Annotated in this window: 50 protein-coding genes and 1 tRNA gene (2 of these 51 cut by a window edge); 24 read left to right on the top strand and 27 right to left on the bottom strand. The window is 59.7% G+C overall.

The genetic code is table 11. The features are described 5' to 3' along the window. Positions 1-1,126, bottom strand: the 5' end (the start) of a protein-coding gene (gene uvrA, locus HDF16_RS10785) for an excinuclease ABC subunit UvrA (RefSeq protein ID WP_184216494.1). 1,862 nt of this gene lie to the left of the window's left edge; only the first 1,126 of its 2,988 coding nucleotides appear in the window; it begins with the start codon at positions 1,124-1,126; its stop codon lies off the left edge, out of view. Positions 1,127-1,283: 157 nt separating this feature from the next. On the opposite strand from uvrA, the gene HDF16_RS10790 reads away from it, so the two are divergent. Further along, positions 1,284-1,490: a hypothetical protein gene (locus tag HDF16_RS10790; protein ID WP_184216496.1), complete on the top strand. Its 207-nt coding sequence runs from the start codon at positions 1,284-1,286 to the stop codon at positions 1,488-1,490. After that, the gene (locus tag HDF16_RS10795) at positions 1,490-1,768 is read left to right on the top strand and encodes a hypothetical protein (protein ID WP_221312677.1); all 279 of its coding nucleotides are present in this window, start codon (positions 1,490-1,492) and stop codon (positions 1,766-1,768) included. Before HDF16_RS10790 ends, HDF16_RS10795 begins: the two co-directional genes overlap by 1 nt. Positions 1,769-1,776: 8 nt before the next feature. Here the strand turns inward: HDF16_RS10795 and lspA are convergent, their stop codons facing one another. Both lspA and ileS read right to left on the bottom strand, forming a co-directional pair. Continuing rightward, entirely contained in the window at positions 1,777-2,301 is a 525-nt protein-coding gene (lspA, locus tag HDF16_RS10800) for a signal peptidase II (RefSeq protein ID WP_246409011.1), read from the bottom strand. Continuing rightward, entirely contained in the window at positions 2,298-5,246 is a 2,949-nt protein-coding gene (gene ileS / locus HDF16_RS10805) for an isoleucine--tRNA ligase (protein ID WP_184216500.1), read from the bottom strand. The genes lspA and ileS overlap by 4 nt, the downstream gene beginning before the upstream one ends. A 384-nt stretch (positions 5,247-5,630) precedes the next feature. On the opposite strand from ileS, the gene HDF16_RS10810 reads away from it, so the two are divergent. Further along, positions 5,631-6,614 (top strand): energy transducer TonB, encoded by a 984-nt coding sequence (locus HDF16_RS10810; protein WP_246409012.1) that lies wholly within the window; start codon positions 5,631-5,633, stop codon positions 6,612-6,614. A gap of 70 nt (positions 6,615-6,684) precedes the next feature. Here HDF16_RS10810 and HDF16_RS10815 read toward each other — a convergent pair whose 3' ends face one another. Further along, a complete protein-coding gene (locus HDF16_RS10815) occupies positions 6,685-7,302 on the bottom strand; it encodes a class IV adenylate cyclase (protein WP_184216502.1) in 618 nt (205 codons plus the stop codon). Between the two features lie 102 nt (positions 7,303-7,404). On the opposite strand from HDF16_RS10815, the gene HDF16_RS10820 reads away from it, so the two are divergent. Continuing rightward, entirely contained in the window at positions 7,405-8,412 is a 1,008-nt protein-coding gene (locus HDF16_RS10820; RefSeq protein ID WP_348641293.1) for an L-threonylcarbamoyladenylate synthase, read from the top strand. On the opposite strand, the gene HDF16_RS10825 is transcribed toward HDF16_RS10820, so the two are convergent. Both HDF16_RS10825 and HDF16_RS10830 read right to left on the bottom strand, forming a co-directional pair. Beyond that, a complete protein-coding gene (locus HDF16_RS10825) occupies positions 8,409-9,422 on the bottom strand; it encodes a DMT family transporter (RefSeq protein WP_348641294.1) in 1,014 nt (337 codons plus the stop codon). The two genes, HDF16_RS10820 and HDF16_RS10825, sit on opposite strands and share 4 nt — an antisense overlap. Positions 9,423-9,472: 50 nt before the next feature. Then, positions 9,473-10,588, bottom strand: coding sequence for an alpha/beta fold hydrolase (locus HDF16_RS10830; RefSeq protein WP_184216506.1), 1,116 nt, complete (start codon positions 10,586-10,588; stop codon positions 9,473-9,475). 108 nt (positions 10,589-10,696) lie between these two features. Between HDF16_RS10830 and HDF16_RS10835 the strand changes: the two genes are divergently transcribed. Continuing rightward, positions 10,697-11,347 (top strand): class I SAM-dependent methyltransferase, encoded by a 651-nt coding sequence (locus tag HDF16_RS10835; RefSeq protein WP_184216508.1) that lies wholly within the window; start codon positions 10,697-10,699, stop codon positions 11,345-11,347. A 56-nt stretch (positions 11,348-11,403) separates the two neighbouring features. Beyond that, entirely contained in the window at positions 11,404-11,850 is a 447-nt protein-coding gene (locus tag HDF16_RS10840) for a hypothetical protein (RefSeq protein ID WP_184216510.1), read from the top strand. Positions 11,851-11,855: 5 nt separating this feature from the next. On the opposite strand, the gene HDF16_RS10845 is transcribed toward HDF16_RS10840, so the two are convergent. After that, positions 11,856-12,623, bottom strand: a complete 768-nt coding sequence (locus tag HDF16_RS10845; RefSeq protein WP_348641295.1) for a 3-keto-disaccharide hydrolase — start codon at positions 12,621-12,623, stop codon at positions 11,856-11,858. Between the two features lie 195 nt (positions 12,624-12,818). Here HDF16_RS10845 and HDF16_RS10850 point away from each other — a divergent pair, with 195 nt between their 5' ends. Next, the gene (locus HDF16_RS10850) at positions 12,819-14,159 is read left to right on the top strand and encodes a Gfo/Idh/MocA family protein (protein ID WP_184216512.1); all 1,341 of its coding nucleotides are present in this window, start codon (positions 12,819-12,821) and stop codon (positions 14,157-14,159) included. Between the two features lie 77 nt (positions 14,160-14,236). Next, positions 14,237-15,658 carry an FG-GAP repeat domain-containing protein gene (locus HDF16_RS10855; RefSeq protein WP_184216514.1) on the top strand — a complete coding sequence of 474 codons (1,422 nt, stop codon included), beginning with the start codon at positions 14,237-14,239 and terminating at the stop codon, positions 15,656-15,658. 111 nt (positions 15,659-15,769) lie between these two features. Here HDF16_RS10855 and HDF16_RS10860 read toward each other — a convergent pair whose 3' ends face one another. Next, a complete protein-coding gene (locus tag HDF16_RS10860; protein ID WP_184216516.1) occupies positions 15,770-17,998 on the bottom strand; it encodes a fused MFS/spermidine synthase in 2,229 nt (742 codons plus the stop codon). A gap of 293 nt (positions 17,999-18,291) precedes the next feature. Here HDF16_RS10860 and HDF16_RS10865 point away from each other — a divergent pair, with 293 nt between their 5' ends. The 3 genes from HDF16_RS10865 to katG all read left to right on the top strand — a co-directional run bounded on the left by HDF16_RS10865 (position 18,292) and on the right by katG (position 21,388). Then, positions 18,292-18,492, top strand: coding sequence for a cold-shock protein (locus tag HDF16_RS10865; protein ID WP_184216517.1), 201 nt, complete (start codon positions 18,292-18,294; stop codon positions 18,490-18,492). Between the two features lie 123 nt (positions 18,493-18,615). Next, positions 18,616-19,056, top strand: coding sequence for a Fur family transcriptional regulator (locus HDF16_RS10870; protein WP_184216519.1), 441 nt, complete (start codon positions 18,616-18,618; stop codon positions 19,054-19,056). A 103-nt stretch (positions 19,057-19,159) separates the two neighbouring features. Then, positions 19,160-21,388: a catalase/peroxidase HPI gene (gene katG / locus HDF16_RS10875; protein ID WP_246409013.1), complete on the top strand. Its 2,229-nt coding sequence runs from the start codon at positions 19,160-19,162 to the stop codon at positions 21,386-21,388. Positions 21,389-21,453: 65 nt separating this feature from the next. On the opposite strand, the gene HDF16_RS10880 is transcribed toward katG, so the two are convergent. After that, positions 21,454-23,019, bottom strand: coding sequence for a glycosyltransferase family 39 protein (locus tag HDF16_RS10880; RefSeq protein WP_184216523.1), 1,566 nt, complete (start codon positions 23,017-23,019; stop codon positions 21,454-21,456). 1 nt (position 23,020) lies between these two features. After that, positions 23,021-23,097, bottom strand: a tRNA-Glu gene (locus tag HDF16_RS10885). A gap of 90 nt (positions 23,098-23,187) precedes the next feature. Here HDF16_RS10885 and HDF16_RS10890 point away from each other — a divergent pair. The 3 genes from HDF16_RS10890 (at position 23,188) to HDF16_RS10900 (ending at position 28,540) form a co-directional block, all read left to right on the top strand. Continuing rightward, positions 23,188-23,889 (top strand): queuosine precursor transporter, encoded by a 702-nt coding sequence (locus HDF16_RS10890; RefSeq protein ID WP_246409014.1) that lies wholly within the window; start codon positions 23,188-23,190, stop codon positions 23,887-23,889. A gap of 236 nt (positions 23,890-24,125) precedes the next feature. Next, positions 24,126-25,253: an efflux RND transporter periplasmic adaptor subunit gene (locus tag HDF16_RS10895; RefSeq protein ID WP_348641296.1), complete on the top strand. Its 1,128-nt coding sequence runs from the start codon at positions 24,126-24,128 to the stop codon at positions 25,251-25,253. 80 nt (positions 25,254-25,333) lie between these two features. Beyond that, positions 25,334-28,540 (top strand): efflux RND transporter permease subunit, encoded by a 3,207-nt coding sequence (locus tag HDF16_RS10900; protein ID WP_184216526.1) that lies wholly within the window; start codon positions 25,334-25,336, stop codon positions 28,538-28,540. 68 nt (positions 28,541-28,608) lie between these two features. Here HDF16_RS10900 and HDF16_RS10905 read toward each other — a convergent pair whose 3' ends face one another. Then, positions 28,609-28,842, bottom strand: a complete 234-nt coding sequence (locus tag HDF16_RS10905; RefSeq protein WP_184216528.1) for a hypothetical protein — start codon at positions 28,840-28,842, stop codon at positions 28,609-28,611. A 364-nt stretch (positions 28,843-29,206) separates the two neighbouring features. On the opposite strand from HDF16_RS10905, the gene HDF16_RS10910 reads away from it, so the two are divergent. After that, the gene (locus HDF16_RS10910) at positions 29,207-30,076 is read left to right on the top strand and encodes a dimethylarginine dimethylaminohydrolase family protein (RefSeq protein WP_184216530.1); all 870 of its coding nucleotides are present in this window, start codon (positions 29,207-29,209) and stop codon (positions 30,074-30,076) included. 164 nt (positions 30,077-30,240) lie between these two features. Here the strand turns inward: HDF16_RS10910 and ligD are convergent, their stop codons facing one another. Together ligD and HDF16_RS10920 are read right to left on the bottom strand one after the other, a co-directional pair. After that, positions 30,241-33,183 (bottom strand): DNA ligase D, encoded by a 2,943-nt coding sequence (ligD, locus tag HDF16_RS10915; protein WP_348641297.1) that lies wholly within the window; start codon positions 33,181-33,183, stop codon positions 30,241-30,243. A gap of 10 nt (positions 33,184-33,193) precedes the next feature. After that, positions 33,194-34,144, bottom strand: coding sequence for a Ku protein (locus HDF16_RS10920; RefSeq protein WP_184216532.1), 951 nt, complete (start codon positions 34,142-34,144; stop codon positions 33,194-33,196). A 137-nt stretch (positions 34,145-34,281) separates the two neighbouring features. On the opposite strand from HDF16_RS10920, the gene HDF16_RS10925 reads away from it, so the two are divergent. Continuing rightward, positions 34,282-34,980: a DUF899 family protein gene (locus HDF16_RS10925; protein ID WP_184216534.1), complete on the top strand. Its 699-nt coding sequence runs from the start codon at positions 34,282-34,284 to the stop codon at positions 34,978-34,980. 2 nt (positions 34,981-34,982) lie between these two features. Here HDF16_RS10925 and HDF16_RS10930 read toward each other — a convergent pair whose 3' ends face one another. Further along, positions 34,983-36,293: an acetylxylan esterase gene (locus HDF16_RS10930; RefSeq protein WP_184216536.1), complete on the bottom strand. Its 1,311-nt coding sequence runs from the start codon at positions 36,291-36,293 to the stop codon at positions 34,983-34,985. Positions 36,294-36,499: 206 nt separating this feature from the next. Between HDF16_RS10930 and HDF16_RS10935 the strand changes: the two genes are divergently transcribed. Beyond that, complete coding sequence (locus HDF16_RS10935) at positions 36,500-37,183, top strand: hypothetical protein (RefSeq protein ID WP_184216537.1); 684 nt, start codon at positions 36,500-36,502, stop codon at positions 37,181-37,183. 23 nt (positions 37,184-37,206) lie between these two features. Here HDF16_RS10935 and HDF16_RS10940 read toward each other — a convergent pair whose 3' ends face one another. Then, positions 37,207-37,476 carry a DUF2277 domain-containing protein gene (locus HDF16_RS10940; protein WP_184216539.1) on the bottom strand — a complete coding sequence of 90 codons (270 nt, stop codon included), beginning with the start codon at positions 37,474-37,476 and terminating at the stop codon, positions 37,207-37,209. Continuing rightward, on the bottom strand, positions 37,424-39,130 hold the full coding sequence (locus HDF16_RS10945; protein WP_184216540.1) for an EAL domain-containing protein: 1,707 nt from the start codon (positions 39,128-39,130) through the stop codon (positions 37,424-37,426). Before HDF16_RS10945 ends, HDF16_RS10940 begins: the two co-directional genes overlap by 53 nt. A 290-nt stretch (positions 39,131-39,420) precedes the next feature. Between HDF16_RS10945 and HDF16_RS10950 the strand changes: the two genes are divergently transcribed. After that, positions 39,421-39,888 carry a nuclear transport factor 2 family protein gene (locus tag HDF16_RS10950; protein WP_184216542.1) on the top strand — a complete coding sequence of 156 codons (468 nt, stop codon included), beginning with the start codon at positions 39,421-39,423 and terminating at the stop codon, positions 39,886-39,888. A 184-nt stretch (positions 39,889-40,072) separates the two neighbouring features. Here the strand turns inward: HDF16_RS10950 and HDF16_RS10955 are convergent, their stop codons facing one another. Further along, positions 40,073-40,342, bottom strand: a complete 270-nt coding sequence (locus HDF16_RS10955) for a DUF2277 domain-containing protein (RefSeq protein WP_184216544.1) — start codon at positions 40,340-40,342, stop codon at positions 40,073-40,075. A gap of 242 nt (positions 40,343-40,584) precedes the next feature. On the opposite strand from HDF16_RS10955, the gene HDF16_RS10960 reads away from it, so the two are divergent. Together HDF16_RS10960 and HDF16_RS10965 are read left to right on the top strand one after the other, a co-directional pair. Next, entirely contained in the window at positions 40,585-41,505 is a 921-nt protein-coding gene (locus tag HDF16_RS10960; protein WP_184216546.1) for a retron St85 family effector protein, read from the top strand. Further along, a complete protein-coding gene (locus HDF16_RS10965) occupies positions 41,502-42,413 on the top strand; it encodes a retron St85 family RNA-directed DNA polymerase (protein ID WP_184216548.1) in 912 nt (303 codons plus the stop codon). Before HDF16_RS10960 ends, HDF16_RS10965 begins: the two co-directional genes overlap by 4 nt. A gap of 90 nt (positions 42,414-42,503) precedes the next feature. On the opposite strand, the gene aceB is transcribed toward HDF16_RS10965, so the two are convergent. The 3 genes from aceB to HDF16_RS10980 all read right to left on the bottom strand — a co-directional run bounded on the left by aceB (position 42,504) and on the right by HDF16_RS10980 (position 47,854). Further along, positions 42,504-44,117, bottom strand: a complete 1,614-nt coding sequence (aceB, locus tag HDF16_RS10970) for a malate synthase A (protein ID WP_184216550.1) — start codon at positions 44,115-44,117, stop codon at positions 42,504-42,506. Between the two features lie 96 nt (positions 44,118-44,213). Beyond that, positions 44,214-44,984 (bottom strand): 2-keto-4-pentenoate hydratase, encoded by a 771-nt coding sequence (locus HDF16_RS10975; RefSeq protein ID WP_184216552.1) that lies wholly within the window; start codon positions 44,982-44,984, stop codon positions 44,214-44,216. A 14-nt stretch (positions 44,985-44,998) separates the two neighbouring features. Continuing rightward, the gene (locus HDF16_RS10980) at positions 44,999-47,854 is read right to left on the bottom strand and encodes a PIG-L family deacetylase (protein ID WP_184216554.1); all 2,856 of its coding nucleotides are present in this window, start codon (positions 47,852-47,854) and stop codon (positions 44,999-45,001) included. Between the two features lie 137 nt (positions 47,855-47,991). On the opposite strand from HDF16_RS10980, the gene HDF16_RS10985 reads away from it, so the two are divergent. From HDF16_RS10985 to HDF16_RS11000, 4 genes are all read left to right on the top strand, one after another. After that, positions 47,992-49,362: an APC family permease gene (locus tag HDF16_RS10985; protein ID WP_348641298.1), complete on the top strand. Its 1,371-nt coding sequence runs from the start codon at positions 47,992-47,994 to the stop codon at positions 49,360-49,362. 102 nt (positions 49,363-49,464) lie between these two features. Beyond that, positions 49,465-50,445, top strand: a complete 981-nt coding sequence (gene msrP, locus HDF16_RS10990) for a protein-methionine-sulfoxide reductase catalytic subunit MsrP (RefSeq protein ID WP_184216556.1) — start codon at positions 49,465-49,467, stop codon at positions 50,443-50,445. A gap of 186 nt (positions 50,446-50,631) precedes the next feature. Then, complete coding sequence (locus tag HDF16_RS10995) at positions 50,632-51,327, top strand: sulfite oxidase heme-binding subunit YedZ (RefSeq protein WP_184216558.1); 696 nt, start codon at positions 50,632-50,634, stop codon at positions 51,325-51,327. Between the two features lie 28 nt (positions 51,328-51,355). Then, positions 51,356-53,593: a DUF1800 domain-containing protein gene (locus HDF16_RS11000; protein ID WP_184216560.1), complete on the top strand. Its 2,238-nt coding sequence runs from the start codon at positions 51,356-51,358 to the stop codon at positions 53,591-53,593. A gap of 10 nt (positions 53,594-53,603) precedes the next feature. On the opposite strand, the gene HDF16_RS11005 is transcribed toward HDF16_RS11000, so the two are convergent. The 7 genes from HDF16_RS11005 to HDF16_RS11030 all read right to left on the bottom strand — a co-directional run. Further along, complete coding sequence (locus HDF16_RS11005) at positions 53,604-54,314, bottom strand: PIG-L deacetylase family protein (RefSeq protein ID WP_184217440.1); 711 nt, start codon at positions 54,312-54,314, stop codon at positions 53,604-53,606. 5 nt (positions 54,315-54,319) lie between these two features. Next, a complete protein-coding gene (locus tag HDF16_RS11010; protein ID WP_184216562.1) occupies positions 54,320-55,102 on the bottom strand; it encodes a ribonuclease HII in 783 nt (260 codons plus the stop codon). Positions 55,103-55,192: 90 nt separating this feature from the next. Next, a complete protein-coding gene (rplS, locus tag HDF16_RS11015; protein WP_281383454.1) occupies positions 55,193-55,552 on the bottom strand; it encodes a 50S ribosomal protein L19 in 360 nt (119 codons plus the stop codon). A gap of 71 nt (positions 55,553-55,623) precedes the next feature. Next, positions 55,624-55,815: a DNA-binding protein gene (locus HDF16_RS31570; RefSeq protein ID WP_348641321.1), complete on the bottom strand. Its 192-nt coding sequence runs from the start codon at positions 55,813-55,815 to the stop codon at positions 55,624-55,626. After that, a complete protein-coding gene (locus HDF16_RS11020; protein WP_184216564.1) occupies positions 55,812-56,219 on the bottom strand; it encodes a DUF4259 domain-containing protein in 408 nt (135 codons plus the stop codon). Before HDF16_RS11020 ends, HDF16_RS31570 begins: the two co-directional genes overlap by 4 nt. A 28-nt stretch (positions 56,220-56,247) precedes the next feature. Next, positions 56,248-57,318 (bottom strand): gluconolaconase, encoded by a 1,071-nt coding sequence (locus HDF16_RS11025; RefSeq protein ID WP_246409015.1) that lies wholly within the window; start codon positions 57,316-57,318, stop codon positions 56,248-56,250. 122 nt (positions 57,319-57,440) lie between these two features. Further along, positions 57,441-57,671 carry the 3' portion of a phosphatidylglycerophosphatase A gene (locus HDF16_RS11030; protein WP_184216567.1) on the bottom strand. The gene runs 291 nt beyond the window's last position, so the window shows 231 of its 522 coding nt (coding positions 292-522); its start codon lies off the right edge, out of view; its stop codon occupies positions 57,441-57,443.

Genomic DNA, 57,671 nt, shown 5'->3' on the forward strand with positions numbered 1-57,671 from the left:
CGCCTGCGGCTGCTGCGGCGCGTTTCATCTCGCCATGATGCGGGCGGTATTTTGTCGTCGTCCATGGCGCGACTGCGCCCTCGTCGAGGGTCCTCGACTTGTCGGGGATGATGAGGTTGGGGTCGAAGTCGATGGTGTTGCCGAAGCCCTGGCAGCGTGGGCAGGCACCGAAGGGATTGTTGAAGGAGAAGAGGCGCGGCTCGGGCTCGCGATAGGCGCGGTGGCAGGTAGTGCACTCGAAGGCGGCTGAGTAACGGAACCACTGAGCGGCTTCGCTCTCTTCGCGAGGGACGGTCTGAAAGCGGACTTCGCCGGACTCGCGGTAGCCGGTCTCGATGGAGTCGACGATCCGGGCGCGGACATCAGGGGAGATGGCGAGGCGGTCGATGAGGACAAAGATGGGTTGGGCGAAGTCGAGTTCGAGGAGGGACTCGGGCGTGGAGAACTCTACGATCTTTCCGTTCTGGAAGAGGCGGTTATAACCGCGACGGCGGAGTTCGGTGAGGCGCTCTTTGAGTGCGTCGGTGATGTCTACGATGGGTGGGGCGGGTGCGGCTTTGGTCTTTTTGGTGGAGAGCTTGGCGGGCTTGGGGGGTGCGGGCGCTTCGACGATGGCGACGCTAGATCCCTGCAACGCTTCGAGCTTGATCTCCGCGCGGACGATGGGGAAGAGGGCGTAGGCGCGGGTGCCTTCAGGCAGCGCGAGGATGGAATCGACGATCTCATCGACGGAGTCGCGCTTGACGATGCCGCCACAGTGCAGGCAGGTGACGGTGCCGCAGCGGGCGTAGAGAAGGCGGAGGTAGTCGTAGATCTCTGTTGCGGTTGCTACTGTAGACCGCGGGTTGCGGGTCTGGTTCTTCTGCTTGATGGCGATGGCCGGGGCCAGGCCGTCCATGAAGTCGACGTCGGGCTTCTCGATGCGTTCGAGGAACTGGCGGGCGTAGGCGGAGAGGCTTTCGACGTAGCGGCGTTGGCCCTCGGCGTAGACGGTATCGAAGGCGAGCGAGGACTTGCCCGAACCGCTGACGCCGGAGACGACGGTGAGCTTATTGTGCGGGATGGAGACGTCGATGCCCTTGAGGTTATGGGTGCGCGCGCCGCGGATTGTGATCTGGTCATTCATAAGAGGCCGTTGTACGTCGTGCGTTCTCCGTTAATGGGAAAGGCGGAGTGGGCAAACCTCTATTTTCGGTTAGTTTGGGTTGGAATGCTAGCGGGGGCCTTTGACCCGGATTCCAAGAGGCTTTACAGTTTCGATAAGCAGAAGTTTTGGTGCGGCGATGGCAAACAGTGCTGTGGAGAAGATCGGGAACGCGATTGGCAGGCTGACTCCGCGGGAGCTGGAAGAGCTGTATGTGTGGCTCGACCAGCACCACCCGCAGCCCATCGACGATCGCCTTACTGCGGATCTGGCTAACGGCAATATGGACAGAGCCATCTTCCGAGCTTTGGACGATGAAAGCCGGGGTCGCACGCAGCCGCTCTAATGCCAGAGTTGGAGCACACCGCAAGTTCGGAGTTTTGGGCCGCCTACCAGGCGCTGCCGCAGCAGATTCGCGACCGGGCTGACAAGCAGTTTGCCTTGCTAACAGAGAATCCGCAGCATCCATCACTACAGTTCAAGAAGCTTGGCGAACGCCACGGCAATGAAATATGGTCCGCGCGCGTGACGCTGCAATACCGTGCGCTGGCGATCAAGCGGCTACGCGGGCTTCTGTGGTTTTGGATCGGCGACCACAAGACTTATGACACGTTGATCGGTTGACGGCGTCGTTAGATCTGCGGTTGCGGGCGGAAGATCTCTATAACCAGCAGACAGGCGCCGATGACGATGCAGCTGTCGGCGACGTTGAAGTCGGGCCAGTGGTAGTGGACGATGGTGACTTCGAGGAAGTCGACGACGTAGTAGAGGCGGGCGCGGTCGTAGAGGTTGCCCACGGCACCGCCGAGGATGAGCGCGAGCGCGACGGTGCTGATGGTGAGGTATCGTCCGGTGCGGAGCAGCAGGCCGAGCACGATGAAGGCCGCGATGACCGAGAAGACGATGAGGCCGATGCGGACGGCGCCGGGAGAGACGGAGTCGGCGAAGAGGCTGAAGGCGGCGCCGCTGTTGAGCACGTGAGTGAGACGGAAGACGCCGGGGATGACGACACGCGCTCCGCCGCTGGGGATGTGGTGGACGACCCAGAGCTTCGAGAAGCGGTCGGCGATGACTACGAGGGCGCTGAGGATGAGGAGCGGAATGCGCCAGTCTCGGCTGCGCTGTTGCGGCGGGAAAGGCATGGTGTGGAGGTTCATTCGGCCGCGCCTTTCTCGCCTTCTGCGGCGTAGGGCGGGAAGTGGATGGCGGCCAGGGCTTCTGCGCAGCGTAAGCAGACTGTGGGGTAGTTTGCTTCGTTGCCTACGTCGGGGACGTAGCGCCAGCAGCGCTCGCACTTGGGCTGTCTGGAGCGGTTGACCTCCAAAGTCCCGACGTAATCGGGGTCCGTGTGGGTCACGGTCAGGAAGCTGACTTCTGAGACGTTGAAGAGTTCGGGTAGCGCGGAAGCGTATTTCTCAAGCTGGCCGTGTGCGCCGAGGAAGAGGTTCACCGTTGCCTCAAGCGACTTGCCGATGATCTTGTCTGCGCGAAGCTTTTCGAGCTTCGCAAGAACTTCGGTGCGAACTTCCAGCAACTTCGCCCAATCTTCTTCGAGCTGTTTGACGCTGCCGGGGATGATGTCCTTCATGTCGGGGAACAGTGCGAGATGGACGCTGGATTCGCGGCCTTCGACCTTGGGCAGCAAGGCCCAGGTTTCATCGGCAGTGAAACTCAGGATGGGTGCGATCAACCGCGTCAGCGCTTCGGCGATGCGCCAGAGGGCCGTTTGAGCGCTGCGTCTCGCGGGATGGTTCGGGGCGAAGGTGTAGAGGCGGTCCTTCAACACGTCGAGGTATAAGGCGCTGAGGTCGGTGTTCACGAACTCGTTGAGGGCGTGGTAGGCGCGGTGAAACTCGAAGTGTTCGTAGGCCGAGCGGATCTTGGCGTCGAGCTCGGCGACGCGGGCGAGGATGTACTGGTCTAAAGGCTCCTGGTTCGGGAAGGCGACCGCGTCGGTCGCGGGCGTAAAGTCGTGCAAGTTTCCGAGGAGGAAGCGCAGCGTGTTGCGGAGCTTGCGGTAGTTGTCGCTGACGCGCTGCATGAGGTTTTCGCTGGCGGCTACGTCTTCGCGGAAGTCGACGGAGGCGACCCAGAGGCGGATGACCTCGCCGCCGAGGCGCTTGGCGATGTCTACAGGGTCAACGCCATTTCCCAGGCTCTTTGAAAAGGGCCGGCCTTGTTCATCGAGCGTCCAGCCGGAGGTGGCGACCATCTTGTAGGGGGCGATGCCGCGAGTAGCGACGGAGTTCAACAGGGAAGAGTGGAACCAGCCGCGGTGCTGGTCGCCGCCCTCGGTGTAAAGGTCGGCGGGGAAGCTGAGTTCGGGTTCGGCTTCGAGGACAGCGTGCCAGCTTGCGCCGGACTCGAACCAGACGTCGAGGATGTCCATCTCCTTGCGGAACTCGGTGTGGCCGCAGGCGCAGGTGGTTCCCGCTGGCAATAAGGCCGAGGCCTCGTGGATGTACCAGGCGTCGGCGCTCTCTTTTTTGAAGAGTTCGACGATGGTCTTGTTGATGGCCGCCTCGTTGAGCGGGGAGCCGCACTTGTCGCAGAGGAACACGGCTATGGGCACGCCCCAGATGCGCTGGCGGGAGATGCACCAGTCGGGACGGGTGGCGATCATGTTGGAGATGCGCTCTTCGCCCCAGGCGGGGTCCCAGACTACTTTCTTGATCTCATCGAGGGCGCGTTGGCGGAAGCTTGCCGTGGTTCCGTCGGGCGCGACCATTGGGGTTTCCATGCCGATGAACCACTGCTCGGTAGCGCGGACGATGACCGGGTTGTGGCAGCGCCAGCAGTGCGGGTAGGAGTGCTCGAAGTTGGTGGCGGAGAGCAACGCGCCGTGCTCGCGCAGGAGCTCGATGATGACCGGATTGGACTTGAAGACGGTGAGGTCGTCGTAGACCTGCGTCGTGTGGTTCGAGTACTTGTCGGCGGTGTGGCGCTGCTTGCCGGCGTTGTCGATGTACTGGATCTCGGGAAGCTCGTAGCGCTTGCCGGTGTAGAAGTCGTCGACGCCGTGGGCGGGCGAGGTGTGGACTGCGCCGGTGCCTTGTTCCGCGGTGACGTAAGGGGCGAGGACGCCGAGGATCTCGCGGTCGAGGAAGGGGTGGTGGAAGGTGGCGCGTTCGAGGTGCTCGCCCATGAAGATGGCGACGATGTCGGCCTGTGACGCGGGCTCGGTCGGGCTCGCGGCGCTCATCAGGTTGCAGCGGACGATGACCTCTGAGAGGAGTGCCTGCGCAACAATGTACGTCGCGCCGGGCGTCGCCAGGGCGACGTACTCCATGCCTGGGTTGAAGGCGATGGCCTGGGAAGCTGGCAGGGTCCAGGGGGTGGTGGTCCAGATGATGGCGTAGGTGTTGGTTAGATCCCACCCATGGCCAAGTGCTGCCATGGGTGGGGCACCCGGATTGGTGGCTGTTAGCTTATAGCGGACGTAGATGCTGGGGCTGGTGTGCTGCTCGTACTCCACCTCGGCTTCGGCGAGGGCGGTCTTGTCGTGAATGCACCAGTAGACCGGCTTGAGGCCCTTGTAGACGAACTCTTTCTCGAAGAACTCGTAGAAGGTCTCAAGGATGCTGGCCTCGTAGGCGAACGACATGGTCAGATATGGGTCATTCCAGCGGCCGAAGATGCCGAGGCGTTCGAACTGGGATTTCTGGAGGTCGACGTACTTCTGCGCGTACTCGCGGCAGGCCCGGCGGACTGAGATGGCCGGCATGTCGAGCTTCTTGCGGCCCAATTGCTCGTCGACCTTGATCTCGATGGGCAGACCGTGGCAGTCCCAGCCGGGGACGTAAGGGGAGTCGAAGCCGGCCATGGTTTTGGTCTTGACGACGAAGTCCTTGATGCACTTGTTCAGGGCGTGGCCCAGATGGATGGCCCCGTTGGCGTAGGGCGGGCCGTCGTGCAGGATGTACTTGGCCGCACCTTTGCGGGCAGCGCGAATCTGGCCGTAGAGGTCCGCCTGCTGCCAGGCGGCGAGGCGCGCGGGCTCGTTCTGAGGCAGATTGGCCTTCATGGGGAAGGTGGTCTGGGGCAGGTTTAGAGTGGACTTCAGACCTTTTGCTTCGGGCTTGTTATCAGGTACTTCCGGCATCGATTCCTCGGCATGGAGTGCAGCGAGACAGAGCTGCGGTCAAACGTCTATTGTATCCGGGATGCGGTTATGGGATAGGTTCAAGGCCCGGGTCCACAGTTGAGTGTTGCGAAGGAGAGTTAAAGATATTTAACGCCGAAATGATTTCGGCGTACCTCAGAGGCTTCACGTGCGTCAAACCTAGAGGCAGACGTGTGTGAAAGTTTGTAGAATGGCCTCAGGCCAAGTATTTGTCGCCTGAAGTGATCCGGCGGAAGACCGGGAACGTACAGGCAAGAGTGGTAGCGGATGGAGTGATAAGGTCCCGTTACAACTCAAAGTGGATCGACCAGGATTCGCGACGGGGGAGTGCAAACCCTTGATGTCGCCGAGGCGAAACTTTTTATGGCCAATTCGTTGATGATTCCTCCCGAGATTGAACCGAGCGAAGAAGTCGTTGTGGTTCCACGCAAAGACGTGGAGTTGCATCTTGACGGCAAGGATCTTCTAGGGCCGGAACAGGGTATCTTTGCGTCGCTGAAGAACAGCCTCTACGACGTCTTCTTCCCGAAGAAACTCCCGCCGCTGGTATTGGAGTCGCGACCGGTTGCGGTGGTGGACCGGATGGCGGTCAAGCGCGATCCGACCTCGACGGCGATTGCGGTGGTGATTCACGCTGTCATCATCGGGCTGATTCTGTGGGTCGTGGGGCGGAAGATCGTTGAGATTACGGCACCTCCGAAGGCGAACATCGTTTCGCTGGAGACACCTGTGCCTCCTCCTGCCCCGGTGAAGACGCTGCGCATGGGTGGTGGTGGTGGACAGAAGGGTCCGGCGCCAGTGAGCAAGGGAACGCCCCCGAAGTTCAGCCCGCAGCAGATCCTGCCGCCGATGGCTCCTCCGAAGATCGATCCGAAGCTGGCGGTCGCTCCAACGATTGATGTCGATCCGAAGCTGAAGATGGCCTCGAATATGCCGAACATTGGCATGCCCAACGCGACCAATGTGGGCGTTTCGATGGGGAACGGCAATGGCAATGGGCTTGGTTCGGGCAATGGCAATGGAATGGGGCCGGGCTCGGGCGGGAATACGGGCGGCGGCATTCGGCAGATTGGCGGCTCGGTCAGCGCTCCGAAGCTAGTGTCGCAGGTTGACCCTGAGTTCTCGGAAGAAGCGCGCAAGGCGAAGTACATGGGCGTGGCGATCGTGGATGCAGTAATCGATGAACACGGGATTCCCGTGCGGGTACGTATCATCAGCGATCCCGGAATGGGCCTCGGCGAGAGGGCCGTTGAAGCGGTGAAACAGTGGCGCTTTAAGCCCGGTACGGAGAACGGCAAAGCGGTAAAGACGGAACTCCAGATCCAGGTCGACTTCCATATCTATTGATTTTGCTGGGGATTGCGAAAATGCCCGCTCGGTTTGAGCGGGCATTTCTGTTTGTGGTGGCTTTTCGTTGCTAGACCGGGACGGGAGCGTTGTTGATCTCTGCGAAGGTGAGGTTTTCGGCGGGGCTGCCGGTGTTGATCTTCCAGCTTTCGAAGAGCCTGCCGTAGCTGTCGGTGATGCAGGTCTTGGGGTCGACCAAGAGGAGCTCGAGCATGCTATCGATCCAGTCGGGCGGGCCTTCAAGCTCGGCGTAGTTGCCGATGGGTGTCTCGTCGACGACGAGATGGCCGAGGGCGCCGTCGGAGCGTTCAGCGGCGAAGAGGGGCATCTGGGACCACTCGGTGCGGAACTTTTCGTAGCGGAAGACTGGAGCGTAGCCGAGGCTGGAGAAGATCTCGGCAGTAGCCTCGCCGTCGTCGACGTGGGTTTCTGTCTCGATTCGGACCTTGAACCGCGCGGAGGCTAGATCGCTGCTGGGGCGCTTGTGGGTGACCGTCCAGAGTGAGCCGTACTGGCGGATGCGGAGCAGTTGGCGCTGCTCGCGGAGGGCGCGGGTGGGTGTGTCGTAGAGGGTGTTGCGTTCGAAGGTGCGGGCGGTGTCGAGGTGGAATCCGAGGGAGGGAAGCATGGACTGAAAGTCAGCGGGGTCGCTGACTGGGAACTTAAGTTCGATCTCAGGAGCCTGCATGGAGTGAGTATACGGCGGATGTGGGATCGACTTTGAAGGGACTAAGATTTAGGGATGGATGCCTTGTGCAAAACCGAGCACTTATTCGTAGATGGAGATGGCGTGGAGCGGGCTGCGGAGATTCTGTGCGCTGGCGGGACGGTCGCGTTTCCTACGGAGACGGTTTATGGACTAGGAGTGGATGCGCTCGATGCTGTGGCTGTGGCGAAGATCTTTGCGGCGAAGCAACGGCCGGGGTGGGACCCGCTGATCGTCCATGTGAGCGACCAGGCGATGCTTGATCGCGTGGCGGAGATTCCTCCGGAGTTTTCGGCAAGAGTGGGGAAATTGATCGAGGCGTTCTGGCCGGGGCCGCTTACTCTGCTGCTGCCTAAGACGAGCGCTGTGCCAGATGCGGTGACTGCAGGGCGGCCATTAGTGGGAGTGAGGATGCCGGGGCATCCGGTGGCTCTGGAGTTGATTAAGGCTGCTGAGGTGCCGGTAGCTGCTCCTAGTGCGAACCGTTTTGGCAGGACGAGTCCGACGACTGCTGCACATGTGTTGGAAGATCTGGATGGACGGATCGATGCGGTGTTGCATGGCGGAGCGACTCGAGTGGGGATTGAGTCAACGGTGCTGGATGTGTTGAAGACGCCGATGGTCATCTATCGACCGGGGGCGGTGACGCTTTCCATGATTGAAGAGGCTACGGGTGAGGCGGTGGAGGTGTTTCTCTCTTCGGGGAATACTGCCGAAGGTGCGCCGGAGAGTTTGCCTTCGCCGGGGGTGGGCTTGCGGCACTACGCTCCCCGGGCGCGGCTGGAGTTGGTTTACGTGGCGGCTCATGGGGATCTTCGGCATTCGCTTCATGCGGCGATTGAGAAGGCGCAGGAGGCGGAAGAGAAGGTGGGAGTGATTTTGCCGGAGGAGTGGGACGCTTCGTATGCGGAGGAGACGTTTGGGTGCGGGGAGTGGGGGGATGATGATGCTTTCGCGCGGAGGATCTTTGCGGGGTTGCGGTGGCTGGATGGGCGTGACGTGGCCGTGATTATTTGTCCGGTGCCGAGTGGGGATGGGGTGGCGGTGGCTTTGCGGGATCGGCTGGAGAAGGCGGCTCGGAAGCAGGGCTAGGCAGGGATCTCGGCCGGGGTGGTGGGGAGGAACTCCGTGGCCGCTATGCCGAAGGCGATAAGGACTGCGCCGGTGAGGGCTCGTGCGCCGAGGTGCTCGTGCAGGAAGAGGAGCGAGGTGAGCCAGGCGAAGACGGGCTCGAGCGACACGAGGACGGCGGTGTGCGTGGGGGGGATGTGCTTCTGCGCCCAGCTTTGGATGGTGAAAGCGGCGGCGGTGGCGATGATGCTGGTGATGGCCAGTGCAACGATCAGGCGCGGGGTGAAGGTGGCGTGGGGGCGCTCGCCTAGCGGCAGGGTGAGGAACATGATGACGGCGCAGAAGCCGATTTGAAGCGTCGCGAGTTGTTGGGTGGGCACGCCGTGGGAGGTGTGAGCTATGGAGAGCAGATGTCCGGAGAAAGCGATGGCGCACGCGAGGGTGAGGAGATCGCCGAGGCCGATGGAGGCGAAGAGGTGGGTCCACTCTGTGCCGGGCGGCGTGGTGAGCAGGAGCAGGCCGGCGAAGGCGAGCAGAGCTCCGATGGCGGCTGTCCAGCGCGGCGCGTGGGAGCCGGCGGAGCGGAGCGCGGGGATGGCAGTGAACAGTGGAACAAAGACGACGACCAGGCCGGTGATGAAGGCGGATTTGGCGGGAGTGGTGCGGGCGAGGCCGCTGGTCTGGAACTGGTATCCGGCTGCGAGGAAGAGGCCGACGACCGCGCTGGAGAGGACAGCGCGGCGGGAGAGGTTGCGGAGGTGGCGGTGGTTGACGGCCACGAGGACGACGGCGGCGAGCGACATGCGCAGGAGATTGAAGAGGAGCGGCGTGGCGTCGTTGAGCGCGTCCTTGATGAGGACGAAGGTCGCTCCCCAGACCATTACGGTGGCGAGCAACAACAAATGAGCGATGGTCGATGGGGTGAGCCGGGGCATGAAGGTGTACCAACAGCGTACATGGCAGAGTGGCCGAGCGAGATCGCTGACGTGGTCCGACCCCACCCATGCGAAGAGGCCGCATGGATGGGGCATCCATGATGCCTAGGTTTCGTCCGTGGATGGTGTCGTGAGATGCTTGGCGGCTAGTCCACTTTGCCGGTCTTGAGGAAGCCGGCCATGTGGTCGTTCAAGAATTTCTCGTCGGCGGGGCTGGCTCCGGCTCCGGCAGGGTGACCCCAGAGCGATGGGATGGGCAGCAGGGTGCCGTGGGGAATGAACTTCGACTCATACTGCGCGTCGGTGACGGGAAAGTAGAGGTCGGTCGCGGAGGGCATGTAGAGCACGGGCGCTTTGATCGAGGCGAGGGCCTTCTCTACGTCGCCGTTGAACCCGGGCGTTGCGCCGACGTCGTTGCTCTCCCAGGTGCGCATCTGCAGGATGAGATTGTTGGCGTCGGCTCCGTCGATGAAGTGGGTGCGGTACTTCTCGACGACCTGCTTGAAGGTGGTGCCGGCGGGCTCTTCAGTACGCCATAGCTCCTGCCGCCACCACTCCTGCGAGAAGAGCCACGCGGTCCAGATGAGGTTGAAGGTCTCGATGCCTTTCTGGGGTTGGGCGGTGTAGTCGCCGGCTTTGAAGGCGGGATCGGCGGTGATGGCGTCGATCTGGCTTTCGAGGCGAACGATGCCGTGGCCGTAGGTCTTCGCGGTGCCGGAGGTGGCGACGACGCGGTCCATGAAGGTGGGGTAGGAGACGGCCCACTGGAAGGCCTGCTGCGCGCCCATGGAGAATCCGATGACAGCCTGGAGGTGTTGCACGCCGAGCTCCGTGGTGAGGAGCTGGTGGACGGCTTCGACGTTGTCGCGGATGGTGGTGACGGGGAAGCGCGGGCCGTGGAAGGGCTCGGGCGTATTGCTGGGCGAGGACGACCGGCCGTTGCCGAAAAGTTCGCTGGTGATGAGGAACTGCTTCGTCGGGTCGAGCGCCTTGCCGGGGCCGATCAGCCACTCGTAGCCGTGCATCTCCGCCATGTAGTGCGAGGGAAGAAGGATCGCGTTGTCTTTAGCGGCGTTGAGATGACCGTAGGTACCGTAGACGACGCGAGCCTCGGGCAACGTGACGCCGTTCTCTGTGCGGAAGTTCTTGATGACGAAGGTGTGCTGGACGGGCTCGGCTGGCTTGGTCTCGGCGGTTTGGGCAACGGCGGTAAGGGACGTGAACGCGAGGCTGGTCGCGAGGATGCGCTTGAGGATGAGCATGTTGTCGAGAGTATTACGGGAGGGACATATTGCGGGTAACGAAGAATCAGCGGGCGGTTTTGAAGCTGGTGTTTGCCAGGGGCGAAGGTTTGGGCCGATGCTTGGGGGATGAGATTGCGCGGAGTCTTATTGGGATGGTGTCTGGCGGGAGCGTTATCGGTTGGGGTGTTGGGAGAGACTGCTCCGCAGCGACCGACGAGCACGCCGTATGCGGGCGATCTATCGATCTTCGAGTATCCGGATCGCGACAAGAAGCTGCAGATCGACCGCGTGATGGACCTGCTGGGGATCAGGCCAGGGAAGAGCGTCGCGGATATCGGGGCGGGGTCAGGATGGTTCACGGTGCGGGCGGCTCGGCGTGTCGCTCCTGGAGGCACGGTGTACGCGGAGGACATCAACGCCGAGGCGATCAAGTACATCGATCAGCGTGCGCAGAAGGAGAAGCTGGGTAATGTGAAGACAGTGCTCGGGACGCCTGATGATCTGAAGCTGCTGCCCGGAAGCGTGGATGCGGCGCTGATGCTGAAGGTCTATCACGAGATAGCGCACCCTATCCCCGTGATGAAGGAGTTACGGGCGGCGCTGAGGCCGGGGGCGAAGGTGGGGATCATCGACCGCAATGGGAGCGGTACCGACCACGGGTTGAATCTTGATGTGGTGGTGAAGGAGATGGGTGAGGCTGGGTACAAGCTGGAGGCGAAGTACGACTTCACCAGGGCGGACGGGCAGGATTACTTTTTGATCTTTGGGGTGCGGTGAGGGGCTTTGCATCGTCTTACAGGAGCCGCCAGAAAATTACAGCGCAAAGGAGACTCATGAGGACTTCTATTCGAGCTGGATCCTTCGTTCTTGCGCTGCTTCTCGTCGGCCACACAATCGGGGCGACTGCACAATCGAACGGTTCTGTGGATGACGCAATGGTGCGACTGAGTGCGGTAGGTTTCTTTGCTATCGGTGGCACTGGATTTGCCGGGCGTATCTCCAAAGGAGAGTTGGACTACAAGGCTATCCTGGCGCAGCCGCAGCCACAGGCCTTGAAGTCATTCGAGCAGATCTATGCGACCGGCCATCCGGCGGCCAAAGGATATGCCCTCCTCGGCATTCACACACTGGCTCCGGCGAAATTCGACGAGCTCTACGCCACGGTCAAGGATTCCGTCGAGACTGTGGCTACGATGCAAGGGTGCATCCTCTCGACGACAAAACTATCGCTGATTGCAAAGCGAATCAATGATGGCTCCTACGATCGAAGAATCAGATGAAATAACTACTTCAACGGTGATAGCTGAATATTGCGGAAGTAGACCTCGGCGCCTTCGGACTGGAAGAGGACCTTGCCTTCGGTCGGGAAGGGATCGGTGCCTACGTTGGCGAGCTCTCCGTTGACGTACTGGGTGATGTGCTTATCGTCGACGACGACCTCGAGGACGTTCCACTCTCCGTATGGCTTTTCGAGTTCGCCAGAGGTGTTGCGGAAGCCGGGGACGTTCTTCTGCGGGCCCTTGTTGATGTGGCCGATGTTGGTGGCGTTGCCGGTGGGGCCGGTGACGCGCTTGTTGTCCGGGCCGGTGAGAGCTGCTCCGTCGGTGAGCCAGAAGTCGCCGGTCTCGCCTTCCTTGATCTGGAACTCGATGGATCGCGGCCAGACCTTGTCTTCGCCCTGGATGTTGTAGAGGATGCCGCTGTCGCGGGCCTGTCCGGCGCGCTCGCCGAAGGTGCCGACACCCCATTTGAACTCGGCGCGGAGGTAGAAGCGGTGGAAGGACTGCTTGGTGATGATGTAGCCCATCTCGTGGCCGGAGACGTGGATGACTTTGTTCTCCACCTTGAAGATGTGTTCGGGATCGGTGTTGAGGCCGCGGCCCTTGATGAAGGTGTCGAACTTCGAGAGGTCTTTGCCATCAAAGAGGACGATGGGGGCCTGGCGCGGGGGCAGCGTGTACTCCGCCGTGGTCTGGGCAATGATCGGCAGGGCGGACAAGAACAAGACAATGGGTGCGGCGTGCAAGGGGCTGAGACGTTTCAAGGCGAGCACTTTGGGTTTCTCCGTCGGACTGGATCAGTTTAGGGTGAATCGGCGTATTTCCCAAGTTGCTGAAGCGTTTGTCTTGGGAGATCTGGACGGGGTTGAGAATAAGGGGCGCTGGACACTTCTGTGTCGCATCCCGTACCTTTTCTACCGAAGCGAGATAACGAAACCATCCCGCACCGACTTCGAGGGAGTTTACCAATGTCAGATCGCAGAGCCTTTCTTCAATCCGCCGCAAAGACGACCATGCTGGCCGCCGCGGCGGGTCGCCTTCACCCGCTTCTCGCACAGGCACCGGCGATTGCGCCGCGATCCGCCAACGACAAGATCAACCTTGCTCTGATCGGCGCGGGCATCCAGGGGCAGTTCGACACCAGCGTGGCGATTACGGTTCCCGGCGTAAAACTGGTCGCGGTTGCCGATTGCTACGACGGCCGCCTGACCCATGCCAAGGAGATGTGGGGAAATGATCTCTTCACGACCCGCGACTATCGCGAGATTCTGAAGCGGCCTGACGTTGATGCCGTGCTCATCGCGACTCCTGACCACTGGCACAAGCAGGCAGCCGTGGACAGCATGAAGGCGGGCAAAGATGTCTACCTAGAGAAGCCGATGATCCATCTCTACTCGGATGGGCCGGAGATCATCGAGACGGCGAAGTCGACCAACCGCATCCTGCAGGTGGGCAGCCAGCGTGTTAGCTCCGTAGTGTATGCGAAGGCGAAGGAACTGCTGGCTTCGGGAGCGATTGGCAAGTTGAACATGGTGCAGGCGCGCTGGGATCGCAACTCGTCGACCGGTGCATGGAACTACTCTGTGCCGCTCGATGCCTCGACCGAGACCTGCGACTGGCCGCGCTTCCTGGGCACCGCGCCGAAGATTCCGTGGAGTGGCGAACGGTTCTTCCAGTGGCGTAAGTGGAAGGATTACGGCTCTGGCGTTGCGGGCGATCTTTTCGTTCACCTCTTCAGCGGAACGCACTTCATCACCGGATCGCATGGGCCGACGCGGGCGATGGCGACCGGCGGCCTGCGGTTCTGGAAGGATGGCCGCGACGCGAACGATGTGCTGCTGGCGCTCTTCGATTATCCGGAGGGCTTCAACCTGAGCTTGCGCGTAAACTTCGTCGATGGTGGCGAGGAGAGCGAAGGTTTCCTCTTCACGGGCTCTGAAGGGCAGATGGAGATCTCTGGCCGCACCGTCACGGTGACGCGGGTTCCCCCGTCGAAGGAGCCCGGATACACCGTGTCGACTTTTGCGGCGGCGCAGCAGAAGGCGTATCTCGACGAGTATCGCAAGAAGTATCCCGTGGAGCATTCCAAGGAGACTCCGCGCGATGTCGAAGCGTTCACTGCTCCGCAGGGATATCTGGACAGCTATGACCACTTCTCGAACTTCTTCAATTCGGTGCGCAGCCGGCAGGTGCCCGTGGAAGATGCGACGTTTGGCTTCCGGGCTGCTGGAGCGGCCTTGCTCGGCAACCTGAGCGTCGAGAAGGACAGCATCATTCACTGGAATCCTGAGACGATGAAGATCGTCTAGTCGAACGAATCGATCCCACCCATGACCAGAGGCGAGTCATGGGTGGGGCACTCGCAACAAGGTATGGGAGAGCTGAGATGAAGATTGCACCACGTTTGTTGGGATTGTTTGTTGCCGCGCTTGCGGTTGGTTCGATTGCGTCGTATGCGCAGGACCCTGCCCATGCGACGGAGCTGAGGATGGCGCATCCGGGGCCTGGGCCGGATGGGAAGGACCGGATCTCGTTCCTGGCGCATCGGCTGGGTTCGGACCATGCTGAAGCCCTTTCGATGATCGATATGAATGGGGATGGCTTCATCGATCTGACCAGCGGCGCCTACTGGTACGAGAATCCCGGAGCAAATGGCGGCGAGTGGAAGCGGCACCAGTTCCGCTCGGTCGGCATCCACAACGAGTTTGTCTCGGACTGCGGCGAGTGGGCGATCGATGTCGACCACGACGGCCTGGTCGACGTGGTTACGACAGGATGGATCTCGAACGGGCTTTGGTGGTTCAAGAATCCTGGCCCAAAGGCGACGGCTGCAGGGACGCAGTGGGTCGGCGCGAAGATCGCCGACAGCTACGACACCGAGGGTGGGGCATTTGCCGACATAAACGGCGATGGCAAACCGGATGTTGCGCTGGCGCACTACAACCGTTCAGGCGTGATGTGGGCGGACTTCGGCAAGGGAACTCCGAAGATACACCACGTCGGCGGCAAGGCTGAGGATGGCCACGGCATCGGCATCGCGGACATCAACGGTGATGGCAAGGCCGACATTCTGACGACGCACGGCTGGTTCGAGCAGATCGATGCGGACAACGATAAGTGGACGTGGCACGGCGACTGGGACCTTGGCGATGCCGGCTTCCCGATCATCGGCTTTGACGTGAACCATGACGGCAAGCTCGACCTGATCTACGGGCAGGGGCATGGGTACGGGCTCTACTGGCTGGAGCAGGCGGGGACGACATCGAGCCCGAAGTGGATTCGCCACAATATCGATGAGTCCTTCTCGCAGTCCCATGCGCTGGCGCTGGTGGATGTCGACGGTGATGGCGTGCCGGAGCTGATTACGGGCAAGCGTTATCGCGGGCACGGCGGCGACGATCCGGGATCGTACGACCCGAACGTGATCTATGCGTACCGTCTGCCGGGCGCGGAGCAGATCTCCGCGACGAAGGCCCATGCCGGAGACCCGATGGGAGCTTCTGGCCCGGGGTGGCCTGCTGCCATGGTGCTTTCCGCAGCGACCGCCGATCCGATGTGGTTCCGCGAGACGCTCTCGCTTAACGGGACGGCGACGATTGGCACGCAGGTTGTGTACGGCGACTTCGACCATGACGGCGATATCGACATTGCGACGGCAGGCAAGCTCGGCGTGCATGTGCTCGAAAACCTGAAGGTTGTGAAGGTGCCTGGCACCGTGCGTGAGGCTACACAGCCGTTGAATAAGGAGTGGCCGTTCCCGGGTGAAGGGAAGGATGTTCCGCAGGAAGATGGACCTACTCCTCAGTAGGTTGGTGAACAAAAAAAACTCCCCGCTTCGGCGGGGAGTTCTTTTTGCTAGTCACCAAACGAAGACAAGACCTTGGGGTGAATCGCGCTTGATTTGGATTTACCGCGGCTATCAGTGCCACTTAATAATGCTGAGCAGGTTGGAGTAGTCGTCGGTCCAGACCCTGGTTCCTTGCCGCCTCTCCACCGGTACCCAACGGCCCGGGGTGCTTGAGTTTGTCGCGAGATCGTGGATGGCCTTTTCGTCGCGAGCCATGACTATCCAGCGGGATGGAAATTTCCCATCTTCAATCTCTTTAGGAGAAACATACGTGTCGTCCGCAGTGGCGATCTTCAGATGAGCGTCGTCGGCCAGTGCCGCGAGGATGGGCGACATTTGTAGGTAAAGGTTTGAGATCTGGAATACGAGGACTCCTCCGGGAGCGAGCTTGCGCTTGTAGAGTTCCACCGCTTCCCTGGTAACCAGGTGCATTGGTATGGTGTCGCCACTAAAGGCATCGAGCGAGATCAGCCCGTACTGTCCGTCGGGGGCGTCGCGGAGTTTTAGCCTTGCGTCACCCAGGATGATTTTGGCGTTGGGGGCGCACTGGCTCAAAAAGGTGAAGTATTTCGGGTTCTCCGCGATGCCGGTAACGGAGGGGTCAATCTCGTAATAGGTGAGCGTCTGGCCCGGGGCAAGGTGGCAGGCCATGGCACCGGCACCGAGACCAACGACGGCGATATTCCCATGGGGGAGTCTTGCCTGCTCCGTGCGGAAGATGTCGCCGGCGGGACCATTGCGGGTGAAGTAAGCGAGCGGCTCGCGGCTTTTTGTGTCGTCGAGGCTCTGAATACCGTGGATGGTGCCGCCGTGGAAGAGATAGCGGAACTTTCCGTCCGGGTCATTGGTGACACGGGAGACGCCGTAGAAGCTGCGCTCCGCGTGGAGGATATGGCCAAAGGAACCAGGATAGAAGGTGCTCGCAAAGAACAGAGCGGCCACACCTGCGGCAAAGCGCACAGGACGCTTGCCAAAGCTTAGACACCAGAGCATGGCGTAGCCGAAGAGCAGAATGTTTAAGGGGCGGCTTGGTTTGAAGCCGAAGTGTCCGACGCCGATGATAACGGCGAGCATGACGATTCCGAGGGCCAGCGGGAGCAGCCAGTCCTTCCGCTTTGCCCATAAGAGCGCGGAGCCGGTGAGGGCTTTAACGTCGATGGGTGGCCGAAGCAGAGCGGCGGCGATCAAGACTAACGGGAACTCCAATACAGAGTGAAAGACCAGAGGAGCTACGAGCGAGTTGAAGATTCCTCCGATGACACCGCCGACGGAGATCCAGAGATAAAACTCGGTGAGGCGACTTACCGCGGGTCTGCTGCGCGCGAGTTCGCCATGACAGACCAGGGCGACTACAAAGAGGACGAGCAGATAAAGGGTGAGCAGCAGAGCCAGCGGAAGTTTGGTCTGCGACACGACCGGAACGAGCGCGGCAAGGATAAGGAATGGCATGCGCCTGACGAGCCAATCATGAGAGATCAGCTGCCGCTTCGCAAAGACGAGGATGAAGCTGATCAGATAAAGGGCGAGTGGGAGCACCCAGAACAGAGGAATTGCCGGGACATCGGTAGTGAGCGCGGTGGTAATGCCGATCATCAGGCTGGAAGGAACGAAGGCCAGCGCAATCCAGCGCAATCGTTCGACCCAGATACGCTTTGTGGCTGCGGTCTCGGCTTCTGCGAGGTTCATCGTCGCGAGTCTGCTCTTGCTGTTCCAGACCAATGCGGCGCAGGCGAGTGTCATCAGAACGAAGATGATATAGCCGGACTTCCAGAGGCGGCTCTGTTCGCTGAGCCGCAGTAACGGTTCGAGCAGGAAGGGATAGGCCATCAATCCGGCGAGACTGCCTACATTGCTTGCGGCATAGAGGAAGTATGGGTCGGATGCCTGCTTATGATGGGTGTCGCCGAACCAGCGCTGCAGGACTGGCGTAGAGGACGATAGGACGAAGAACGGAAGGCCCACCGAGACTACCAGGACACCCAGCAGCCAGAAGACGGGGCTGTTCTGGGTTGGAGGTTCCCAGCCACGGGGCAGATGAAGAGGGAGCGAGCTGACCAGAAGGGGAAGGAGGACGAGGGTGAGATGGACGACGATCTGGGTCCGGCGGCCCAGCCATTTCATCGCGACATAGGCGTAGAAGTAGCCTGCCAGCAGCATGATTTGAAAGAAGACCATGCAGGTATTCCAGACGGCTGGCGTCCCTCCGAGTAGAGGAAGCAACATCTTCGCGATCATTGGTTCGACAAGGAACAGCAGGGTCGCGCTTGCGAACATCGAAAGTGTGAAGACGATCAACAGCATGAATCGAAGCTCCTCGATCTCTGGCTCGGCTTGAGCGGGCTCGACTCACCCTACGTGTTTCGTTTCGACACACCTATCCCACGAACCGGTTAAAGGGCGGTGCGTGGGCAGGAATTAAAGGCGTAGCGAAACCGGCAAACGCGGGTGTAAAGAAGGATGATGGAATTTTGTGCGAACGTCGTCCGCATTTGTGGTAGCCTTAAGCTGTCGGTTGAACAGATTGGTTTTTGCGGTGGCTGTACGGTAATACCCAATTAGTCCGAGCGTCAATTCAGTATCAAGAAGGAATCAAAATGGAACAGGGAACAGTGAAGTGGTTTAACGACGCTAAGGGTTTTGGGTTTATCAGCAGGCAGAACGGCGAGGATGTGTTCGCACATTACTCGGCGATCACCTCCAGCGGCTTCAAGAGCCTCACCGAGGGTCAGGCTGTACAGTTCAATGTGGTCAAGGGACCCAAGGGCTGGCAGGCTGCGGACATCCAGCCTCTCTAAGCTTCGAAGCAGTATGCAAAAAGGACGGCCTTGGGCCGTCCTTTTTTGCGTTTAATGCCCACCGTTAAAATCCACACCGTCGCCTTGACAAAGTCCTAGATTAGACAGAATCTAAATACGGTGATGGACACGGAATCAATTCGAGAAAGCCTGGAGACTACCGGGCTGAGGTTCACTCCGCAACGCCATTGCGTCATGGCGTTCCTGATGGAGTACCCCGGGCATCCGACCGCGGCTGAGATCTTCGAGGCGGTGAACCGCCTTGATCCGCGGCTGTCGCGGGCCACCACTTATAACAATCTGCGGGACCTAGTGCAGGCGGGGCTGGTGCGTGAGGTGGCAGTTGAAGGCCGTGCTGCGCGCTTTGATGCGAAGGGCGTGCGGCATCATCACTTCATCTGCGACCGGTGCGGCAATGTCGAAGACGTGGAGTGGTACGAGGTGCCGAAGCCTGCGTTGAGCTCGCTGGGCAAGCGGACGCTTCGCGAGTGCGAGTTGATTGTGCGGGGTCTGTGCACGAAGTGCGCTCCCGCCAAGGGCCGCGACGGGGTGAGCGCGGTCTGATCGAGTTTGGATACTTCGGGATGAGTCCGGCGACGGATGAGTCCTTTGACAGAAACGCAGCACAGCAGCGGGGAGCGTGTCCCCGGTAATGAAGGAGCCGAACTTGTCAGAAGAGATGAAATGCCCGGTGCCGCATGGCGGCAAGCCCGATACCAGCACGGAGACAGAGTCGCCGATGCACGGCGCGGTAACCCACAATTCGCGCAAAATCGCCAATAACATGCAGTGGTGGCCGGATCGCCTCGATCTGGCGATCCTTCACCAGAACACCAAGCTTGCGGATCCGATGGGCAAGGAGTTTGATTACGCGGAAGAGTTCAAGACGCTTGACCTGGATGCGGTGATCAAGGACCTGCATGCGTTGATGACTGATTCGCAGAGCTGGTGGCCTGCGGACTACGGTCACTATGGCCCATTCTTCATCCGCATGGCATGGCACAGCGCCGGCACCTATCGCACGTATGACGGACGCGGTGGCGCGGGTATGGGAACCCAGCGCTTTGCTCCTCTGAACAGCTGGCCCGATAACGTGAGCCTGGATAAGGCACGCCGCCTGCTCTGGCCGCTCAAGCAGAAGTACGGGAAGAAGATCTCCTGGGCCGACCTGATGATTCTCACCGGCAACGTGGCACTTGAGTCCATGGGCTTCAAGACCTTCGGCTTCGCCGGTGGACGCGCTGATGTGTGGGTACCCCAGGAAGACATCTTCTGGGGCTCCGAGCACACGTGGCTGGGCAGCGACCGCTACCAAGGCAAGCGCGAACTCGACAATCCGCTGGCTGCAGTGCAGATGGGCCTGATCTACGTGAATCCGGAAGGCCCGGATGGCCAGCCCGACCCGCTCGGCTCCGCGCACGACATTCGCGAGACCTTTGGCCGCATGGCGATGAACGATGAAGAGACGTTTGCGCTGATCGCCGGCGGTCATACCTTCGGCAAGGGCCATGGAGCCTACGATCCGGGTCCGAATGTCGGTCCCGAACCGGAAGGTGCGCCTGTTGAGCAGCAGGGTTTTGGCTGGAAGAACTCCAAGGGCAAGGGCCACTCCGAAGACACCATCTCGAGCGGTCTTGAGGGCGCATGGACGTCGCAGCCAATCAAGTGGGACAACGAGTACCTCGACAATCTCTACAACTTCGACTGGGCGCTGAAGAAGGGGCCTGGCGGCGGATGGCAGTGGTACGCGACGGCCGAAGAGGCCAACATTCCTGATGCGCACGTCGAAGGCAAGAAGCACCTGCCCATGATGTTCACGTCGGACCTCGCGCTGAAGTTCGATCCCGAGTACGAGAAGATCGGCAAGCGCTTCCAGTCTCACCCGGAGCAGTTCGCCGATGCGTTTGCGCGGGCTTGGTTCAAGCTGACTCACCGCGATATGGGCCCCATCGTCCGCTACCTCGGACCTCTGGTTCCCAAGGAGACGCTGCTCTGGCAGGATCCGATTCCGGCGGTCGAATACACCGTGATTGGCGACGCGGAGCTCGCTGAACTGAAGGCGAAGATCCTGGCTTCGGGGCTGACGACTTCGCAACTGGTCTCGACTGCCTGGGCATCGGCTGCAACCTTCCGTGGCTCGGACAAGCGCGGCGGAGCCAACGGTGCTCGCATTCGTCTGGAGCCGCAGAAGAACTTTGAGGTGAACCAGCCACAGGTGCTCGCGAAGGTTCTCACGACGCTCGAGGGCATTCAGAAGGAGTTCAACGCAACTGGCAAGACGGCTTCGTTGGCCGACCTGATCGTGCTTGGCGGCTGCGCTGCTGTTGAAGAGGCTGCGAAGAAGGCTGGGCATGAGGTAAAGGTTCCGTTTACCCCGGGTCGTGGAGACACAACGCAGGAACTGACGGACGTTCACTCCTTCCTACCGCTGGAGCAGACGGCGGACGGCTTCCGGAACTACCTGCGCCTGGGACACAAGGAACGGGCCGAGGCGTTGCTCATCGACCGCGCGCAGTTGCTTACGTTGACTGCTCCCGAGATGACGGTGCTTGTCGGCGGACTGCGTGTGCTCGGCGCAAACTATCGCCAGTCTAAGGAAGGCGTCTTCACCAGCCAGCCGGGGACGCTGACGAATGACTTCTTCGTCAACCTGCTGGATATGGGAACGGAGTGGAAGGCGTCTTCTACCGCAGAGGGTTTGTTCGAAGGGCTTGATCGCTCGACCGGCGAGGTCAAGTGGACCGCAACGCGTGTCGACCTGGTCTTCGGATCGAATTCTCAACTTCGGGCTGTCGCTGAAGTCTATGCGGCTTCCGATGCGAAGGAGGCGTTTGTGAACGACTTCGTGGCTGCGTGGAACAAGGTGATGAACCTGGATCGGTACGATCTGGCGTAAGGCTGGATTGAATCGCAGGAAAAATGGACGGAGGCCGGGAGACTGGCCTCCGTTTTTTGCGCTTTTTAGCGGTTCGCTGCTGACGGACACATCTCGTCGAGTGTCCCCTTGCCAATGAATGTTCGATTTGTTGTAGTCAGGGTCTGAGTGTTCAGGTAGTCCGCAAGATCATCAGCACTTTCATGACTATCGAATACGTAGAAACAGCGGCGCGATTGCAGGTAGGGATCGACTGGGTATGCAGGAAGTTGCGGAAGGATGCCGAGCCATCGGATTACGAGGTTCTCGTTGGTAGCGTCTTTCAGTGCATGCCCCTGCGGCAGGATCAGGTATTCAAGACGGCCGCGCTCCTGTGTTGTAAGCGACTGGTCTTCTTCGGCCTGGAAGAACATAAGGCCCTCCGCCATGACGATCGGGTAGGGCTTGCTCGCGGCTTGCAGAATGGCGCGGTTATCGACGAAGGGTTCGATGCGACGGGGAACCAGCGCATGGGTTGCGATGGCGATCGAGCATAGCGGAACGAGGATGGATCTGAAGGGAAGAGATTCCGCAGCGAAGCAAAGAGCAATGACAGTGCAGATGGATGCGGGAAGGATATACCGCAGGTTATAGGTCCCGCTTACAAGGCGAGCAAACAGAAATGTCGCCAGCGGTAAGAGAGCACACCCGGTGGCTATCCAAAGAAGCGGTCTCCGCGTTTTGGGTTGAACAGAGATTTTGCGATTTCTGATACCTGCGAGATACACGAGCAGTCCCGCGAACAGCAGCAAAAGAAGGCTGACAAAGATATCGACGGGAAATAGGACGAACCAAAGCGATTGCGCGAAGCGAAGAGACGTTGGAGCCGCGTAAAACCCCGGCCCATGGTCCGCGGAGTTGAACCGGCTGGCACGGAGCGCAAGTGGAATCCACAGCGAAATGGACGCTGCAGCGATCGCAAGCGTGATCCAGACGGGCGCGCGAAAGCGCCGCGACGAGAGGCTGTATAGCAACTCCATCGCCGCGAAGGGAACCAGGTAGAGGATGCTGTAGAAGTGGAGCGTGATCGCCGCGCTGAGAAGGACGTTGATGCCTGCCAGATTCCACCGAGGATGCCCGCTCTGCTCAAGCCCATCCCACAGCAACAGGGCGAAGGTGAAGCACGTGACCGTCAAAGCGTAAGGCCGAACCTGCTGGGCAAAGACATGAAGCGGTCCGCACAGCACGAGAACCGCAGCTAACGTAGCGATGCTGAAGTCCATGTAGCGTCGCACGAGAAGGAAGATCGCTACGGCCGCCAGCGCGATCCCTACGAAAGAGGGTGAACGCAAGGAGAGGTAACTTGCGCCAACAAGCTTTGACCACCAGAGCAGCAGTACGGGGAGACCAGGAGGGGAGTACTCAGCGCCTTTGGCCAGCCCATCATAGATACTTGCTACGCTTCCAAGCCGGACGAGCCAGGTCGTCAGAATCTCATCGAGCCATAGCGGCTGAGAGCGGCTGTAGCGGGTCATCTCCACAAAATAACGAACGAAGATGAAGGAGGTCGCAACGGCCGCGAACCAGTCTTTTCTGGGGCTGAACCAGGAAGAGTCGGAAGAGGTCTTCACGCGTTGCGACTCTTCGTTCGACGTTGCAGCGAGTTCGTTCAATTGGCGTCCCCGACAAGATTTGAACTTGTGTTGTCGCCTTGAGAAGGCGGTGTCCTGGGCCGGCTAGACGACGGGGACGCTTGGGTGTGACTTGGTTCACGCTATCAATGCAGGGGGGCTGTGTCAAAGCCACGGAGGGCGAGGCATAGTATTCTGCAGGCAGAGTCCATGGCTACTTCTCTGCGAAGCTACAAGTATCTTGACGCGCTGACGACGGCGTTCGTGGTGATCCTGCTGGTGTCGAACCTGGTGGCGCAGAAGGTGTGCGTGGTGGGGCCCTTCGATATCTCCGGCGCGATCATTCTGTTCCCGATTACGTACATCTTCGGCGACGTGTTTACTGAGGTGTACGGGTTTGCGGCATCGCGGAGGGCGATCTGGCTGGGGTTCTTCGGGACGGCATTGTTGTACGGTGTGGCATCGATCGTGATTGCTCTGCCGGCCGCTCCGGAGTGGCCGAACCAGAAAGCGTTTGCAACGGTCTTCGGCATCATTCCTCGGATCCTAGTGGCGAGTCTGATCGCGTTCTGGGCGGGAGAGTTTGCGAACTCCTACACGATGGCGCGGCTCAAGCTGTTTACCAACGGCAGAAAGTTGTGGACGCGGACGATCGGGTCGACGGTGGTAGGGCAGGCAGTGGATACGACCCTGGTCATCATCCTGACTTTTGCCGGGACGTACAGCGTTCCCACGCTGATCAAGATCATCTACACCGGTTATCTGCTGAAGGTGGGGTATGAGGTGATTGCAACGCCGATTACATACCTGGTGATCAACTGGTTGAAGCGGGCGGAAGGCGCCGATGTCTTCGACCAGGACAGGGACTTCAATCCGTTCCGGTTTGCGACGTCCGACCGGCCGTCTGCGTAGCTTGCTTGAAAATTTGTGCAAGTCGCCTGTTTTGAATCGGATAGAATTTACGCATCCCCTGTAGAGACACGGTCATCTAAGGAACGTAGTCTACATTTATCCTGCAACGTTTGTGATCTTGCTCTCCTGCCACGAAGCTCGCTGGCATGGGCAAGGCTGCGGTCGGAGCAGGCATTGTTTTGAACGGACCTGAATCCGTGTAATTTGTGGACGTAAGAAAAATGAAGGAGTTTCACTTGTCAAAGGCATCCAAGGCTCTTCGAACGACGGCGCGCGGCGCTGGGCTGGGCGTAACGCTGGGCGTGGGGATTTTCGCGCTGACCCTGAGCGGCTGCAAGAAGCCGGCCCCGGCGGCTCCCCCGGCGATGCGGGCGACTCCGGTGCAGGTTGCGCCGGTTACGTTGAACCCGGTCCCGAACTCCGACACCTATGTAGCGACGATCAAGAGCCGACGCTCTTCGACGATGCAGCCCCAGGTCGACGGCAACCTGACGAAGATTTATGTGCACTCCGGCGAGGCCGTGAAGGCCGGTCAGGTACTGATGCAGATCGACCCGCTGAAGCAGATGGCCACGGTGCAGAGCCAGCAGGGTACGGAGTCGCAGAAGAAGGCACTCTATCTGTACAACCAGGCGGAGGTGGAGCGGCAGAAGAAACTCTACGAAGCCGGCGTGACGTCCAAGCAGTCCTATGACATCGAGGTTCAGGCGTTCGAAAACGCGAAGGCCGACTACGAGTCATCGCAGTCCCTCACGGGATCGCAGAAGGAACAGCTGAAGTACTACCAGATCCGCGCGCCGTTCGCCGGTATCGTCGGCGATGTGCCGGTGCATGTGGGCGATTATGTGTCTGCCACCACCATCCTGACAACGGTCGATGAGAACGCTGATCTTGAGGCGTACATCTATCTGCCCACTGAGAGGACGAGCCAAGTTCGTATGGGATTGCCGGTGGAGATTCTCGGAAACGACGGGGCGGTACTGGTGAAGTCCGCGATCAACTTCCTTTCTCCTCAGGTGGACAACGGCCTGCAGAGCATTCTGGCGAAGGCTCCGATTCCACGCACCGCGCAGGTGCTGAGGAACCAGCAACTGGTGAATGCGAAGGTGACCTGGAGCACAGCTCCCGCGCCGACGGTGCCGGTATTGGCCGTGGTTCGCGTGGGCGGACAGCCATTCGTCTTTGTGGCTGCACCCTCGCCGGATGGCAAGGGCGGCTTCGCTGCCCACCAGGTGGCTGTGACGTTAGGCGATACCGTGGGCAATACCTATCCGGTGCTGAGCGGTCTGAAGCCCGGCGACAAGGTGATTCTGTCCGGCCTGCAGTTTCTGCAAGAGGGCGCGCCGGTACAGCCGCTGGGATAACGAAGGCGTTGTCAGTTCTCATTTTTTGATAGCGCGGTTGATCCGACGAACGACGGATAACAAGAAGCAAGAGGTTTGACTTGGTAGATTTTTTCATTCGCCGCCCGATCTTCGCTACGGTCTGCGCGCTGCTTATCGTGCTGGCCGGAGCGGTGTGCATCCCGACGCTCCCGATCTCTCTGTATCCGGACCTTGCGCCGCCCCAGGTCGTGGTGAGCTGCAACTACATCGGTGCGAACTCGAAGGACGTTGAGTCGGCGGTCACGACGATTCTCGAGCAGTCAATCAACGGCGTCGAGGGCATGCGGTACATCAGTTCGACGAGCTCGAACGATGGAACGTCGACCATTACGGTTACGTTTCAGACCGGCTATAGCCTTGATATTGCCGCCGTCGACGTGCAGAACCGCGTTTCGTCGGTCTCCGGACGTCTTCCTGCGACGGTGAACAATACCGGCATCTCGATCACCAAGGCGAACGCGAACTTCGTTCTGGCTATCGGCTTTGTCTCGCCTGACAAATCGCTGTCGCCGCTATTTATCTCGAACTATATTGACGTCTACGTAGCCGACGCGCTGAAGCGCGTTCCCGGTGTGGGCGCGGTGGTGATTTTCGGCGAGCGGAAGTACGCGATGCGAGTGTGGCTTGATCCGGCCAAGCTGGCAGCCCGTCAACTGACGGCGCTTGATGTGACGAACGCGCTCTCCGAACAGAACATCGAGGTGCCTGCGGGGCAGCTCGGAATTCCACCGTCCGACGAGAAACAGTCTTTCCAGATCGCGGTCAGGGTCGCAGGTCGTCTCGCAGATCCGACACAGTTTGGCGATGTCATTATCAAGAACAGCTCTACGGGCAACGGCATTGTTCAGTTGAAGGATGTTGGACGCGCGGAGATTGGCGCCGAGAACTACAACACCGACCTGAAGTTCTTTGGCGGGGGTGCGGGCGGAGATGCGGTCGGTGTCGGTGTGCAACAGCTTGCTACCGCGAACGCACTTTCGGTGAAGAAGCAGTGCGAAACGGTGCTAGCGGAACTGAGCAAGTCTTTCCCCCCCGGCATGAAATACGTGGTGGCTGTCGACCAGACACTGGTCGTCTCGGACTCGATCAAGGAAGTCGAGACGACGCTGGCCGAAGCGGTCATTATCGTCATCATCGTCATCTTCCTCTTCCTGCAGGACTGGCGCGCGACGATCATCCCGGCTGTGACCATCCCGGTCTCGCTGATCGGAACCTTCGCGTTCATCAAGCTCTTCGGATTTTCGATCAATTCGCTGACATTGTTCGGCATCACGCTGGCGACGGGGCTTGTGGTCGACGACGCAATCGTCGTCATCGAAAACGTGCAGCGCCACCTTGAAGAGGAGGTGGAGCGTGGCGAGGTCAATGAGAGCCGCGATGCACACCATGCCACCAGTGTCGCGATGGCCGAGGTAACGAGTGCCGTCATTGCGACGTCGCTGGTACTGATCTCGGTGTTCGTGCCGGTGAGCTTCTTCCCCGGAACAACGGGCATTTTGTACAAGCAGTTTTCACTGACGATCGCGTTCGCCATTGCGATCTCGGCGTTCAACGCGCTCACGCTGTCGCCGGCTCTTGCAGCGATCCTGCTGCGGCCGCAGGCGAGGCCGACCGGCATACTGGGGCTCTTGCTGAACCCGATCGAGGCGTTGATCAAGCAGGCGATCAAGATCTACGCGGCGATTGCGACGTTCGTGGTGAGGATTCGCTGGGTTGTCCTGGTCATATTCCTCGTAGCACTCGGGTTGACCGGGTACATGTACCAGCATGTGCCGACAGCGTTTATCCCTGCGGAAGACCAAAGCTACTTCATCATTATCGTGCAGACGCCTCCTGGCGCTTCTCTCGCGTACACGACGGAGTTTGCTACCCGAGGTGCCAACTTGGTGCGACAGGATGATGACGTCTTCGGAACCTTTTCGGTCATGGGCTTCTCGCTTGCGGGCGGAAGCTCGCCGAACTCGGGTCTGATCTTCGCACCGTTGAAGCCGATTGATGATCGTACGAAGAAGGGCGCGGGACACTCTGCGCACGAGATCGTGTCGCGCATCGGGCCGAAGCTGTTCGGCGTTCCGGGCGGGATTCTGTTTGCCGCCGAACCACCAGCGATTGCTGGTCTCGGAACCGTGGGCGGATTCCAGTTCATGCTGCAGGATGCTGGACGTAACACCTTTACCGACATCGACCGTGTGGCCCACCAGATCGTTGGCGCGTCGCGCAATCCGGCTTCGGGACTGACGGCGCTGAACACGACGTTCACGGCGAACGATCCGCAGCTGCAGGTGACGTTCGATCGCGAGAAGGCGAAGACGATGGGTGTGCCGCTCTCTCAGATCACCTCAGCGATGTCGACGTTCATGGGGTCGAGCTACGTGAACGACTTCGACTTCAACAACCGTTCGTATCGCGTGTATGTGCAGGCTGACCAGATGTTCCGGCGCAGCGCGACCGACTTGAAGGGCTACTACGTACGTTCGAACACGAACCAGATGATTCCGCTGGAGAATCTGGTGATGGTGAACGAGACCTCCGGCCCGCAGGTCATCAACCACTACAACCTCTTCCGCTCGGCCGAGATTGACGGATCGCCGGCGCCAGGATTGAGCTCCGGTCAGGGCCTCGAGAACATGGTCAAGCTCTTCGACCAGGTGAAGCTGCAGGGTATGAGCTACTCCTGGACCGGCATTGCGCTTGAAGAGATTGAGTCTTCAGGCAAGGCAATCATCATCTTCGGACTCGGTCTCCTGGTCGTATACCTTGCGCTGGCGGCGCAGTACGAGAGCTTTGCGCTGCCGTTCATCATCCTGCTTGCGGTGCCGATGGCGATCCTTGGAGCGCTGTCGCTGGTCTCCGCTCGCGGACTGGTGGATGACGTATATGTCCAAATCGGACTGGTCATGCTGATCGGTCTGTCGGCGAAGAACTCGATTCTGATTGTTGAGTTCGCCGAACAGCAACTGGAGCATGGCAAGAGCATCATCGAGGCGGCGATCGTCGCGGCAGAGCTTCGCTTGCGGCCTATCCTGATGACCTCGATTGCGTTCATCCTGGGCGTGCTTCCGCTCTACTTTGCGACGGGGGCGGGCGCTTATGGGAGGCACTCCGTAGGAACGGCGATCGTCGGAGGAATGATCCTTTCGACGATCCTGAACCTGGTCTTCATTCCGGTGCTGTATGTCCTGCTGAAGACTTTCCTGGGAATGTTCTCGAAGGATAAGAAGAAGGAAGGCGGGAACCAACCGCCACCGTCGCCTGTAACTCCGTAGGAAATTTGTTCAACGCAAAAGGAAGCGCCCGCTCGATCGATCAAGCGGGCGCTTCCTTTTTGCGAGAGTTAGTTCTTGGCCAGCGTGGGACGAAGAGGACGAAAGTCTTTCAGCTGTTTGCGGGCGTATTCGACTTCTTCCTTCTCCGCCTTGAGAAGGATGCTTTCGTCGGTTGTTACCCGCGCTGGCGGTTTGGCCACAGGATGCGATCCACTCACACCGGAGGGTATGGACCGGGAGCGCAAGGCGTTCCAGGTGCCTGATTGATGAGGTTTCGAGGTCGAGCTTTCGAATGTTGACATAAGAGCTCCTTGAAGAGGAGTTGCGAGGTCACCAGAATTGCGAGGTGGGGGCGGTTAGCACCCGTTCAGCATGAAGTTCGTTGCGAAGGGCTGGAGTCGGCTGGGTTGAGCGACTACGGGGGCATGCCCTCAGTGGCGCGAGTATAACTCTGGTAACCAAGAATAAGCAAAGCCATTGAAGTTAACTCATTGGCTTCCTAAGGATGCGGTGCCTTTTCGGGCATCGCCGTGATGGAACAAGGGACACTTCGTCCTCACTTATTTGAGTCGATTTTCAGGCATGTATATTCACGATTTTCCGCATAATCATTCATGTTGACGCGGCAATTGGCGGCTGCCAAGCTCAGGATCGAGGCCATGTGAGATGAGTACGTCAACAATCGTTCTGAACACCCTTCAATCAAGTGCAGTTTCCTTCCTTTCCAGTTACCGTCCGCGGCTTCTGATGTGCGCGCCCCACCTTTACGACGTGGACTACGTCATCAACCCCTGGATGGAAGGCAATGTTCATAGTGCATCGCGCGAGCGGGCTATGGAGCAATGGAGGGAGTTGTACGACCAATTGTCGCTGGTGGCCGAGGTGGTACTGATTGATCCCCAGCCGGGCTCTCCCGATATGGTCTTTACGGCGAACGCCGGGCTTCTCTATAACGGTGAGGTAGCGATCAGCAGCTTCTTCCATCCGGAACGGCAGGGAGAGGAGCCGCACTTTAGACGCTGGTTTGAAGAGCAGGGTTACAAGGTGCTGGACCTTGCTCGCGCGACTCCGTTCGAGGGCGAGGGGGATGCGCTGTTTTCGGGAGACAGGACGCGGCTGTGGGTTGGGTATGGGCCACGCACCTTGGAGTCCAGCCATACGTTTTTACGCGATGCTTGGGATGTAGAGCTTGTGGGATTGGAGCTGGTCGACCCGCGGTTCTATCACCTAGACACATGCTTCGCGCCGCTGGAGGGAGGGTATGTGATGTATTATCCGGCGGCGTTTGGTGCGGCTTCGTTGCGGAAGATTGAGGCGTTTTATCCGGAGGATAAAAGGATCATCGTGGCGGAGCAGGACGCTGTACGATTTGCCTGCAATGCCGTGAATATTGGTTCGACCATTATTTTGAATAGGATCAGCAATGAGTTGTTAGCTCATTTGAACTCACTTGAGTTTGAGGTGGTGCAGGTGGACTTAAGCGAGTTCCTGCGGGCGGGTGGAGCGGCGAAGTGCCTGGTGATGAAGCTCGAGTAGGTGGCAACCCCCCCGCGTCCCACGCCGTTATTCTGAACGCAGTGAAGAGTCCCCGCATTTTGCCCGGAGCCCATAATTCCTGTGGTGTTAGAGGCGGAATGCGGGGATTCTTAGGCTTCGCCTCAGAATGACAGCACGGTGGTTGTCGGTGGATGCCTTGCGAGCTACTTCATGGATCGCGCGGATTCGATCGCTTCTGTGGTGAGTTTCTGCCGGAGCGCTAGGATTTCTTTCCACGGATCTTTCTTCAGGCGAGATCTCCACACTGCGAAATCGGTGACGCCGAACTTAGGCAGGGCGCTCCCGTCAAGTTCCTTCCAGGCGAGTGGTATCGAGACGTTGGCACCGGGGCGAGCGCGAGGGGAGAACGGGGCGACGGCAGTGGCTCCGCGCTCGTTGCGAAGGTAGTCGACATAGATCTTTCCGACGCGTGCGGACTTCGTCATCTTCGAGAGGAACAGATTCGGCGATGTCTTCTCCATGGCGAGTGCGATGTTGCGGGCAAAGCTCTTGACCGTCTCCCAATCCTGGGTTGGGTCGATCGGAGTTACGATGTGGAGGCCTTTGCCGCCGGTGGTCTTGAGGAAGCTTTCGAGGCCGAGCTTCTTCAACCGTTTGCGAACGTTAGTCGCTGCTTCGGAGAGCGTGGACCAGGAGATCGCGGCGTCAGGGTCGAGGTCGATGATGATGCGATCCGGATGTTCGAGGTCGTCATTCTTTGAACCCCAGGGGTGGATCTCAAGCACGGCCATCTGTGCGAGGCCAGCAAGGGTCTCGCGGCTTTCGAGGGTGATGTAGGGCTCGGGCTTACCGCCTTTCTTGTCAGGCACCATGACGGTCGCGATACTCTTCGGCAGCATGGCGGTGACGTGTTTCTGATAGAAACATGGCGGGCCGACGCCTTCCGGGCAGCGGACGAGGCTGAGCGGTCGACCCGCGATGTGGGGCAGCATGTGTTCTGCGATGGCCCAGTAGTAGTCGGCGAGGGCCTGCTTGGTTAGGCCGGATTCGGTGTCGAGGACCTTGTCGGGATGAGTCAGCCGAACCGGGGCTTTGTCCTCTTCTTTAGGAAGAGAGAGCTTTGCTGCGGCTTTGGGCGCGAGGCGATGAGTGGCTGCCTTTGCAGGCTGTGTGCGTGAGCGCTTCGGCGTCGGTGCGGCGTCTTCGCGGACCACCTCCTTCGCGGGCTTGTCTTCGCGGATGCCGAGGAAGGCGGCCTGACGCAGCTGTAATTCGGCCGTCCATGTAGCGAAGCGGACCTGCGCGACAAGCGTTGGCTTCACCCACTTTGCGCCCTTGCGAGCGGCGGAGGGGATCTCCGCGAAGGGCGATTGCGACGTGGCGAGGGCATCGAGCTTATCGCGGGTGCTGCGGTGGGTCTTCTGGTTGAAGCCGGTGCCGGTGCGTCCGGCGTAGATGAGTTTGCCGTCTTGATAGTAGCCGAGGAGCAGAGCGCCGATGCCGTGAATGCCGTTCGAAGGCAGCGTGAAGCCGCCGATGACGAACTCCTGCTCGTGCAGGCATTTCAGCTTGAGCCAGTCGCCGTTGCGGCTGGAGACATAGGTGGATTGCGAGCGCTTGGAGATGATGCCCTCAGCATGCAGGGCGCAGGCGTGCTGAAACATCTGCTCGCCATTGGTCTCGAGGTGCTCGCTGAGACGGAGTACGGTTGGATCGGCACCAGTGAGGACGTCGACAAGGAGGTCTTTGCGGTCGACCAGATGACGGTCGCGGGTACTGTGGCCGTTCAGATGGAGGAGGTCGAAGCAAAAGTAGGTGAGAGGATGTTTCGCGCCGTCCTGGAAGGAGGCCTGGAGATCGGCGAAAGTGGTGGTGCCGTTTTCGGCGACAACGACGACTTCGCCATCGAGCGTGGCTTTTTCAACTGGAAGAGCCCGGACGGCGTCAGCGATGGAGGTCATGCGGTGGGTCCAGTCGAGGCCGCTGCGCGTGAGCATCTGTACCTTATCGCCGTCTTTGCGGGCCTGCATACGGTAGCCGTCTAGCTTGAGTTCGTGGATCCAGCCGGGGCCGGTAGGCGGGGCTTCGGCTTCGAGGGCCAGCTGAGGCTTGATGAAGCTGGGCTGCGACTCGGGTGTCAGGTGCTTCAGGATTGAGTCGAAGGTGAGCCGCTTGACTGGCTCGGAAGTTGCGACCGGAGCAGACTTCTGCGCCTTTGCGGAAACGGCCAGCGGTTTCTTGTCCTGGCGGTACCAAGCCTTGCCCTTTGCCGTGTCCTTGGAGTTCCAAACGTGGTCTTCCTGCGCGGCGATCTGTTCGAGAGAACGCTTGGTGACGACAGAGTTTGGCTCTTCCTCGGTGATTGCGGGGGCGTCGGGCGGGCGCTCGAAGTCGTCGTGTTCCTTGATGAGTAGCCAATTGGGTTTACGCTCCGTCGCAGCCTTGCCACCCATGCGAACAAGCGTCCACTTGCCGTGCATCTTGGTGCCCTTGAGGATGAACTTGAGTGAGCCGTCGCGGAGGCCGGCATCGACGTCGGCATGGCCTTCTTGCGGTTCCCAGGTCCCTTGGTCCCAGAGCATGACCGTGCCTCCGCCGTACTGTCCGGCGGGAATAATGCCCTCGAAGCCGCCGTATTCCATGGGGTGATCCTCTACCTGCACGGCGAGGCGCTTATCGGCGACAACATAGCTGGGGCCTTTGGCGCACGCCCAGCTCTTGAGGACGCCGTTCCAGCCGAGGCGGAAGTCGTAATGAAGATGACTAGCGGCGTGCTTCTGGATGCAAAAGGGGAGTGCTTCTTGTTTGTTCTGCGGACCGCCGGAGGGTTCGGCGGTGATACCGAAGTCGCGCATCGAGCGATAGCGAGCGAGTTGCTTGTCGACCGCCTTGGAGGCAGTGGCAGGCGTTGCTCTCCTGGCAGGCTTCTTTGCGGCGGACTTATTTGTCGTTTTCTTAGGAGCAGATTTCTTCGCGCTGGGCATGGTGGCGTATGTCGCTAGAGCTTTTGAGATTCCAGTGTCGGAGGGTCCCGTATTCGTGGGTGGACGTTGGCTCCTTAGCAGGTCCTTCGCTGCACTCAGGATGACGGCAAGAAACGGGCAAAGACGAATGGTGAAACCGATCCCACTTTGCGAGGATGACAAAGAAAGGGGATTATGCGGACTTCCGCTTTGCCGAGGTCTTCGCTGCGGGGGCTGATGTCTTGACCAGGGCGATGCCTTTCTTTGCGGCAGGTGCGCTCTTCGGCGACTTCTTCTTTGAGGATGAAGATTCCGACGGAGCAGATGCAGCGGCTTCCTTGTTGTCGAGGCTCTTGCGAAGGGCGTCCATGAGGTTGACGACGTTGTTGCGCTTCGGCGCTGCCGGCTCATCCTTGGGAATGGGAGCGTGGTTGACCTTGGCTTCGACCAATTCCTTCAGAGCGACTTCGTAGCCATCGACAAATTTCGATGGGTCGAACTTCGCGGCTTTTTTCTTGATCAGCGTCTCGGCGAGATCGAGTGAGTCTTCGTTGATGGCAACCTTCTTGATGTCGCGGAAGTATTCGGCGGGGTCGCGAAGCTCTTCCTGGTAGCGCATGGTGTAGGCCATCATGCCTGCTCCTTCGGGAGCGGCAGTGATGGCGAGTACGTGTTCGCGACCTCCGAAGGCGATCTTGCCGAGGGCAGCCTTTTTTGTCTTTTCGAGGGCAGAGCGCACGACTGCGAAAGCCTCGGTTTGCAGGTCGTTTTCGGGGACGACGAAGTAGGGCTTTTCGAGATACTCCGGGGCGAGGTCGTTGAGGTCAACGAACTGCGTGATCTCGACCGTATGCTTAGAAGGGACGCGAAGATGCTCGATCTCTTCGGGCTCGATGGTGACGTACTGGCCCTTGGAGTACTCGTAACCCTTCACAATGTCGTTCTTCGCGACGGGATCGGAGGCTTCGTCCGGAGACTGTTCGATGGCGGAAGCAAGAACCTTCTGATGGCGAACACGCTCGCCGGTCTTCCGGCTGATCTGATGGAAGTGGATCTCGCCTTTGGACTCTGTGGCGACGAAGAGCTTCACGGTGAAGGAGACGAGAGAGATCTGAATCTGACCGGACCAGTAGGGACGTGGCATGGAGGTAGCCTCAGGTGATGAGATTCTGCTAGATGCGCGAGGGATGTATCGGCCAGCGCGGGATGACATCTCTTGAAGAGGGGCGATAAGATTCTCTTTCGATAAGCGATTCATCCACGAGTCGCAGCGGAGGAACTATGGCTGATCCAATACTTGTTCCCGCAGAAGAGCTGGCAGCAAAGAACAAGGCTCACTTTGCAAATGAGAGCGCGGAGTATCGTGACGCGCGGAATGCACTGTTGCGCGAAGAGATCGAACTACGGAGACAGATCGAGCGGGTTTCGAGCTTGCGGCGCGCCCTGCCTCGGGGCGGCGAGGTAGCGAAAGACTATGAGTTCATCTCGGAGTCTGGCCCGGTTCGCCTCTCCGATCTATTCGGCGACAAGGACACGCTGATGGTCTACAGCATGATGTTTGGGCCGCAGCGTAAGGCTCCTTGCCCGATGTGTACCTCGTTTGTGAGCGCATGGAACGGCGTCGCTTTCAACCTGCGGGAGCGGGTGGCACTGGTGGTGACGGCTCGTTCGCCGATTGAGCGGCTGTTGGAGTACAAGCAAGAGCGCGGCTTCGGCTTCATCCCGTTCGTGTCCGATACGAGCGGCGACTACACGCGCGCCTACGTGACTGTTGACGACGCCGATGTCCCGGGTATGAGTATCTTCACGCGCCGCGACGGCGTGATCTCTCACTTTTACAGTACGGAGATGAGCGGAGAGATGACCGACCCGGGCCAGGATCCTCGTGGTGCGCCGGACCTCGATCCAATGTGGCTGATGCTGGATCTCACTCCCGGAGGACGCGGCACCGATTGGTATCCCAAACTGAAGTACTCGTAGTCCTATGGGCGCAGGTTCTTTTTGAGGAAGTCGATGTAGATGGCCCAGTCGGAGGCGACCATACCGTGGCCGCCGTCGTGCATGAAGTAGCTGAGGTCATGGAAGATGGGATGACCGGCGGCGGGCCAGACGTCCGTGCCCAGGTCTTCTTTGCCGAGCAGCTTGTAGGCCGGGCCAGCGGCGACTTCGGCCAGGAATTCGCCTTTGGGATCGGACCAGTCGTCGGAGCTGCCGGTCTGCAAGAGCAGCGGGCGAGGAGCTATCAGCGAGATGATCAGATTCGCATCCATCGGTGCTTTGTCGGGAAAGCCGCCGTACGTCGCGTAGTTCGGGGCAAATTGGTAAGCGAACTTCGTGGGGTCAGTCAGGTTGGCGATGGTCTCGCCGTAGTTGCGATGGCTGAGTGCCGCGCCGCCTTCGCCCGAGCAGCTTGCGATGACGGCGGCGAAGCGCTGATCGTGCGCACCTGCCCACATGACCGTCTTGCCAAGGCGGGAGATGCCGTGGATGGCGACGTGTTTGGCGTCGATGCTCCTATCGGTCTCGAAGTAGTCCTGCACGCGACTCATGCCCCACGCCCAGGCTGCGACCGAGCCCCAGCCATCCGGAGCGCGACCGGTCTGGCCGGGCTTCTGGTAGAGCGCGCGAATGCCGTTTGAGAAGCCTTGCTGGTAGTCGGGGTCGATGTCGCCGTAGTAATAGGTCGCTACGCCGAAGCCGGCGTCGATCAGCGCTTCCGCGTCGATGTGGCCGAAGTTGTGGCCCGCCGGTGGTTGCGGCGGTACTATGCGCGCGTGTGTCTTGGGGTCCCAGACCTTCTCGGGGATGATGCCGGGATCGTCAACCGCATTCTGAACCGCGCCGAAGTTGATGCTGAAGAGCATCGGCACGGGCTTGGTCGCGTTAGCGGGAAGATAGATCAGGAGGTCGATCGCCGGGCCGGTCTTCTCCTTGTTGAAATAGATGGTGACCTGTTTGCGGATGGCTTTGCCGTTGAGCGCAGGCGTTCCCTTGTCGACGACCTCGAAGCTCTCGTCTGCGGGGCGGCCCGGAGCGCGGCCATACTGTTGAGTCTCGATGATCTCAACGATCTCTGGGCGGCGCTTTGTGTACCAGGTCTTCGCGTCGCGGACGGGCTTGCCGTCGTTGAGCGTGAGCGGGTCGGGTAGGGTGTAGGTGCCGACCTTTGCCTCATCGTAGTTCGTGGGAGTTCCGGCGGTGACTTCAGAGGTGGGCTTTGGCGTTGTCGGCGCCGTCTGCGCCTGCAAGGTACCGGCTAAGAGGAACACAAGGAGAGATTCTCTGAAGGTCATGCAAGGGTTTCCTCGGTGTGCGAGAGACAGCGCAAACGATTCAGATGGGCGATCGGTTACGAGACGCAAGGGTAGAGATGGCTGGGTTGTGCTGTCAACCGAACGACTCTTGCGGAGCTCACGCTGGTAGATTTTGCCTAGGTTTGGACGGACAAAAGTGATACTTTGCGATGTAGAAACTTCAAGGAGCGAGGCATAGAGGATTAATGATTTCGAAGGCGTTTAGATATGGCTTTGTTGCCGCAGTGCTGGCTATCTTGCTCTCGCCATTTGCCGGGCATAACTCCGCGTCAGCGCAGTCACCAAAGCTTGAAAGCTGCAAGCCTGCGAGCGAGCGCACGGGGCAGGAAGGCTGCTGGATTATCGCGAGTTCCCGGTTGGGCAAGCTCGCGGACAAGCCCGTCTTTTGGACGCTTGATGTCTATCCGACGAAGGCGAATGCGGAGCACGATGCGACGCCTGGGAGCACGGTTGTGGAGGCGCTCGGAAAGGTGTGGCTCCTTACCGTGGGCGACAAGATCAAGCCAGCGGCGCAGGCTACACGCATGGCGGAGATTGGGCCATTGCCCGTGAAGGTGGGCGAAGACTATACCGCGCAGTACAGGGAGTCGATCATGCAGCCTGGCGCGGTCAGCCGGACGCACCTGCACTCCGGCCCTGAGATCTTTTACACGGAAGAGGGGCAGACCTGCCTTGAAACGCCAGCCGGGAAGCAGGTGAGCAGCAAGGGAATGAATCTAGTTGTGGCAGAAGGCGAGCCGATGGAGTTGATGGCCACCGGCAGCGAGATGCGCCGAGGCATCGTGCTGGTGTTGCACTCGTCCGATAAGCCACACACTACGCTGGTTACCGATTGGCACTCGAAGGGACTTTGCAAAGAGGGGCGCTGATCTCTTCGTCACCGATTCGTGATCTAAGTCCCGAATCGCTTGACGCTTCTTGCCTTCAGCTTTGCAGCTTCTTCTTCGCGATTCTTCGGGGGAGCATTCGTTTCAAGCGAACGCAGGAACTCCGTAGAGATTCCTGTAATGGCGTCGATCGCGGCGAGAAACGTCGCCTCGTTTGCCTTGGATGGCTTGTTGATGCCGCTGATCTTGCGGACGAACTGAAGCGATGCGGCGTGGACTTCGCTATCCGTCACCGGCGGATCGAAGTTGAAGAGCATCTTGATGTTGCGGCACATGGTCTGGAACTCCAATCGTTGTGGCGTTGTTTTCAATCGGCACGGCTACTCTTTGTTCATCCTGGGCTGCGATTGCACTCAGGAATTCGCCGGGACACTGAGGCTTGCCATAGAGCCAACCCTGGCCCATGACAGGAAGGTCAAAGCTGGCGAAGTACGCTGCCTGCTCGGGGATCTCGATGCCCTCCGCGATCACTAACAGCCCGAGACCCGCGGCCAGGGTAAGGATCTGCGGAAGGATGATGCCGGTGACGGAGTCCGTACCGATCGATTGCGTGAAGGCCTTATCGATCTTGATGGCGTCCACGGCGAGGTCTTTCAGGTAGGCGAGGCTGGAGTAGCCGGTGCCGAAGTCGTCGATCTGCACGCTGTGGCCGCGCTCGCGGAGCCGATGGACGGCTTCGATGGCAACGCTGTGCCGGGCGGTTGCGCTCTCCGTCAGTTCGAGCACCAGCTTGTGCGGAGAGACCCCCGCTTTGGTCAGGGAGTCTTCCAGCATGGGCAGCAACTGCGGGTCCGCAAGATCGCTCGCGGTGAGATTTATGTGTACTCGGAAATCGCTGTCGTCGCTGCGCAGCGTATCTCCTAAATCGTGCAGCGTATGACGCAGCGCCAGCCGGGCTACTTCAAGTGCAAGTCCCCTCTCTTCCGCGAGGGGGATAAAGATGTCGGGGCCGACTTGAAGGCCGTCGTCGTCCTTCCAACGCGCGAGCGTCTCCGCTGCCACGATGTGGCCGCTGGAGAGGTCGACGATGGGCTGGTAGACGAAGTAGAGTCTGTCTGCGCGAATCGCCTTGATCAGCTGCTGAGGCATGCTGCGGCGGCGCCAGTAAAGAAGAAGGACGAGCGCTGACGTAAGCCCGCAAGGCACAGCGCCGCGAAAGGCGTAGAGCGCGAGCAGGCTTCTCTGCGCGTGCAGGGCCGCTGAGAGGGAGCCGAAGGAGGTGGCGCAGTCGACCTGGCCGTGAACGCTGTCACTCAGGCCGATGGAGCCGCTGGTGCAAACCGTGCCGAAGAGATTGTCGCCGATGCGTCCTGCGGTTTCGTGATCGATGGTTGCGCCGGGAAGCGTCTTGGATCTTCCCAGGGGAGCTGTGGAGGTGAGGCTCGTCGCTCCCGAGGAGAAGACCTCGCGGGTCTTTCGCATCTCGTGGATGTGGACGCTTAGCTCGGGCGATTCGACGGCGAAGAAGTTGCCACGTTGGCGAATAAACACCGGAGTTCCGCTGACGACGTAGGGAGCCATGTCCCGAAAGACGGTCGTGCCGTCGGAGTAGTGATAGGTTGCGGTGAACTGGGCCTGCGGCAGGTGGTCCTTGCCAAAGACGGCGGAACAGAGGATCTTGCCATCGCGGATGCGACCGATCTCGCGGAAGTTGACGGAGTGGTAGAGGAGGAGTCGGAGCTGGGCGATCTCGGCGTCGGAGCAGGTGGGCGTCTGGAGGGCGTTGGCCTTGGCGAGGATGTCGTGGGACTCGACGACGAGCGAGTGGATGGTATTCGAGAGCGGCGTCGCATCCTGCTGCAGCACGGCTTCGGCGGCGTTCTGGACGGTATGCCGGCCAGTAAGGTACCCGGCGAGCGCGCCAAGGGCGGTCGCCAGCAGGATCGCGATCGTCGATATCCACAAGCGGCGGTTTGGCCTGAACGTCATCGATTACAGCCTGTGTTGGTGTCTATCCCTGGCTTCGAGATATCTGCCCAAGCCGCTTCCCGCCTAAACCCTCACCGCACAGGGCAAAACTTCGGGAAGCGAGCCAGCATGGAAAGAAGTCTAGCGCAATGTCCACGATTACAAGGTAAGTTTTTCGGGCCGAACACGGCTAAGTCGACATTTCTACAACGAAAGTTTCATGTCGAGGGGGATGGGAGGCCTTGGTTGGAGGGGGTGAGGAACGCCGTGGTCGAGCTGTGGCCGTTCGACCCGGCGTAAAATCCCGCTCTATGAGAATCTTTCGTTTCCCTCTCGTGCCGCCGCGCGTGGCAGGAGCAGTTGCCGCAGTCCTTTTCGCTATGCCGATGCGTGCGGCGACCGTGCCAGAGCAGGATGTGTTGTCGCCCATCACGGCGTTCTTTGCCGGAATGGCCAAACGAGACGCCCAGGCCATTACAGCGCAGACGCTGCCCGGAGGGGCGATGGTCCTGATGCGCGACGGCAAACCGGCGAAGATGACCTTTGAGGAGTTTGCCACGCGCGTCGGCAAGCCGGGTAAGCCGATCGAAGAGCGAATCCACGACCCGCTAATACGCATCGACAACGACCTCGCCGTGGTCTGGGCGCCGTTCGTCTTCCTGGCAGACGGCAAGGTCGACCACTGTGGCACGGACCTCTTCAACCTTGTCCGCGTGGATGACAAGTGGCTGATCGCCAGCATCGCCGATACCGGAAAGAAGGATTGCGGGGGGCAATAGACATCGCCGTTGCTGTTGCCTGTTCTTTTGTTTGTCATTCCCGAAGGGAATCTGCGTTTCAAACCCGCCACCACACCGGGTGCCCCATGTCTGGCAGCTTCATCGCCAGATGTGGGATTGCAACGCCTTCAACCTTGTCATCCTTCCGCGCAGCGGGAGGATCTGCTCTTCCCGGCCACCCTGTTCAGTTCGCAAACCGTTTCGCACTCGCGGCCTTCAGCTTCGCCGCAACCTCTTCGCGGTTCTTCGGCGGGGCGTTGGTCTCAAGCGAGCGCAGAAAGTCCGCCGAGATGTTCGCGATGGCATCGATGGCCTCCTGGAACGAGGCCTTGTTCGCCTTGGAGGGCTTGTTGATGCCGCTGATCTTGCGCACGAACTGCAGGGAAGCGGCGCGGACCTCGCTGTCGCTGACGGGAGGATCAAAGTTGAAGAGGAGTTTTATGTTGCGGCACATGGGTAACCTCGGACTATCCGTAAAGTCTTGAAACGTTCCGCGCCGATGACCTGCTCTGAACTTTTCGCGCTAACACTGATAGTTGACCATGTTCATGTGGAACTCTACAATGACGCAAGCTCCTAGTTGCATGCAGGTGTATTTGCCTTAAGCCGCTGCGGATGGTGTACAGCCATCCCGGATTTATTGATACGTATTCCCCCCCTGCGCTTCGCTCCGGGGGTACGCTCACAGTAGGAGCTATGAAGTCGTGGTTTGAGCAGCCCAAAATCGTGCCGGTTCGTGAGCGCATCGTAAATGCGCTCACACCCGCGAAATATCGTTTTCGCCGCATTTCACCAGTCGTCTTCATCTGTGGTGGGTTTGAAAGCACGAGACGCGATACACTTCGGAAATTTTTCCGGAAGACTTACCCGAATCTGGACATTTTTTACGCTGAGCGTGTTTGGGAACTGATTGCGTCGGATCCCGGGCTTGGCGCGTTGAAGATGGAATCCGATCTGGCCGCTCTCTCAGATATGGTGATCATCATTGTCGAGAGCGCAGGAACCTTTGCTGAACTAGGAGCTTTTTCGCATGTTGAAGACTTGCGTCGAAAGTTATTGGCCATCGTTGATGCCAAATATCAGCATGACAAATCATTCGTAAATACTGGGCCAATCCATTGGATAGATGCTGAATCTAGATTTAGCCCAACAATCTGGGTCAAGCTAGATAGCATTCTCTTGTGCGCGACGGAAATTGCGGAACGAGTCAAGAAGATTCCTCGACCCAAATCGGCGGCAGCTGATGATCTCGCGTCAAGTCGAAAGCTTCTCTTATTTTTTATCTGTGATTTGGTAGCCATCATTGCGCCTGCCACGCTCGAAACCATTCAATATTTCCTCGGTCGCATGATCACAACTGTTGATCCCACTACCTTGGAGATTCTTCTGTTGGTGGGATTAGCTGAAGCTATGGGTTTGCTGCGGAAAGATGAAGTAATTGTTGGAGCATCTGGTAAAGAAGTGTTCTTTTCGCCGGCTAAAACAGACACCCTTCAAAAGCCATATCACAGGATAAAGTGGATCGATATTTCAGGTTTACGGGCGGATTTCATGTCGAGACTCCTCTGCATTAAGGAGGCTAGTACCGTACTTAGCGAGGTGAACTCACGGCGATGATTATTGAGAAGATGAGCGCAGAGTTGTCTTTACCATTGAAATACGTCGATTTTTTGGCGCTGACGGCGTCACATCAATATAAGCAGTACACTATTCCGAAGCGGACAGGTGGTGAGCGTATCATCCTCCACCCTTCGCGAAAACTGAAAGCGCTTCAGCGCTGGCTTCTTTCGAATGTGATTGCCGTGTGGCCGGTGCATCCCGCCGCGATGGCCTATAGGCCGGGAGTCTCAATTTTTGATAACGCCAATATTCACGTTCAAAGTCAGTATTTGCTGAGAATGGATATGACGAACTTCTTTCCATCAATTGAGGTCAGGGACTTGGTAGCTTTTATGGCCAAACGTCCGACACTCTTTCAAGATTGGACAGATAGGGACAAGAGTTATTTTGCCCGTCTGGTATTTCGGCACGGAAAATTGACAGTAGGCGCGCCGACTTCACCAGCGCTATCAAATGCACTCTGTTTCGAGCTTGATTCCGCACTGGCCGGTATTACTTCGGCGCAGGGTGTTGCCTATTCTCGATACGCAGACGACTTGTTCTTTTCTGCAAACAAAAAGCAAGTATTGATCTCGATCGAAGCCGAGGCCAAAGCCGTTCTCGGCGAGATCAAGATTCCCGCAAACCTATCTCTCAATCAAGCAAAGACCAAGCACAGTTCAAAACGAGGTGCGCGTCGAGTGACAGGAATTGTATTAGGCAGCGATGGGAAAGCGTATGTCAGTAGAGACACAAAGCGTACCATCAGAACTCTTGTCCATCAGTTGGATACTTTGAAAGACGAGGAGCGGATACGACTGGCTGGATTAATATCCTATGTCAGTGGGTTCGAGCCAGCCTTTCTTAACAACTTGATCCTAAAGTACGGGGCCGATAAGGTATCTAGCGCGAAACAGCATACATAAACAAGCTGTCAGTTCTATCTCAACTCAATTCAGCTGATTTCGATTGAGACAATCGTCTATTATTACTTCGATGAGATGGGCTAACGGCCACTACCGAATAGATATAAAGATCTCGCTCGCCAGCACCCTCGCATACGCCGGAACCGTCAAAAAATCCTGAAAGTGCGGTGCCTTCACCAACTCACGCATAAGGAAAGCAGCGTGTTTGTAGCTCTCGAAGCGGGCGGCATCAATGCGGATCTCGGCAAGGGCCAGCTCTTCCGTGATGACCTGGTCAACGAGTTCGGCGGTGACGCGGCGGCCGTCTTCGAGGTGGGCGTGGTGGTGGACCCACTGCCAGAGCTGGGCGCGGCTGATCTCGGCGGTGGCGGCGTCCTCCATCAGGTTGAAGAGCGGGACGCAGCCGATGCCGCGCAGCCAGGCTTCGAGGTAGCCGAGGCCGACGGCGACGTTGAGGCGGAGGCCGGCGTCGGTGAGGGTGCCTTCGGGGACCTTGAGCAGGTCGGCGGCGGTGATCTTCAGGTCGGGTAGCTGCTTGTCGATCTGGTTCGGCTGCGGCATGATGCGGTCGAAGACGGCCAAAGCAACCGGGACTAGTCCCGGATGTGCGACCCAAGTGCCGTCGTGGCCGTCGGTGGCTTCGCGCTCCTTGTCGATGCGGACCTGGGCGAGGGCGCGCTCGTTGGCGATGGGGTCGCTCTTGATGGGGATGAAGGCGGACATGCCGCCCATGGCGCTGACGCCGCGGCGGTGGCAGGTCTTGATGGCGAGCTTTGAGTAGCTGCGCATGAAGTGGGTGGCCATGGTGACCTGGCCGCGGTCGGGGAAGAGGAGCGTCTTGTCGCCGGCGAACTTTTTGATGAAGGAGAAGATGTAGTCCCAGCGGCCACAATTCAAGCCAGCCGAGTGATCGCGGAGCTCGTAGAGGATCTCGTCCATCTCGAAGGTGGCGAGGATGGTCTCGATGAGCACGGTCGCCTTGATGGAACCTTGAGGGATATCTAGTAGCGTTTCGGCGAGGACGAAGGCATCGTTCCAGAGGCGCGCTTCGAGGTGGCTTTCGAGCTTTGGGAGGTAGAAGTAGGGGCCGGTGTGGCGGGCGAGGAGCTCCTTCGCGTTATGGAAGACGTAGAGGCCGAAGTCGAAGATGGAGCCGGACACGGGTTCGCCATCAACTAGGATGTGGGCCTCATCAAGGTGCCAGCCTCGCGCCCGGACGAAGAGGACGGCGGGGTTGTCGATCAATTTGTAACTCTTGCCGGTCTTTGAATCTTCAAACGTAATCGTCCGGCGGACGGCGTCGCGGAGGTTGATATGGCCGTCGAGCAGGTTGTCCCAGGTGGGAGTGGTGGAGTCTTCGAAGTCGGCCATGAAGACCTTTGCGCCGCTGTTGAGGGCGTTGATGATCATCTTCCGGTCGACTGGGCCGGTGATCTCGACGCGGCGGTCGAGCAGGTCTTGCGGCAGTGGAGAGACTTGCCATTCGGCGTTGCGGATCTCGGCAGTCTCGGGGAGGAAATCTGGCTTTTCGCCAGCGTCGAGGCGTGTCTGGCGGGTGACGCGGGCGGCCAATAACTCCTTGCGGCGACCATTGAAGGCTCGCTGGAGCTTGACGATGAAGTCGAGGGCCTCGGGTGTGAGGACGGTCGCGTAGCGGTCGGAGAGCGGGGCGGTGAGTTCTACGCCGGGGGCAGAGGTGGTCATAGTTTTGATCCTGATGTACTGACGTTTGTGGCTTCATCCCATGCATCGCGATGAGGCTGCGATGCATGGGGCACAGATTTGTAGCGCGGCAGGGAGCTAGGCGAAGAGGAGTTCGACGCGGCCGGCGGTGCCGAAGTGGACGTTGACGTCCGACCCGGACATGGCCTGGACGAGGCCGGTCCAGCTTCCGGTGGTGATCCATTGGCCGCGCTTTAGGCCGCCGGTGCGGGCTGCGCCTTCGTTGGCGAGGAAGGGAAGCAGGCGCATGAGGTTGCCAGAGGTGTTGGAGCCGGTGCGCTCGATTCGGACGACACCGTCGACTGCAAGCGAGACCGTCTCAGTGGCGAAGTCGATGGATTGCCAGTCGGCGAAGGCGGGTCCATAAAGGAAGCCGCCGTGCATCTGCAGGTCGGCGAGCATGGACATGCGGGTGGCGGCGACTGGGTCGGCCAGGCCGGACTCGATGACTTCGATGGCGGGATGGCAGCTTGCGATGGCGGCGACGATCTCTTCCATCGTGTAGGGCGTGGCCCGGGGCGGCAGGTCGTGGCCGATGAGGAAGGCGATCTCGGCCTCGAGGCCTCGGTAGCGCGAGGTGATGCCGGAGAGCGTGGTGCCACTGGCGGCGATCCAGGCGTGCGGCATCGGGGCGAAGATGGGCGTGGCCTCAGGCGTGGGCGCGCCGACCTTCCATCCGCCGATGGTGCCGTAGGCTTCGGCGATCTTGTCCTGGATCAGATAAGCCTCTTCGAGGCTCGTCGGCTGGAGCTCGACGGGGAGGTCGGCGATGGGGGTGGCCGTGCGCCGGGCGTTGAGCAGGAGGTCTGCCGCTTCGATGTGCTTCGCTTCAAGAGAGCCGATGGTCATGTCGGTAGTGTCTCTTAATTCTTTGCGGTCGCGGGGGCGATGAGGTTGACGAAGAGGCGGAAGGCTCCGGGGACGGCTTCGGGAAGCTGGCGGTAGAGGGCGAAGGCGCAGTAGGTCCATCTCCCTTTTCCGATGTTTGTGGTGATCAGGCCGCCGCGTTGCGGATCTTGATCCGGGTCGTGGGTCTCTGTCAACGCCGTGTAATGCGAATCCCAGCTACTGAGGAAGCCGTGTCCACGCTCTTCCACCCAGTTGTTGAAGTCGGCCGGGGTGATCTTATTCGGGGTGGTGAGGAACGGAGCGGTTGGCGCGAGGAGTTGGACAGGATCGGTCTCGTCGACGACCTTTTCGTTGCTGCCGAGCGAGAGAGGTAAGGGGGCGTCTTCGGCGGTGAACTCGGTGGTTTGGTACTGGACGAGGACGTTCCCGCCGTTGCGGGCGTAGTCGAGCAGCGCCTGCGTGGGTGCGCCGTGGAGGTCCGGATGGGCAGCGTAGGTGCGGACACCAAGGATCACGGTGTCGTACTGCGCGAGCTTCGCGGGGGTGAGGTCGGCGATGGTGAGGGTGTCGGGCTTGAGGTTGATAGAGGCGAGCGCCTCGGGGACGGCGTCGCCGGTGCCGGGGAGGTAGCCGATGCGATGAGTGGCAGGGAGGTTGAGGTCGACGGGGACAATGCGGACGGTGGCGGGGGTGTAGTAGTTGGTGCGGGGGAGATCCCCGTAGCCGATGGCGCGGTAGCCTTCGGTGATTGTTCCAGCGGGAAGGGCGATACCTGCGGGAATGACGGCGGCCTCGCGTATAGACGGGGCCGGCTCGACGGTGAAAAGGGTCTCTGTTGTTGAGTTGGTTGTTGAGACTACAGGGGTGGATGTCCAACCGGAAGGAAGCGTAAGTGTCGAAGCAACTGCTGGTGAAGTTGACGGCGTGAGGAAGGCCCTGATGGTCACGGAAGAAGTGCTGTTTGCGAGGACCTGCGCACGCGTTGCAAGGCTGAGGCTAGTAGGAGGGACGATCAGCACAGGCTCAATTCCATTGTGAACGACACGGCCGACTTCGAAGTCGAACGATTCGCCGGACCACTCGAGCCGAAGCGTGGCCCAGGCAGTAAGGGCACTCGGCGGCTGTGGCGCGTTGCGCAGATTGGGCTCGGTGAGATCGTAGAACGGCTGTTCAATGCCTTTGCGAGAGAAATAGGGGCGGCTTAGGTGCTCTCCTGGGTCCTCGTAGATTGACTGCGGCATGGAGAAGGTCGCAAGGTCCTGCTGTAGCTCGTTCTGCAAGTGTGCTGCAACGACGCGGATAGTGGTTTTGGGAGCGGCATTTTGTTCGACGTGCGGAGGTGCAGGCAATGTCAAGCTAGTTGCGACCTTTATCTTGGAATTCGCAATGATGTCGCCGCCTTTCTGCGTGCCGTCGATCTGCGCATCAAACTTTACATTAAGGGCAAGAAGAAGTGCCTCTTTGAGTTGCACGTCTTTTACACGATGTTCATGCAGAAGCGTGACCCTTGGAGCTGCGGCCAGTTTTGCCGTTTGAAGCCATGAGATGACGAGATTGTTGCGGTTGATAGCGTCAGCTAAGAGCGCCGCGATGTCTTTACGTTTGGCGTTGCTGACATTCCAATCTCGGCATTGCTTAACCTCCTCGCCTATGGCCTCAATCTGGTCGCGCATCGCTCGCCCGTTAGCATCTGTCGACTCTGCGGGGATCAAAGAGGCAAGTCCCGCGAAGCTGGTGTCGATGCCATCGAAGAAGCTTGCTGAGCTAGGGTTGTGGCCGAGAGCTTCGGGCGGGGACGCAGGTCCTTCGACTGCGCGCTGCGCGCTTCGTTCAGGACGACAGTCCTTGATGTGGGTGGGCGAGGAGCAGAGGGCGCTGCCGTAGAGGTGGTAGTCGATGTCGAACTTCCCCGCAGGCGGGACGCGGACACCGCCGCCGATCTGGGACTTCTGCATGCCCAGGCCGATCCTTGCAAACTGGACGTAGGTTCTCGGGGGTGCGGCAGGATCGTCGGAGAGGATCGGGTCGGTGGTGCCTTCGTGAACGACTACGTCGGACGAGGGGACAGTGGTGGTAACCTCGCCGGTGACGTAGTTCTCGAAGCGCGGGGCGGTGTATTTGCCGGTCGCGTAGTCGAAGAGGCCCTTGTCCGAGATCGACTGCATGGGGACGCGAGCGTAAACCTTTAGCGCCTGCCAGGGGAGGATGCCTTCGGCGATCATATCGGGGAAGACGGTGGGGTCGGCGGCAGCCTTGAAGGCCTCTTGCGCGATCTGGCCGGAGACCTGGTGCTGGCCGTGGCCGTCTGTAACGCCACCGATGAAGACGGCCGCGATGACTAAGGGGCGATAGAGTCGGATGCTGCGGACGGCATCATAGAGCACGCGCTCGTGGGTCCACTTCTTGAAGGCTTCTTCTTTGGTCTTCGAAAATCCGAAGTCGACTTCGGTGCCGAAGAACTGGTCGACGCCCATGTAGCGGTCTGCGGAGAGAAGCTCCTGCGTCCGCAGGAGGCCGAGGGCGTCCTCGAAGTCGCCGGTCATGGCGTTCTGGCCGCCCTCGCCGCGGGTGAGGGTGAGGACAGCGACGCGGGCGCCGAGGCCGCGGGAGTAGTAGGTGAGCATGCCGCCGTCTTCGTCGTCGGGGTGGGCGACGATGAGCATGAGCGAGGCTCGGGTGTTGAGCTTGCGCAGCATCTGCTCAAGGCCGCGCGCGCCCTGGTCGATGGGGAGTTCGCGGCCGTCGCGGGGCTTCACGCGCTCGCCGCGCAGGTTGGCGGGGTCGGTGAACTGGGGCGTCTGTTGCGCGATAACGACAGGCGTGCAGAGCGCGAACATGGCCAGGGCCACTTTGAATGAGCGTAGGGTCATTAGGTTTAATCTCTCACAGACTCAGATGTTCTTCGCGAGCGGTTGGCTGCGGATGGGGCAGCCGGTAGACTCAAAAGATCGAGCATGAAGGGGCCAATTCGCAGCAGCTTGCGCGGACGCTGACGCTTCGCGGCGCAGTGACGCTGAACATGCTGGACATGATCGGCGTGGGGCCGTTCATTACGATGCCGCTGATTCTGGCTGCGATGGGCGGCCCGCAGGCGATGCTGGGCTGGATTCTTGGCGCGGTGCTGGCGCTTTGCGATGGGTTGGTCTGGGCGGAGCTTGGGGCGGCGCTGCCGGAGGCGGGGGGGACGTATCACTTCCTCCGGATGATCTATCCCGGCAAGCTGGGGCGGGTGCTGGCGTTTCTTTTTCTCTTCCAGCTATGCTTTTCCGCGCCTCTGTCGATGGCCTCGGGAGCGATCGGCCTCGGGCAGTATGCGACATACCTTCTGCCCGGGCTGGCGAGGGGCGGAGCGACGCGGATACTGCATGTCGGGGCTTACAGCGCGGGTGTGAGCGTGAGCTGGGCGACGGCTGTGGCGATTGCGGCAGTAGTGCTGGCGGTAGTGCTGCTCTATAGGAACCTGGCGCGGATTCAGGTGATCTCGATTGCCATGGGCGCGGTAGTGATGGCGACGATCGGCTGGATTCTTGTTACTGGCGTGCTGCATGCGAACTGGCATCAGGCCTTCGCTCTCCCGCCAGGGGCGTTTCACCTGACGCCGGCGTTTTTCATGGGGCTGGGGTCGGCGATGCTGATTGCGACCTACGACTACTGGGGCTACTACAACGTCACGTTTCTGGGCGGAGAGGTGAAGGACCCGGCGCGGACGGTACCTCGCGCGATCCTCATTTCTATCGGGTTAGTAGCAATGCTGTATCTGCTGATGAACGTAATGGTGCTGGCGGTGGTGCCGTGGCAGACGATGCTGGCGCAGCAGGATCTCGATGCTCGGCGGGCGACGATCTCTCTTTTTATGGAGATTGCTTATGGGCCGGTGATCGGGCCGCTGCTGGGAAAGGTCGCGGCTCTACTGATCATGTTCACGGCGTTTGCGGGAATCTTTTCGCTGCTGCTTGGCTACTCGCGGATACCTTACGCGGCGGCAAAGGACGGCGAGTTCTTCAAGCCATTCGCGAGGCTGCATCCTACGCGCGGATTTCCTTATGTGTCTCTACTGACCCTGGCCGGCGCGGCCGTGGTCTTCTGCTTCTTCCAGTTGAGGGACGTGATCGCTGCGCTGGTCGTCCTGCGGATTCTGCTGCAATTCCTGATACAGCATATTGGCGTGATTTATCTCCGAAAGACGCAGCCGGAGCTGGCACGTCCCTTCAGGATGTGGCTCTATCCGGTGCCGGCAGTGGTAGCGGTTTGCGGGTTTGCGTACATCCTGTTTTCGCGGGCGAACTTCGAGCGCGAGTTGCTGCTGGCGGGGGTGCTGATCGTCATAGGCGCCGTGTTGTTCCTGGCGCGAAGCCGATGGAACACTCAGGAAGCGTAGTGAGGCGGGCATCCGCGAGGGCCTGCTGGCCGTATCTCTTACAGGGGCGTAACCTTCTGTTGAGTCAGCAATCTAACGTTCGCAGGGCAGGGAAGGATCACCATGTTATTTCGCAAAGGGCCTGATATTCGTTCGTCTGAGATTACGCCGGAGGGGGCGTTTCAGAAGCACTCGCAGGATCGGAGGCAATTTCTCGCTTCGGCGGCTGTGCTTGGAGCCGGCGCGCTGGCAGCGACGCGGTTTGTCGGGATGTTGAATCCCGCGACGAAGGTCTTCGCCGATACACAGAAGCTTCAGACGATTCCGAGCCAGTACAACGTTACCGAGACTCAGACGCCGGAGGCGAAGGCCACGGCGTACAACAACTACTACGAGTTTGGAACGGACAAATCCGCGCCCGCGCGTAACGCGCATACGCTGCAGACGCGGCCATGGACGGTGCAGGTGGACGGCATGGTGGCCAAGCCGCTGACGCTGGACGTGGACAGCATCATGAAGTACCGGCCTATTGAGAGCCGTGTCTATCGCCACCGCTGCGTCGAAGCGTGGTCGATGGTGATTCCGTGGGACGGGTACTCGTTGGCGGAGTTCATCAAGTTCTGCAATCCGCTGCCGAGCGCAAAGTACGTGCAGTTCATCACAGACCTGAACAAGAAGCAGATGCCGGACCTACCGTTTGGCTTCAGCTTTCCTTACTCCGAAGGGCTGCGGCTGGACGAAGCGATGAATCCGCTGGCTCTGCTGACGTTTGGCTGCTATGGAAACGTTCTGCCGAACCAGAATGGAGCGCCGATCCGGGTGGTGAGCCCCTGGAAGTACGGGTTCAAGAATGGGAAGGCGATTGTTAAATTTCACTTCACGGATAAGCAGCCGCATACGCTGTGGAACGATATGGCTCCCGATGAATACGGGTTTTACGCGAATGTGAATCCAACGGTCGACCATCCGCGCTGGTCGCAGGCGCATGAGCGGAGGATCGATTCGAGCCCATTTCCGAAGACGATCCCCACGCTTCCGTTCAATGGATATGCGGATCAGGTGGCAGGTATCTATAACGGCATGAACCTGAAAAGATTTTTCTAGCCAAAGGCAATCTGAATGATGCACTATGCCGTTCTTCCAGTAAGTAGCTGCAATTCCTTTCTGCAAACACTCTGCCCCAAATTCTCTCCTCGAAAGTCCTCTCCGGCGGCCCTGCGATGTAAGCGGGCGGCCGGGGAGGATCCCTCCTTTTTCCGAGCGGTCAGTTGCCTGGAATAATCTGAAGTTATGTCGAAGCGCGTCATTATTCTGCTGAAGGCCTTTGTGCATCTTCTGTGCCTGGCTCCGTTCGTCTGGCTGCTGCACCTGTACCAGAATGGATCGCTGGGATTGCTTCCCGATCCAGTCAACTTCATTACGCACTTCACCGGCGACTGGGCGCTGTGGACGCTCCTGGCCTGCCTGACGATCACACCAGTCCGGCGTCTGCATACATCGCTGGGATTTCTGATCCGGTTCCGGCGAATGGTGGGGCTCTATGCGTTCTTCTACGCGACGCTGCACCTGCTGACGTACGTGCTGCTTTTCTCCGGGTATGACATTCCCACGGCGCTGGCTGGGGTGCAGTCGGGGCATCTCTCCGAGGCATGGACGCAGTTCAAGCTGGTCTGGCCGAGGATGTGGGACGACATCCGGAAGCGGCGATTTATCCAGGTGGGATTTGCGGCGTGGGTGATCTTGCTGCTGTTGGCAGCCACGTCGCCTTCTGCGATCATGCGCGCGATGGGCGGCAAGAACTGGCAGCGGCTGCACTGGTCGGTCTATCTGGCCGCGTGGCTTGGAGTGACTCACTTCTGGTGGATGGTGAAGCCGGGAGTCATGTCTCCGCTGCGGGTCACGATCGTGCTGGATGTGCTGTTGCTGGCGCGAATGGGCTACTGGGTGATGAAGAAGATCAAGGCGAGGCGCAACTTGGCCGCCTGATATCGGTTTCTATCGAGTAGGAGTTCTTATGCGCCGGTGTGGCCTCAAATCGCTTGTCTGGGCTTTCATCTTCAGCGTTGCACTGAACGTTCAAAGCGGTTCGGCCGCATTCGGTCAGGATGACCCTCTGCCTGCCACGCCCGGGGCTAGGACGTTTGCTGGGAAGCCGAAGGTGCCTTCGCCGCCGAAGGGTTCTGCGCTGGTGCCACTGAATGAGCATGATCGCGCGCTTCAGTTGCTGGACCGCTTCACCTTCGGGCCGAGGCCGGGCGAGTTGGAGCGTGTTCTGGCCATGGGAGGCGACAAGTGGCTCGAGCAGCAACTCAAGGCTGAGTCGATCCCGGATGGTGAGACGGACAAGCGGCTGGGCGACTTTCCGACTTTGAACATGAAGCCGGAGCAAGCTCTGCTGTTGTTCCCCGACCGAGGCGCGATCTCTGCGGTGGCGGATGGAAGGACTCCGTATCCTACGGACCCTTTGCTGGCTTCGATGTACGAGGTGGAGATCTACAAGTTCAATCAGCAAAAGGTGTCGAAGACTCCGGATGCGAAGGGTAACTTCCCGCCCGAGCCGGGTGATGCGGAGAAGGCGGCGCAGAAGGCTGCCGATCAGGCGACTGCGGCGAGGATCGCGGGAGAGCTGTTTGCGCTGCCGAAGAACCAGCGGATGGCTGAGCTGATCAAGATGTCCGTCCCGGAGCGGATCGCGTTCACCAGCTATCTTGCGGGCGACCAGAGGAACCTGCTGTTGAACGACCTGACTCCTCGAGAGCGCGAGATCTTTCAGGGCACGAACTCGAACCTGAACGCTGCCGGGAACATTGGCAACGAACTGGCCCAGGCGAGGATGGCGCGCGACATTCTTACCGAGCGGCAGTTGCTCGAGGTGATGACCGACTTCTGGTTCAACCACTTCAATATTTACATCAATAAGGATTCTGACCAGTGGTACACGACGACCTATGAGCGCGACGTGATCCGCAAACATGCTTTGGGCAAGTTTGGTGACCTGCTGATGGCGACAGCGACGAGTCCGGCGATGATGGTCTACCTGGACAACCAGCTTTCGATCGGGCCGGACTCAGTTGCAAACGGTGTTAATCCGGCGAATCCCAACTCGAAGAAAGGCAACAAAGGGTTGAACGAGAACTATGGCCGTGAGGTGATGGAGCTGCACACGGTCGGGGTGAATGGCGGGTACTCGCAGGCCGATGTCACATCGCTGGCGGCGATCCTGACGGGATGGACAGTCGACCGGCCGGGACAGGCGGGGACGTTTCTCTTCGATCCGAAGCGGCATGAGCCGGGAGCGAAGGACTGGTTCGGCTACCGGATCGCAGAGAACGGGGTGGCCACGCGGATCGCGGCTGCACCGATCGTCCGATCGGGCAGCTCCGCAGCGGCTAGGCCTATTGGATCGGCGAATGTGGCCGTAATTCCCAACGTGCAAGGGATGAACGTCGATCCGGGTATGAAGCAGGGGATGGAGGCACTCGCGATCCTGGCGGCAAGTCCGCAGACGGCTCATTTCATCAGTTGGAAGCTGGCGCAGCGCTTTGTTGCCGATGATCCTCCGCCGGCGCTGGTCGATCAGATGGCGAAGACGTATATCGCTACCGACGGCGACATCAAGGCGGTGCTGCGGACGCTGATTGCGTCGACGGAGTTTAACTCGAAGAAGTACTTCCGCAACAAGGTAAAGACACCTGTGGAGTTTGTCGCCTCCGCCTTCCGGTCGACGGCGACCGATCCGGCGAATCCCGGCGCGCTGGTGAACACCGTCCGCGCGATGGGTATGCCGCTCTACAACGCGCTTCCGCCGACGGGATACTACATCACGGCGGATAAGTGGATGAACACGGGAGCTCTGGTCGACCGGCTGAACTTCGCCTCACAGCTCACCACGAACAAGTTCTACAACCAGAAGTTCGATTCGTCGCGGGTGCTGGCGATGGGGCTGATGTCTGAGACCGGGCCGGTGTCGGTCGTGCAGTCGTCGACGGCAGCGAGCCCTACAACTCACCCGAAGTTGACCTCAACGTTGCTTGCGGAGGGTCGAAAAGATTCACCTGCTCCGGGCGCTGGAGGGCCCGGGGTTGCGCTTCGTGTCCTCGAAGACACGATCATCGGCGGTCCGGCTTCAGCGCAGACGAACCAGTTGATCTATAAGCAGATCAACGATCAGCCAGCAGGAACGAGCCCCGTCGATACTCTGAATCTGCTGACCGCGCTGGTGCTTGGTTCCCCGGAGTTTCAACTGCGATAGGAGCGATGCTTCAAAGACCTTCGAAGAGGTCGGTCATGTGGCTGGCGGCCTGAGAGGATTCCGCCGCGAGCAGGGTATAGAACTCCTGGCGGCCATACTTCTCGAATAGCTCTTTGGTGCTCTCCATCAAGGGAGCCTGCGAGAAGTGTTGGCGGAAGGCTTCGGACTTGCGGTCCTGAGCGGCGGCGATATCGAGCGCGACGGTCCAGGGTGAGGGCATGGGCGGCTGGCGGCCGGGAATCTCAAAGCTGGAGGTAACGGTGAAGAGGCGGCGCGGCTGGAAAGGTTGGGCGAGATCGGGATAGCGGTTGGGCCTGCCCGCCCAGTGGAAGGCGGCGGTGGTAAACATCGAGACCATGATGTGGTCGGCGTGGGTGTTGGGACCGCCGTCGCTGCCAAAGGTGAGGACTACGTCGGGCTTGAAGCGACGGATGCGCTCGACGATGCGGCCCGTGGTCTGGGGGAAGTTGGCGAACTCAAGGCGGCCGTCCTGGTAGTCGAGCAGCTCGTGGTGGGTGACGCCGAGAACTTTGCAGGAAGCGGCGAACTCCGCGCGGCGCATGGCCCCGAGCTCCTGACCGGAGGCGGCTAAACCGCGATTTGTGGCCGCCTGGCCATCCGTCAAGCAGATGACATAGGTCTCGACGCCGCGATCCGCTGCAAGAGCGAGAGCGCCGCCAAAGCCGAAGCATTCGTCGTCCGGGTGAGCTACTACGAGCATCAACTTCAAGCCCAATCTACACACTCCTCTAAGTCGGATGGTTCGAGTATTACGTCGTCAAAGAGCGATTCAGTCACTTCGAGGTGGATCGACGCGTCGCTGAGAGCCACAGGCGCGAAGGTCCTCCGGTGGAGCGGACATGGGCCGTGTTCTTTTAGCGCGCGGCGGTGCTCCGGGGTTGCGTAGCCTTTGTGCGAGGCGAGGCCGTACTGCGGATGCACCTCGTGGAGTTCGCGCATGAGAGCGTCGCGGTGAACCTTGGCGACGACTGAGGCGGCGGCGATGGAGAGGCTGAGCGAGTCGCCGTAGATGAGTTTGGTCTGGGCGCAGAGGTGGTCGATGCGCATGGCGTCGATGAGTAGATGGTCAGGATCAATGGGCAGGCCTTCGACGGCAAGGCGCATGGCGAGGCGGGTGGCCTGGTAGATGTTGATGGCGTCGATGATCTCGGCTGAGACTTCGGCGACGCTGACCGCGATCGCCACGCTGCGGATCTTGGCGTCCATCGCCTCGCGGTCTTCGCGGAGCATCTGCTTGGAGTCTTTGAGGCCGGAGGTGGCGAGGTGAGCGATGCGCTGAGGGAGGATGACTGCGGCAGCGACGACTGGCCCAAAGAGGGCTCCGCGGCCAACTTCATCAACGCCAGCGATCCGTTCGAAGCCAGCATAACGAAGCGCCTGCTCGGGTGCGTCGCTGCAGATGAGCTGCTTCAACATGCGCTGCTTGGCGGCTGCGGATTTGACGCTCTTCTTTTGCGCTGGGACTTTTTGCGACGGAACGGCGGGCATGGTCACTTTGCAGTCTACAACCTTCGATTTTGCACACGCAGAAGAGGCCCCGATCTGTTGATCGGAGCCTCGACGAAGATGCGAAAGAGACTACTTGGTGGCGCGGGCGACTTCCTTGAGACGGGCAGCCTTGCCACGCAGACCGCGCAGATAGAAGAGCTTCGAGCGGCGGACTTCGTAGGAGCGAACCTTGGTCACGGTGTCGACAACTTTGGAGTTGTAAGGGAAGATACGCTCAACGCCTTGGCCGAAGCTCATCTTGCGGACGGTGAAGGTGCCGTGCGGCCCCTTGCGCGAGGCGATGACCATGCCCTCGAATGCCTGAAGGCGTTCTTTCTCGCCTTCCTTGATCTTGACCTGAACGCGGACGGTGTCGCCTGGAGCGAATGGAGGGAGGTCGGTCCGCTCGAACTTGGCGGCCAGCTTCTGCATGATGGGATGTATGGACATAGCAACTTTCCTGTAAAGAACTCGAATTCTTAGTTTACACAAAATTGGGGCTGACGGACAGGTTTTGCGGCTCAGGATGTCTTTTGTGGTATGGGCGTGGCAAGAGACATCAAGCTCGCTGCCCGGGCAACGACGTCTTGGGCGTCGGCGACGAAGGCGGGGTCGCCGGTCTCAAGGGCATCGGTCATGTATGCCTCGATACCTTCGTCGGTGTCGAGATATTCGGCGGGATCGAAAGGCCTGGTCGTTGAAGCAGGGATTATAGGAGTCTCTGTGCGAGCTTATCGACTGAACTCTTCCAGGCTGTAAGCTCATCCGATTCAGCCCAAAGCTCAAGAAGTTCTGAAGGTTCGGTCTCAACTCGTTTGACGGAGTCACGCGCCTTTGTGACGAGTATGGCCGAGGGTGTCAGTTTGACCGTCTTCACCCACATATCGATATTTGCCGTGTAGTCGTCGACAATACCCCAATTCCCAAGTAATCGAGCAACGATATCTGCTGCAGCTAAGGCCTCTGATCCGTCCTGCGCTTCCAGGTCACCACTTCCGACCGCTAGTGTTCTGTCTAGAGTCCTTTCCAATTGATGCAGATCCGAGTCTTCTGCAATAGAAGCGGCGTAGTCCGCAGCGTCATCATTTTCGAAAATGGCTGTTCCCCATGCGCTCAATGTGTAATCTCCCTATTGCTTTATGAGGTTATGCGAGTTTGCGGCCTTCAATATCTAGAGCGACATGGTAGAGCGAATCGCGGGTTGCGAGCGCGGCGCAGCCATCTTCCAGAAATGCCAGGCCGACGAGGTTTGAGCCGGAGACGGCGAGCGAGGCTTCACCGCGCGGCGTGATCCGCGCGATGCCGCGCTGTCCTTGCAGAGACGCGGCAACGTAGAGGTTATCGTCGACATCGAAGGCCATGCCCTGCGCGCGTCCCAGGCCCTGGTAGAAGACGGACGTGGTGCCGTCGGGTGCGATGGCGTGGATGACCTGGTTCGAACTGGTCGTGGGGCCGGTGACGAATAAAGTTCCGGATCCGTTGAAGGCGAGATGGTAGGCAGCCATGCTGGGCTCGAGCGTGGCGAACACAAAGATGCTGCGCGGGGTGTCTTCGGGTTCGAGAAGATCGGACGAGGCGGCGATCTTGAAGATAGTGCCTGATCGGTCGCCGACATACAGGTTGCCTTCCTGATCGAAGGCGATGCCGGTGGCCGTACCCAGGCCTTCGGCGTAGAGGGTTGCGACGCCTTCCGATGAGACGCGGTAGATGGTGCCTTCGGCGCGGGAGCTGACATAGAGCAGGCCGTCGGGGCCGAAGGCTAGGCCGGTCGGGTTGAGGAGGTCGCGGACGAAGGGGCGGATCTGGAAGTCACGGTCGATAGAGAAGATCGAGACCGGAACCGTCTGGTTGCGGGAGCCTGAGAACGTGGCGAAGAGCCGGCCCTCGGAGTCCACGGCGGGATTGGCGACAGGGTGAAGATTCTCCGCCATCGGGACGGCGATGCGGGCGAAGAGTGGATTGCTGGACCCTCCGTTGCGATGGAGGACGAGATCGCCCGAGATGCTGCCCTCAGGGATGCGAACGGTCGTCCGAGTGGCACGGGAGAGCGCGATGGGGGCCGGGGTGTCGCCGATGGTGGCGCGCGGAAGGTCGGCGTGGAGAGCTCCCCCATGCGAACCAAGGTGCGTGCCGTGAACATCGATCTCGCCGCCAGGCATCGCCGCAGGCGGAGAGAGATGGTGCAGATGCGGAGCATCGGGCGATTCGGACTTCAAGAAATCCAGGAGCGAGGTCACAGAGACAGTGTAAGGCAGTGGAAGCCAGGAAGAGGCATCGAAGTGCAGGCAAAGGCATAGAAGCAGATCCTCCGCTTCGCGAAGGATGACAAGGATTGGGGCTAACGGAGGTTCGGGATGAAGTGGACTAGTATCTGTGCGAGGACCAACGCCAGCACTCCTGCTGCTACATCGTCCATCATGATGCCCGTGCCTGCCGGGAGGCGCTCCAACTGCCGCACTGGCGGGGGCTTAAGGATGTCGAAGAGGCGGAAGAGCAGAAGGCCGAGGATGGCGTGCGGCCAGTCTGCGGGGAGGAAGAGCAGAGCGATGAGCTGGCCAGCGACCTCGTC

The organism is Granulicella aggregans, from assembly GCF_014203275.1.
Classification (GTDB): domain Bacteria; phylum Acidobacteriota; class Terriglobia; order Terriglobales; family Acidobacteriaceae; genus Edaphobacter.

Coding starts and splice junctions, on each gene's coding strand:
- HDF16_RS10790 (WP_184216496.1), top strand. CDS start 1,284: ATGGCAAACAGTGCTGTGGAGAAGATCGGGAACGCGATTGGCAGGCTG.
- HDF16_RS10795 (WP_221312677.1), top strand. CDS start 1,490: ATGCCAGAGTTGGAGCACACCGCAAGTTCGGAGTTTTGGGCCGCCTAC.
- lspA (WP_246409011.1), bottom strand. CDS start 2,301: ATGAACCTCCACACCATGCCTTTCCCGCCGCAACAGCGCAGCCGAGAC.
- ileS (WP_184216500.1), bottom strand. CDS start 5,246: ATGCCGGAAGTACCTGATAACAAGCCCGAAGCAAAAGGTCTGAAGTCC.
- HDF16_RS10810 (WP_246409012.1), top strand. CDS start 5,631: ATGGCCAATTCGTTGATGATTCCTCCCGAGATTGAACCGAGCGAAGAA.
- HDF16_RS10815 (WP_184216502.1), bottom strand. CDS start 7,302: ATGCAGGCTCCTGAGATCGAACTTAAGTTCCCAGTCAGCGACCCCGCT.
- HDF16_RS10825 (WP_348641294.1), bottom strand. CDS start 9,422: ATGCCCCATCCATGCGGCCTCTTCGCATGGGTGGGGTCGGACCACGTC.
- HDF16_RS10830 (WP_184216506.1), bottom strand. CDS start 10,588: ATGCTCATCCTCAAGCGCATCCTCGCGACCAGCCTCGCGTTCACGTCC.
- HDF16_RS10835 (WP_184216508.1), top strand. CDS start 10,697: ATGAGATTGCGCGGAGTCTTATTGGGATGGTGTCTGGCGGGAGCGTTA.
- HDF16_RS10840 (WP_184216510.1), top strand. CDS start 11,404: ATGAGGACTTCTATTCGAGCTGGATCCTTCGTTCTTGCGCTGCTTCTC.
- HDF16_RS10850 (WP_184216512.1), top strand. CDS start 12,819: ATGTCAGATCGCAGAGCCTTTCTTCAATCCGCCGCAAAGACGACCATG.
- HDF16_RS10855 (WP_184216514.1), top strand. CDS start 14,237: ATGAAGATTGCACCACGTTTGTTGGGATTGTTTGTTGCCGCGCTTGCG.
- HDF16_RS10860 (WP_184216516.1), bottom strand. CDS start 17,998: ATGCTGTTGATCGTCTTCACACTTTCGATGTTCGCAAGCGCGACCCTG.
- HDF16_RS10865 (WP_184216517.1), top strand. CDS start 18,292: ATGGAACAGGGAACAGTGAAGTGGTTTAACGACGCTAAGGGTTTTGGG.
- HDF16_RS10870 (WP_184216519.1), top strand. CDS start 18,616: ATGGACACGGAATCAATTCGAGAAAGCCTGGAGACTACCGGGCTGAGG.
- HDF16_RS10890 (WP_246409014.1), top strand. CDS start 23,188: ATGGCTACTTCTCTGCGAAGCTACAAGTATCTTGACGCGCTGACGACG.
- HDF16_RS10905 (WP_184216528.1), bottom strand. CDS start 28,842: ATGTCAACATTCGAAAGCTCGACCTCGAAACCTCATCAATCAGGCACC.
- HDF16_RS10910 (WP_184216530.1), top strand. CDS start 29,207: ATGAGTACGTCAACAATCGTTCTGAACACCCTTCAATCAAGTGCAGTT.
- HDF16_RS10920 (WP_184216532.1), bottom strand. CDS start 34,144: ATGCCACGTCCCTACTGGTCCGGTCAGATTCAGATCTCTCTCGTCTCC.
- HDF16_RS10925 (WP_184216534.1), top strand. CDS start 34,282: ATGGCTGATCCAATACTTGTTCCCGCAGAAGAGCTGGCAGCAAAGAAC.
- HDF16_RS10930 (WP_184216536.1), bottom strand. CDS start 36,293: ATGACCTTCAGAGAATCTCTCCTTGTGTTCCTCTTAGCCGGTACCTTG.
- HDF16_RS10935 (WP_184216537.1), top strand. CDS start 36,500: ATGATTTCGAAGGCGTTTAGATATGGCTTTGTTGCCGCAGTGCTGGCT.
- HDF16_RS10940 (WP_184216539.1), bottom strand. CDS start 37,476: ATGTGCCGCAACATCAAGATGCTCTTCAACTTCGATCCGCCGGTGACG.
- HDF16_RS10945 (WP_184216540.1), bottom strand. CDS start 39,130: ATGACGTTCAGGCCAAACCGCCGCTTGTGGATATCGACGATCGCGATC.
- HDF16_RS10950 (WP_184216542.1), top strand. CDS start 39,421: ATGAGAATCTTTCGTTTCCCTCTCGTGCCGCCGCGCGTGGCAGGAGCA.
- HDF16_RS10955 (WP_184216544.1), bottom strand. CDS start 40,342: ATGTGCCGCAACATAAAACTCCTCTTCAACTTTGATCCTCCCGTCAGC.
- HDF16_RS10960 (WP_184216546.1), top strand. CDS start 40,585: ATGAAGTCGTGGTTTGAGCAGCCCAAAATCGTGCCGGTTCGTGAGCGC.
- HDF16_RS10965 (WP_184216548.1), top strand. CDS start 41,502: ATGATTATTGAGAAGATGAGCGCAGAGTTGTCTTTACCATTGAAATAC.
- aceB (WP_184216550.1), bottom strand. CDS start 44,117: ATGACCACCTCTGCCCCCGGCGTAGAACTCACCGCCCCGCTCTCCGAC.
- HDF16_RS10975 (WP_184216552.1), bottom strand. CDS start 44,984: ATGACCATCGGCTCTCTTGAAGCGAAGCACATCGAAGCGGCAGACCTC.
- HDF16_RS10980 (WP_184216554.1), bottom strand. CDS start 47,854: ATGACCCTACGCTCATTCAAAGTGGCCCTGGCCATGTTCGCGCTCTGC.
- msrP (WP_184216556.1), top strand. CDS start 49,465: ATGTTATTTCGCAAAGGGCCTGATATTCGTTCGTCTGAGATTACGCCG.
- HDF16_RS10995 (WP_184216558.1), top strand. CDS start 50,632: ATGTCGAAGCGCGTCATTATTCTGCTGAAGGCCTTTGTGCATCTTCTG.
- HDF16_RS11000 (WP_184216560.1), top strand. CDS start 51,356: ATGCGCCGGTGTGGCCTCAAATCGCTTGTCTGGGCTTTCATCTTCAGC.
- HDF16_RS11005 (WP_184217440.1), bottom strand. CDS start 54,314: ATGCTCGTAGTAGCTCACCCGGACGACGAATGCTTCGGCTTTGGCGGC.
- HDF16_RS11010 (WP_184216562.1), bottom strand. CDS start 55,102: ATGCCCGCCGTTCCGTCGCAAAAAGTCCCAGCGCAAAAGAAGAGCGTC.
- rplS (WP_281383454.1), bottom strand. CDS start 55,552: ATGTCCATACATCCCATCATGCAGAAGCTGGCCGCCAAGTTCGAGCGG.